This is a genomic window from Enterocloster sp. 210928-DFI.2.20 (assembly GCF_020554465.1).
GTDB classification, from domain to species: Bacteria; Bacillota; Clostridia; order Lachnospirales; family Lachnospiraceae; genus Enterocloster; species Enterocloster bolteae.
Map to the genome: position 1 here is coordinate 288356 of NZ_JAJCHK010000002.1, position 57671 is coordinate 346026.

At 50.9% G+C, this 57671-nt stretch carries 43 protein-coding genes and 1 CRISPR repeat array (2 of these 44 running past the window's edge); of the genes, 31 read left to right on the forward strand and 12 right to left on the reverse strand.

The genetic code is table 11. The annotated features are described in order from the left end of the window. The 4 genes from LI015_RS04065 to LI015_RS04080 all read left to right on the forward strand — a co-directional run. On the forward strand, positions 1-1941 hold the 3' portion of the coding sequence (locus LI015_RS04065) for a DEAD/DEAH box helicase (RefSeq protein ID WP_227124199.1). The gene continues 2265 nt to the left of window position 1, outside the view; the window shows 1941 of its 4206 coding nt (coding positions 2266-4206); its start codon lies off the left edge, out of view; it ends in the stop codon at positions 1939-1941. 207 nt (positions 1942-2148) lie between these two features. Further along, positions 2149-3117: a CRISPR direct-repeat array (repeat unit 33 nt; unit sequence GTCGAGGCTCGCGAGAGCCTTGTGGATTGAAAT). Between the two features lie 288 nt (positions 3118-3405). Next, the gene (locus LI015_RS04070; RefSeq protein WP_227124200.1) at positions 3406-4101 is read left to right on the forward strand and encodes a hypothetical protein; all 696 of its coding nucleotides are present in this window, start codon (positions 3406-3408) and stop codon (positions 4099-4101) included. A gap of 369 nt (positions 4102-4470) precedes the next feature. Continuing rightward, entirely contained in the window at positions 4471-4944 is a 474-nt protein-coding gene (locus LI015_RS04075; RefSeq protein ID WP_002568500.1) for a GNAT family N-acetyltransferase, read from the forward strand. A gap of 122 nt (positions 4945-5066) precedes the next feature. Further along, entirely contained in the window at positions 5067-6383 is a 1317-nt protein-coding gene (locus LI015_RS04080; RefSeq protein WP_227124201.1) for a replication-associated recombination protein A, read from the forward strand. 63 nt (positions 6384-6446) lie between these two features. On the opposite strand, the gene LI015_RS04085 is transcribed toward LI015_RS04080, so the two are convergent. Then, the gene (locus LI015_RS04085; protein ID WP_227124202.1) at positions 6447-7553 is read right to left on the reverse strand and encodes a M24 family metallopeptidase; all 1107 of its coding nucleotides are present in this window, start codon (positions 7551-7553) and stop codon (positions 6447-6449) included. A 223-nt stretch (positions 7554-7776) separates the two neighbouring features. Here LI015_RS04085 and LI015_RS04090 point away from each other — a divergent pair, with 223 nt between their 5' ends. Next, on the forward strand, positions 7777-8751 hold the full coding sequence (locus tag LI015_RS04090; RefSeq protein WP_002568497.1) for a uroporphyrinogen decarboxylase family protein: 975 nt from the start codon (positions 7777-7779) through the stop codon (positions 8749-8751). 18 nt (positions 8752-8769) lie between these two features. Here the strand turns inward: LI015_RS04090 and LI015_RS04095 are convergent, their stop codons facing one another. Continuing rightward, on the reverse strand, positions 8770-9432 hold the full coding sequence (locus tag LI015_RS04095; protein WP_002568496.1) for a GntR family transcriptional regulator: 663 nt from the start codon (positions 9430-9432) through the stop codon (positions 8770-8772). 123 nt (positions 9433-9555) lie between these two features. On the opposite strand from LI015_RS04095, the gene LI015_RS04100 reads away from it, so the two are divergent. The 7 genes from LI015_RS04100 to LI015_RS04130 all read left to right on the forward strand — a co-directional run bounded on the left by LI015_RS04100 (position 9556) and on the right by LI015_RS04130 (position 17614). Then, positions 9556-10515, forward strand: a complete 960-nt coding sequence (locus LI015_RS04100) for an ABC transporter permease (RefSeq protein WP_002572050.1) — start codon at positions 9556-9558, stop codon at positions 10513-10515. Continuing rightward, entirely contained in the window at positions 10508-11422 is a 915-nt protein-coding gene (locus tag LI015_RS04105) for an ABC transporter permease (RefSeq protein WP_002568494.1), read from the forward strand. The genes LI015_RS04100 and LI015_RS04105 overlap by 8 nt, the downstream gene beginning before the upstream one ends. A 62-nt stretch (positions 11423-11484) precedes the next feature. After that, the gene (locus tag LI015_RS04110; protein WP_002572052.1) at positions 11485-13176 is read left to right on the forward strand and encodes a peptide ABC transporter substrate-binding protein; all 1692 of its coding nucleotides are present in this window, start codon (positions 11485-11487) and stop codon (positions 13174-13176) included. Between the two features lie 60 nt (positions 13177-13236). Beyond that, the gene (locus tag LI015_RS04115; RefSeq protein WP_002568492.1) at positions 13237-14226 is read left to right on the forward strand and encodes an ABC transporter ATP-binding protein; all 990 of its coding nucleotides are present in this window, start codon (positions 13237-13239) and stop codon (positions 14224-14226) included. After that, positions 14223-15200 carry an ABC transporter ATP-binding protein gene (locus tag LI015_RS04120; protein ID WP_002572053.1) on the forward strand — a complete coding sequence of 326 codons (978 nt, stop codon included), beginning with the start codon at positions 14223-14225 and terminating at the stop codon, positions 15198-15200. Before LI015_RS04115 ends, LI015_RS04120 begins: the two co-directional genes overlap by 4 nt. A gap of 66 nt (positions 15201-15266) precedes the next feature. Continuing rightward, positions 15267-16667: a Sapep family Mn(2+)-dependent dipeptidase gene (locus tag LI015_RS04125; RefSeq protein ID WP_227124203.1), complete on the forward strand. Its 1401-nt coding sequence runs from the start codon at positions 15267-15269 to the stop codon at positions 16665-16667. A gap of 158 nt (positions 16668-16825) precedes the next feature. Beyond that, positions 16826-17614: an SIMPL domain-containing protein gene (locus tag LI015_RS04130; protein WP_002568489.1), complete on the forward strand. Its 789-nt coding sequence runs from the start codon at positions 16826-16828 to the stop codon at positions 17612-17614. 106 nt (positions 17615-17720) lie between these two features. On the opposite strand, the gene LI015_RS04135 is transcribed toward LI015_RS04130, so the two are convergent. Then, positions 17721-19082, reverse strand: coding sequence for an MATE family efflux transporter (locus LI015_RS04135; protein WP_002568488.1), 1362 nt, complete (start codon positions 19080-19082; stop codon positions 17721-17723). A gap of 173 nt (positions 19083-19255) precedes the next feature. Here LI015_RS04135 and LI015_RS04140 point away from each other — a divergent pair, with 173 nt between their 5' ends. Then, positions 19256-20710 carry a glutamate synthase-related protein gene (locus tag LI015_RS04140; protein ID WP_227124204.1) on the forward strand — a complete coding sequence of 485 codons (1455 nt, stop codon included), beginning with the start codon at positions 19256-19258 and terminating at the stop codon, positions 20708-20710. Between the two features lie 6 nt (positions 20711-20716). Here LI015_RS04140 and LI015_RS04145 read toward each other — a convergent pair whose 3' ends face one another. After that, positions 20717-21232 (reverse strand): ferritin-like domain-containing protein, encoded by a 516-nt coding sequence (locus LI015_RS04145; protein WP_118019583.1) that lies wholly within the window; start codon positions 21230-21232, stop codon positions 20717-20719. A gap of 755 nt (positions 21233-21987) precedes the next feature. Between LI015_RS04145 and aspS the strand changes: the two genes are divergently transcribed. From aspS to LI015_RS04175, 6 genes are all read left to right on the forward strand, one after another. Further along, positions 21988-23319 (forward strand): aspartate--tRNA(Asn) ligase, encoded by a 1332-nt coding sequence (gene aspS / locus LI015_RS04150; RefSeq protein ID WP_227124205.1) that lies wholly within the window; start codon positions 21988-21990, stop codon positions 23317-23319. A 33-nt stretch (positions 23320-23352) separates the two neighbouring features. Beyond that, positions 23353-23646, forward strand: coding sequence for an Asp-tRNA(Asn)/Glu-tRNA(Gln) amidotransferase subunit GatC (gene gatC / locus LI015_RS04155; RefSeq protein WP_002568483.1), 294 nt, complete (start codon positions 23353-23355; stop codon positions 23644-23646). 13 nt (positions 23647-23659) lie between these two features. Beyond that, positions 23660-25180 carry an Asp-tRNA(Asn)/Glu-tRNA(Gln) amidotransferase subunit GatA gene (gatA, locus tag LI015_RS04160; RefSeq protein WP_002568482.1) on the forward strand — a complete coding sequence of 507 codons (1521 nt, stop codon included), beginning with the start codon at positions 23660-23662 and terminating at the stop codon, positions 25178-25180. Next, positions 25173-26621, forward strand: a complete 1449-nt coding sequence (gene gatB / locus LI015_RS04165; protein ID WP_227124206.1) for an Asp-tRNA(Asn)/Glu-tRNA(Gln) amidotransferase subunit GatB — start codon at positions 25173-25175, stop codon at positions 26619-26621. Before gatA ends, gatB begins: the two co-directional genes overlap by 8 nt. A 187-nt stretch (positions 26622-26808) precedes the next feature. Continuing rightward, a complete protein-coding gene (locus tag LI015_RS04170; protein ID WP_002568480.1) occupies positions 26809-28098 on the forward strand; it encodes a GntR family transcriptional regulator in 1290 nt (429 codons plus the stop codon). A 189-nt stretch (positions 28099-28287) separates the two neighbouring features. Next, entirely contained in the window at positions 28288-28860 is a 573-nt protein-coding gene (locus LI015_RS04175) for a hypothetical protein (protein ID WP_002568479.1), read from the forward strand. 101 nt (positions 28861-28961) lie between these two features. Here the strand turns inward: LI015_RS04175 and LI015_RS04180 are convergent, their stop codons facing one another. Further along, on the reverse strand, positions 28962-30149 hold the full coding sequence (locus LI015_RS04180; protein WP_002568478.1) for an iron-containing alcohol dehydrogenase: 1188 nt from the start codon (positions 30147-30149) through the stop codon (positions 28962-28964). A gap of 233 nt (positions 30150-30382) precedes the next feature. Between LI015_RS04180 and hflK the strand changes: the two genes are divergently transcribed. Next, positions 30383-31585, forward strand: a complete 1203-nt coding sequence (gene hflK, locus LI015_RS04185) for an FtsH protease activity modulator HflK (RefSeq protein ID WP_117625374.1) — start codon at positions 30383-30385, stop codon at positions 31583-31585. Further along, positions 31585-32466, forward strand: coding sequence for a protease modulator HflC (gene hflC / locus LI015_RS04190; protein WP_002568476.1), 882 nt, complete (start codon positions 31585-31587; stop codon positions 32464-32466). The genes hflK and hflC overlap by 1 nt, the downstream gene beginning before the upstream one ends. Before the next feature lie 126 nt (positions 32467-32592). On the opposite strand, the gene LI015_RS04195 is transcribed toward hflC, so the two are convergent. Next, entirely contained in the window at positions 32593-33519 is a 927-nt protein-coding gene (locus LI015_RS04195) for a LysR family transcriptional regulator (protein ID WP_002568475.1), read from the reverse strand. Positions 33520-33711: 192 nt separating this feature from the next. Between LI015_RS04195 and LI015_RS04200 the strand changes: the two genes are divergently transcribed. The 7 genes from LI015_RS04200 to LI015_RS04230 all read left to right on the forward strand — a co-directional run bounded on the left by LI015_RS04200 (position 33712) and on the right by LI015_RS04230 (position 42104). Further along, a complete protein-coding gene (locus tag LI015_RS04200) occupies positions 33712-34176 on the forward strand; it encodes an Lrp/AsnC family transcriptional regulator (protein WP_002568474.1) in 465 nt (154 codons plus the stop codon). A gap of 44 nt (positions 34177-34220) precedes the next feature. Beyond that, positions 34221-35063 (forward strand): aminotransferase class IV, encoded by an 843-nt coding sequence (locus tag LI015_RS04205; protein WP_002568473.1) that lies wholly within the window; start codon positions 34221-34223, stop codon positions 35061-35063. Between the two features lie 94 nt (positions 35064-35157). Continuing rightward, on the forward strand, positions 35158-36120 hold the full coding sequence (locus tag LI015_RS04210) for an FAD:protein FMN transferase (RefSeq protein ID WP_002568472.1): 963 nt from the start codon (positions 35158-35160) through the stop codon (positions 36118-36120). 100 nt (positions 36121-36220) lie between these two features. Next, positions 36221-36649 carry a GtrA family protein gene (locus LI015_RS04215; RefSeq protein WP_002568471.1) on the forward strand — a complete coding sequence of 143 codons (429 nt, stop codon included), beginning with the start codon at positions 36221-36223 and terminating at the stop codon, positions 36647-36649. Between the two features lie 15 nt (positions 36650-36664). Next, the gene (locus LI015_RS04220) at positions 36665-39811 is read left to right on the forward strand and encodes a YfhO family protein (protein ID WP_227124207.1); all 3147 of its coding nucleotides are present in this window, start codon (positions 36665-36667) and stop codon (positions 39809-39811) included. A gap of 99 nt (positions 39812-39910) precedes the next feature. Further along, positions 39911-41302 (forward strand): argininosuccinate lyase, encoded by a 1392-nt coding sequence (argH, locus tag LI015_RS04225; RefSeq protein WP_227124208.1) that lies wholly within the window; start codon positions 39911-39913, stop codon positions 41300-41302. A 109-nt stretch (positions 41303-41411) separates the two neighbouring features. Continuing rightward, a complete protein-coding gene (locus tag LI015_RS04230; protein ID WP_227124209.1) occupies positions 41412-42104 on the forward strand; it encodes a Crp/Fnr family transcriptional regulator in 693 nt (230 codons plus the stop codon). A 105-nt stretch (positions 42105-42209) separates the two neighbouring features. On the opposite strand, the gene LI015_RS04235 is transcribed toward LI015_RS04230, so the two are convergent. The 4 genes from LI015_RS04235 to LI015_RS04250 all read right to left on the reverse strand — a co-directional run bounded on the left by LI015_RS04235 (position 42210) and on the right by LI015_RS04250 (position 46673). Then, positions 42210-43223: a DUF4340 domain-containing protein gene (locus LI015_RS04235; protein ID WP_227124210.1), complete on the reverse strand. Its 1014-nt coding sequence runs from the start codon at positions 43221-43223 to the stop codon at positions 42210-42212. Positions 43224-43312: 89 nt separating this feature from the next. Continuing rightward, a complete protein-coding gene (locus tag LI015_RS04240; protein ID WP_227124211.1) occupies positions 43313-44704 on the reverse strand; it encodes a GldG family protein in 1392 nt (463 codons plus the stop codon). Between the two features lie 5 nt (positions 44705-44709). Beyond that, complete coding sequence (locus tag LI015_RS04245) at positions 44710-45576, reverse strand: ABC transporter permease (protein WP_002568465.1); 867 nt, start codon at positions 45574-45576, stop codon at positions 44710-44712. Beyond that, positions 45573-46673 carry an ABC transporter ATP-binding protein gene (locus LI015_RS04250; protein ID WP_227124212.1) on the reverse strand — a complete coding sequence of 367 codons (1101 nt, stop codon included), beginning with the start codon at positions 46671-46673 and terminating at the stop codon, positions 45573-45575. Before LI015_RS04250 ends, LI015_RS04245 begins: the two co-directional genes overlap by 4 nt. A 272-nt stretch (positions 46674-46945) precedes the next feature. Between LI015_RS04250 and tkt the strand changes: the two genes are divergently transcribed. The 3 genes from tkt to LI015_RS04265 all read left to right on the forward strand — a co-directional run bounded on the left by tkt (position 46946) and on the right by LI015_RS04265 (position 54895). After that, positions 46946-48928, forward strand: a complete 1983-nt coding sequence (gene tkt, locus LI015_RS04255) for a transketolase (RefSeq protein WP_002568463.1) — start codon at positions 46946-46948, stop codon at positions 48926-48928. A 212-nt stretch (positions 48929-49140) separates the two neighbouring features. Further along, positions 49141-52509 carry a response regulator gene (locus LI015_RS04260; protein WP_227124213.1) on the forward strand — a complete coding sequence of 1123 codons (3369 nt, stop codon included), beginning with the start codon at positions 49141-49143 and terminating at the stop codon, positions 52507-52509. 127 nt (positions 52510-52636) lie between these two features. Beyond that, a complete protein-coding gene (locus LI015_RS04265) occupies positions 52637-54895 on the forward strand; it encodes an extracellular solute-binding protein (protein WP_227124214.1) in 2259 nt (752 codons plus the stop codon). A 54-nt stretch (positions 54896-54949) separates the two neighbouring features. Here LI015_RS04265 and LI015_RS04270 read toward each other — a convergent pair whose 3' ends face one another. Together LI015_RS04270 and LI015_RS04275 are read right to left on the reverse strand one after the other, a co-directional pair. After that, positions 54950-57001: a methyl-accepting chemotaxis protein gene (locus LI015_RS04270; RefSeq protein WP_227124215.1), complete on the reverse strand. Its 2052-nt coding sequence runs from the start codon at positions 56999-57001 to the stop codon at positions 54950-54952. Positions 57002-57494: 493 nt separating this feature from the next. Further along, on the reverse strand, positions 57495-57671 hold the 3' portion of the coding sequence (locus LI015_RS04275) for an argininosuccinate synthase (protein WP_002568459.1). 1056 nt of this gene lie beyond the right edge of the window; the window shows 177 of its 1233 coding nt (coding positions 1057-1233); its start codon lies beyond the right edge, outside the window — the gene reads right to left on this strand; its stop codon occupies positions 57495-57497.

Here is a 57671-nt window from a genome sequence, read left to right on the forward strand (position 1 = left end):
ACGGAAATGTTAAGCTCCCTGATGGACCAGCCGGACCATCCGCTGATTCGTGAGACAAAACGGGAATGTCTGGAACACCAGTGGGATATCAGCGGAGTGATGGAGATACTGGCCAGGATCCGTTCCGGCTTCATTACGGTCAGAGAAATCTGGCTGGATGTCCCTTCTCCCATGTCTCTGCCCTTCCAGTGGCAGGCAGAGGCAGAAGAGATGTATGAGTACTCACCGGTGACGCCTAAAATCCGCCAGACCGTGCAGGAAGATTTGAAAAAAGCATTGCTTAAGCCCACACCAGAGGAACTGTCCAGGGGATGGTCACGGAGAAAAATGCCGGAAAATGAGGAGGAGCTCCATTCGCTTCTCATGATGGAGGGAGATTTGGAGGCAGGAGAGCTGGATATACCTGCTGACTGGCTGGAGGCCCTGGCCCGGCAGGGACTGGCCTGTTATGTGGAGCCGGGAATATGGATAGCGGCAGAACATGAGGACGAATATATGAGGGCATTGCAGCAGCAGGATGAGGAAGCCGCAATGCACATTGTCCGGCGCATGCTCTATTACCGCGGCGGTCAGACTGCGGTGGATGTAAGGGAACGGTATTTTCTGTCTGAGGAGATGACAGAGGCGCTTTTAGATAAACTATGCCGCTGCAAAAAAGCAGTGGAGGACCAGGGCGTATACTATCACGAAAAGCTCTATGAGAGGGCCAGGGAAGGCCATATACGCAGCCTGCGCAGTCAGGCAGCCACGCAGCCCGCATCTCATTACGCCGCGCTGATGGCAGCCAGGGCAGTGACACATTCCACGGCAGAAGAACAGTTAAGGGAAGCCGTGGAAAAAGGATGCAGAAAGCCATGCCCTGTACGCTTTTGGGAAAATGTGTACTTTGCCAGGCGGGTGGAGCGGTATGGAGCCAGTCTTCTGGACCGGCTGCTGGCCCAGGGGGACTATTTCTGGAGAATGTCGCCGGAAGGAACCCTTTGTTTTTGCAGCTATGAGGATATAGACTGGGAGGCATCTGCCGGGGCAGAGACAGCAGGGCTTAAGGGCGATGAGCTTCTCATGTACCAGGAGCTAAAGCGCAGAGGAGCCAGTTTTCTTAAATTCCTTACAAAAATACCAAAGGAAGGCAGCGCCCAGGAAGTATTGTTAAGTCTGGCTGAAAAGGGCCTGGTATGTGCAGACAGTTTTGTGCCTGTAAGGCAATGGCAGAATCAGGACAAGGTAAAGAAAGCTGCTGTGAGACAACGTGTGAATACCAGGGTCATGGCACTGTCAGCTGGGCGGTGGGATATAGTAAGGCCGGTAAGAAAATATGGACCGGAGGAATGGCTGGAGCAGTTTTTTGATGAAAATATGATTCTGTGCCGTGAGACTTTTAGAAAGTCTGTACAGGCTGTGTCAGACTCGCCCTATGTCCAGACCGGAGAAGATGGAAAAAAATGGGAGTGGAGCTGGGCCCAGGCATTGGAAATTCTTCGTATCTGGGAATATACAGGCCGCATCCGCAGAGGTTATTTTGTAGAGGGGATGTCGGGAGCCCAATTTGTCTGCGGAGAGGATTATGATGCCGTGACCGGCGCATTGAGGGAGCCGGATGACCATACGGTATGGTTAAACGGAACAGATCCGGCCCTGGTGTGGGGAAAAGTTCTGGAACTACCTGAAAAATGTGGATTTCTGGCAGTGGCCGGAACAGCGGTGGCCCTGAAGGCGGGAAAGCTGGCTGCTGTAATGGAACGTCAGGGCAGAGTACTGCGTATTTGCGATGCCGAAGATATGAAGGAAGTGATGGCGGAATTTGTCCGTGCGTTCAAGCAGGGAGCCATATATCCGGAACAAAAGAGGCTTGTATTGAAAGAGTATCCGGCGGAGGCGGCAGAGGCTTTGCAGCATGCAGGATATATGCGGGAAATGAAGGATTATGTAATATATAAGTAGAGTTGGTTTCTGTGAGTTGGGAGCCCTTCAAACCAGGTACGAATGCCAAGCTGACATGAAATGCCTGGGAGATTCGCACCTGAAAAACAGAGGAAAAGGCCGTGAAAGCGGGCTGGGTGAATGGACTGAATTGGTTGAACTGGGGAGAGAAGAGCATAATGCATAAAATGTTAGGGGGGATGTGGCGCAGGTTTGGATAATTTTGCTGTCGAGGCTCGCGAGAGCCTTGTGGATTGAAATATGATACTATTGCCCGGTATGTCCCGGATGATAAGTCGAGGCTCGCGAGAGCCTTGTGGATTGAAATACGAATGGAGCCGACACGGTCTCAAGCTCCCACGAGGTCGAGGCTCGCGAGAGCCTTGTGGATTGAAATGCAAGTTGACCTTGAGACATGCCACTTTTTGCCGTCGAGGCTCGCGAGAGCCTTGTGGATTGAAATTCTTCCGCACTGCAAAAATACTGGGCCTAAAACCGTCGAGGCTCGCGAGAGCCTTGTGGATTGAAATCACCTCTGGGATGGTTAAAACCACCCCAGCAGGGGTCGAGGCTCGCGAGAGCCTTGTGGATTGAAATCCCGTCATCCACATCTATCATGCCCCTTGACTGGTCGAGGCTCGCGAGAGCCTTGTGGATTGAAATATTATCTGTTACATTTGTGTCACTGGTTGAATCGTCGAGGCTCGCGAGAGCCTTGTGGATTGAAATTTGACTTAATAGGGGCAAGTGAAGGTGGACGAGAAGTCGAGGCTCGCGAGAGCCTTGTGGATTGAAATCTATGTATTTACGCATTACTGTATCAATCCTTGGTCGAGGCTCGCGAGAGCCTTGTGGATTGAAATAGTAGTTGTCTAACTATGGCCTTAAACTTTTTCGTCGAGGCTCGCGAAAGCCTTGTGGATTGAAATATTTGCACAGGCTGGGCAGGGTCCTCCCCTGTCCGTCGAGGCTCGCGAGAGCCTTGTGGATTGAAATATCAAATATCGGCGGTTAAAGTTTAAGTCTCCCAGTCGAGGCTCGCGAGAGCCTTGTGGATTGAAATTGCATCTTACAAATAAAGAATTACCGGTTAAGCGGTCGAGGCTCGCGAGAGCCTTGTGGATTGAAATAAGCTTTCATCAAAAATCACATTTATCGTTCCGGGTCGAGGCTCGCGAGAGCCTTGTGGATTGAAATAATGAAATGATGTCGCTTGTATCAACGTCATATAGTCGAGGTTCGCGAGAGCCTTGCAGACCAAAAGATACCTGTAAGCCCCTAAATTAATGCAAAAGGAAAATTGCGCCCCGCGTACCTAATGCATTGAAAGCAGCCATAATTATATATTGAGAATTCGCAAAACATCAGTTAAAAGAACATATTAACAGTATCCCGGTCAACAGGGAATCCGTTAAGCACATCCCCCCCTCTGCAAATAACATCCGCCCCCAAAAACACCAACATAAACAAAGGAGTAACACATATATGATTGAAATAATCTATAGAGACAAACGCTTTCTTGTTAAGGGCAGCTTTTCCATAGGAATAGCAGGAAACTATGTAAATGAGGATTTTGGGGATGAGAATATCATGATTAACGATACGTTAGAGGAAATCATGAAAGAATTGCAGGATGAGGACTCCTTTTGGTACAAGCCGCTGTTTCCCTATCTTAAATCTGAGACAGCAGACAGTGGCGGAATAGCCAGAGGTCTTACCGCGTACTACAATCAAAAGGAAAAGGAAATCAGGGAGAATGAAAAGCAAATTAATGATTGTATATTATATCGGCTTTTCAGTGACTTAACAGGCAGCGGATATCCATTTTGGGAGATAGAACAAGCGGTTATACCGGGGCGTATGAAAAATGGAGGCGGGGAGTTCCAGGAAAAAGAAGTATACTCAAAAGAAACAGCCGAAGTTTTCCAGTGGGCTGATGAATTCGACTGCGTACCCAATAATGGAACCGTGGATAAAACAGATGTGGAAGAAAGGCTTAGGGAATTGTTTCCCATGTTCAACTTTGAAGGGTTGGTTAAGACCATGATTCCGGAAGGCTTATCATTGCAGGGGCGGTTCATGGCATTTCAGTTTTCAGACGGATGGGGATCTGATTTGCTGGAATGCGCATATGATGAAATGGATGAGGAATTTGCCTTCAGGGATTGGCACAATCATTAGGTGAAAACCAATCCGGAAAAGGTAAATTGAGTGCCATAATGGTGCCCAAGTCAGCAGACAGAATATGGACAGTAGCGTGAAGCAGTGAAACGAAATGAGCTGTTTGACATTTCCATGCGCTAAGATTAGAATGAAAAAAGCAAGTTATATGCAAGTTATTTGTTTGCCTGACTTGGGCAGATTACCCGGCATATCAGCAGTTGCAGAGGAGATAAAGATATGCATCCAAATTTTTGGTTAATTATTATTTGTGCTGTTATAGCGATTACAATAGCTATTGTAATGAACAAGAAAAAGAAATAGTGAAAGAAATTCCAGGTTATGGAGAGGGCGAATTCCTCTGTTAATTGAAAACTGCAGGAGGCGGTTATGGACTACAAAATCAGAACAATATCAGAGGGAGAAGAAAGCCTGCTTCAAGATTTTTTGTACCAGGCTGTCTTTGTGCCGGAGGGAGTGCCTGCACCGCCCAAATCCATTATCAGTCAGCCGGAATTGCAGATATATATAACCGGCTTCGGGACGAAAAAAGACGATATTGGTTTGGTTGCAGAGGTTAATAAAAAGGCTGTGGGCGCTGTTTGGGTACGTATTATGAATGATTACGGACATATAGATAATGCCACTCCGTCTATTGCAGTTTCCCTGTATAAAGATTACCGTGGATTGGGAATAGGTACAGCTTTAATGAAAGAAATGCTCCGTATTCTGAAAGACAGAGGATATAAGCAGGCGTCACTTTCCGTACAAAAAGCAAATTATGCTGTGAACATGTATCAAAAAACAGGATTTGAAATTGTGGATGAAAAAGGGGAAGAATATAGTATGCTTTGCCGTCTGTGATAATACAATTCCAGCTTTTTGCCCGTATACGGCAAAATCACAGTAAGATAAACTAGAACATGAGAATATCCGGTTTCTTAGTAATCATACAGATCCATTTCTGAAAGGAGAGATAAAAAGCCATGGAACAGATGTCATTATTCGATGACAGAGAAGTATACAATCCTCTGGCCAGCAGGCTGCGCCCGGAAGACCTGGACGGATTTGTGGGACAGGAGCATCTTTTGGGAAAGGGGAAGCTGCTGCGCCAGCTCATTGAGCAGGATAAGATTCCATCCATGATTTTCTGGGGGCCTCCCGGTGTGGGCAAAACCACCCTGGCGGGAATCATAGCAAAGCGGACCAATGCCCAGTTCATTAATTTCAGTGCTGTTACCAGCGGCATAAAGGAAATCAAGGAGGTCATGGTCCAGGCTGAGAACAGCCGGAGGATGGGAATTAAGACCCTTTTATTTGTGGACGAGATACACCGCTTCAACAAGGCACAGCAGGACGCGTTTCTCCCATATGTTGAAAAGGGAAGCATCATTCTGATTGGGGCCACCACGGAGAATCCTTCCTTTGAGATCAACAGCGCTCTCCTGTCACGGTGCAGGGTCTTTGTGCTCCAGGCATTGACGGAGAATGACCTGGCCCGCCTTATAAAGACAGCGCTTAAGAGTCCTAAAGGGCTGGGTTATCTGAATGTGGAGATCACAGACCCTATGATTGCTATGATTGCCGGGTTTGCCAACGGGGATGCCAGGACGGCTTTGAATACCCTGGAAATGGCAGTGACAAACGGGGTAATCAGTCCGGATAAGACCACGGTCACAGAGGATGTGCTGAAGCAGTGCATCGGGAAAAAGAGCCTTCTGTACGATAAGAAAGGGGAAGAACACTACAACCTTATATCCGCGCTCCACAAGTCCATGCGCAATTCCGACCCGGACGCAGCCGTATACTGGCTGGCGCGTATGCTGGAAGCAGGGGAGGACCCGCTGTATGTCGCCCGCAGGCTGGTCCGCTTTGCCAGCGAGGACATAGGAATGGCGGACAGCCAGGCTCTGACGCTGGCAGTGTCTGCTTACCAGGCATGTCATTTTCTGGGAATGCCTGAGTGTAATGTACATCTGAGCCATACCGTGATTTACCTGTCCATGGCGCCTAAATCCAATTCTGCCTATATGGCCTATGAATCCGCCAGGGCTGACGCCCAGAACATGCTGGCTGAGCCGGTGCCCCTTACCATTCGCAATGCTCCTACCGGACTCATGAAAGATCTGCATTATGGCGACGGCTACGTGTATGCCCATGATACAGAGGAAAAGATAGCCCGGATGCAGTGCCTGCCGGACTCCCTGGCCGGAAGGGAATATTATCATCCTACGGACCAGGGCGCGGAGGAACCTGTAAAAAGCAGGCTGGAGGAAATCAAGAAGTGGAAGAGAGGGCAGTAATGCCCAATAGCCCTGGCATCCGTACCTGCCTCCGGCCATTCATACGGATTTCCGGCCATCCTTCTAAACAATCATCAGTTCCTTTGTCATGGTATTAAGGGATTCACAGCCTTTTTCCGTTATCACGATTAAATCCTCTATACGTATGCCAAACTGTCCAGGCAGGTAGATGCCTGGCTCATTGGAGATTACATTTCCGGTTTCCAATACACCTTCTTCGCTGGCTGAGGCAAAGGGCGGTTCATGAATATCCAGCCCTATGCCGTGGCCCAGCCTGTGGGTGAAGTATGCCCCATAGCCAGCCCGTTCTATGATACTGCGGCCAGCCAGGTCCATATCACGGCAGGCCGTGCCCGGGGCAGCTGCCTTCAGGACAGCCAAGTGGGCTTCCAGAACAATGGAATACACCTCTTTAAATTTATCTGATGCATATCCCACGGCGCAGGTTCTCGTCATATCTGCATGATATCCCTTATAGGTCCCGCCAAAATCGAACATTACCGTGTCTCCTGCCTGTACCTTGTTGTCCGACAGGATGGGATGGGGGGAGGCGCTGCCCGGATCGCAGGCAATGAGGCCGGGGCCCACTGCGTCAAAGCCTTCCTCCAGACGCAGTTTCATCAGCTGTTCTGACAACTGGCGCTCTGTTTTTCCTTCCAGGCCATTCTCCAGCAATCTGGCAAAGGCCCTCTCGGCCATTTCCTGTGCTCTCCTGATTATGGTAATCTCTTCCGGCGTCTTGCTCTTTCTCAGGGGAACCAGGACGCTGTCTGCATTGTTCCATGAAATGCCGGGATACAGTTCCATGAGCCGGATAAGGCAGCTGCTCTGCATTCTGCCTGCCACAGCTGCTTTTATGCAGGATTTCCTGGATATGCCGGGAGCGGCGGACAGGACCGAGTACATTTTTTTAAATGGGTCCCCGCTGTCTTCCCAGAAAATGGGGGCTGCCTGGCAGTCTACCTCTTTTAAATAGTTTTTTTCCACGGCAGGACACAGGAAATAGGAGTCGTGTTCGGTTAGGAGCAGGGCGGTCAGACGGTCCGTGGCTGGTTTTGAGTAGCCTGTAAGGTACATAAGATCAGATGAAGGCGTGATGACCAGCAGTGAAATGCCGGCATCCTCCATGCGGTTTCTTGCTTTTGCAATGCGCTGGTCATAAATATTCATAAAAATTTCCTTTCTCACATTCAAAAATTACCCCGTGCTGATAATATTATAAAACATATTAGATATAGAATAAATGTACAAATTTAATGAATTATTTTATTAATAATAGCCAAATAACACAAAAAATGCTTGACATACACCCTAACTGATAATATTATTGATAATATCAACAGAGAGAATAATATACATATACATGCATCAAAAAGGGAAAGGAAGTAACAAAATGGAAACCATGACAAAGAGGGAACGTATCAGAAATGTATTAGAAGGAAAACCAGTGGACAGGACGCCTGTGGGATTCTGGCTTCATTTTCCGGAAGAAATGCATCATGGTGAGAAAGCCATTGAGGCCCATCTGGACTTCATGAAGGCCACGGATACAGATATCCTGAAAATCATGAATGAAAATATCCTGTATGACGGGAATACAAAAATTGAGCGGCTGGGTGACATCAGCAAGTTCAGGGGATTTTCCAGGAAGGATGCCATCTTCCAGGACCAGATGGAAATTATCAAGAGGATAGCCGACAAGGCAAAGGGAGAGTATCCCATCATGTCCACCATCCACGGCCTTATTGCCTCCGCCTTCCATGAGACAGGTTTTGCAGGCAACTACACCAGTATGGGATACCAGCTTACCTTATTCTGCCGGGAACGTCCGGCTGAGATGAAAAAGGTATTCCGGACCGTGGCTGAGACTCTTATGGAATTTTCGGATTGTTCCCTGGAGGCCGGCGCGGAGGGCATCTTCTATGCGGCCCTGGGAGGAGAGCGGAATTTCTTTACAGATGAAGAGTTTGAGGAATTTGTGGCCCCCTATGAGAAAATGGTGTATGACCACATCAAAAAGACAACGGATTTCAATGTGCTGCACATATGCAAGAGCAATATTGACTTTAACCGCTATAAGGATCTGCACCCGGCCATTGTGAACTGGGGGATTTATGGAAATGATTTCAGCCTGACAAAGGGCGCCGGGCTTTTCAGTGACAGTATTATTCTGGGAGGATTCCCGGACAGGCACGGAGTCCTGGTCACCGGGACAGAGGAAGAAATCTTTAAACATACCAGTGAGGTACTGGAGGAGATGAAGGGAAGACCCTTTATCGTGGGCTCAGACTGCACCCTTCCCACGGAAATCGCCTATGACCGCATACGGTGCGTGGTGGACTCAGTGGAAAAGCTGGAGCAGAGGTAAAACCGGAACCGGCATCCATCAGGTGGTGATGCCGGTCCCCAGCAGTTCATCCTCCATAAACAGGATATCTTTTTTCAGATACTCATGAGCCGAGAATACGTCGTGTCTTTCCAGGCTGGACACGAAGAAGTCGTGGTAACTGGCTTTATTGGCAGCAATTACATCCTTTTTCAGGGTGTACAGCTGGGCATAGGCCCGGCGGTAGGTGGTCATGGCCTGCTCCATGGCATTGTTCACCTGCTCGTTGCCTGCCAGGCGCACCACCGTCATGTGAAACTGGTAGTTGTTGCGCCAGGCTATCCACAAATCCTTTTTTTCCGGATTTACCAGGCGCACCTGGTTCTGGCGCTTCAGCTCTTCGATGTCAGCCGTGGTGATGTTCTCCATGACCTTGGGGAGGCTGGACAGTTCCAGGTAGAGACGCAGCTCCGTCACATCGCGGACATTCTTACTGCTGATGGCAGTCACCTGATAACCGCATCTGGGAATGCTTTTCAGTACATTTTCATGGCATAGCTGGATTAAGGCTTCCCTGACAGGGGATTTGCTGACCCCGAAGTAGGATATCATATGGTTTTCCGTGAACAGGGTGTCAGGCAGCAGCTTTCCCTGGCAGATTAGCTCGATTAACTGCTGGTATACGGTGTCCTTTAAGGATAGTTTCGGTGACTGGTTGTCCATGTATAACTCCTTTTTGCATTGAGATAAGCGAAGGGAGAGAGAATCGCTTTTAATATTATAATAGGCCAATATAAAAAATTTGGCAACGGAATTTTTAAAATATGAAATGAGGAGGATATGCAGATGGAACGTTATAGGTACATTGCGAAACGGCTGTTGACAGCAATCCCTACCTTCTTGGGTATCACCATTCTGGTGTACGTGGTGGCCTCCCTGGCGCCCAGCTCGCCGTTGGAAATCCTGTTTAACGACCCTTATGCCACTGCAGAGGAGATGGCAAGGAAGAGTAAGGAACTGGGACTGGACCAGCCGGTTATCATCCAGTATATCAGATGGCTGGTGCAGCTGGTGCAGGGAAACATGGGAATGTCCATCCGCACCAACGGCCAGGTGCTGGATATGATTCTGGAGCGGATAGGGCCCACGCTGATTCTTACAGGAAGCGCCATGGCCCTGACCATTATCATTGCCCTGCCCCTGGGAATCATGTCGGCTTATAAGCCCTACTCCGGCTGGGATTATATTTCTTCCGGACTGTCATTTATCGGGTCCGCCATGCCGAATTTCTTCGCGGGACTGGTGTTGATATATTTCTTCTGCATCAAGGTGAAGCTGTTTCCTACCTCCGGCATGTACGACTCCTCCGGAGTCAGGACCTGGCCCATGTTCTTCCACCATCTGGTGCTTCCGGCCGTGGTTCTGGCCATTCAGCAGATAGGAAGCCTCATACGCCAGTGCAGGGGCTCTATGCTGGAGGTGCTCCAGGACGATTATGTCCGCACGGCCAGGGCAAAGGGGCTTCATGAGCCGTCGGTGCTGGTGCGCCACGCTTTGAGAAACGCATGGATTCCGCTGGTATCCTGGTTCGGCATGCAGATTCCCTTCCTGATAGGAGGGGCGGTTGTGACGGAGCAGATATTTGGATGGCCCGGGCTGGGAAGTCTGATGGTACAGTCCATCAATGCCAGGGATTATCCTGTTATCATGGGCATCACGGTGGTGATTGCCATTGTGGTGTTATTGGGCAACCTGCTGGTAGACCTGGTGTACGGACTGTTGGATCCAAGGATACGTTATGACTAAGAAGAAGGAAGGTGAGAACATGAAACAGGATGAAAGATTAAAGGATATTCCGGCAAATTCTTATTTTCATGACGTGCTCCAGCGTTTTTGCGCCCACAAACCGGCCATGGTAAGCGCTTTTGTACTGACCCTGGAAATCATACTGGTCATTGCCCTGCCCTACATACTGCATCTGGACCCGTATACATCGGATTACGAGGTGATGTTCGGTTCCGCGCCCAGCGCCCTTCATTGGCTGGGAACAGACGATATCGGGCGGGATATCTTCGCCAGGTTCATTTACGGAGGGCGGGTATCCTTAAGTGTGGGTATCATATCCGCAGTCATCAGTATGGCGGTGGGTGTGCCCCTGGGACTTCTGGCAGGGTACTACAGGGGAATTGCCGAGACACTGATTATGCGCTGCGCGGATGTGTTCATGTCGTTTCCGGCCATGGTTCTGATTCTGGTGCTGGTATCCGTACTGGGGCCCTCTGTGGCCACGGTTACCATTGTTATCGGAGTCCTGGGCTGGCCTAAGTTCGCAAGGCTTATCTACGGAAATGTGCTGTCGGCCAGGGAACAGGATTACGTGGAGGCGGCCAGGGCCATCGGCACAAAGGACGGCACTATCCTGACAAAATACATACTGCCCAACACCTTTGCCCCGGTGCTCATTTCATTTACATTCCGTGCAGCCCAGGCCATTATTACGGAATCAGCCCTTAGCTTTTTGGGAATGGGGGTCCAGGCGCCCCAGGCATCCTGGGGAAACATCCTCTATGATGCCCAGTCCATCAGCGTGCTTTCCCAGAGACCGTGGCTCTGGTTTCCGCCCGGCCTGGCCCTGCTGATAACCGTGCTCTGTATCAATTTCCTGGGAGACGGAGCCAGGGACGCCCTGGACACCAAAATGGTGATCAAATAGATACATGAAAATAAGTTCAAAATCAATGCCGAAAAGGCTTGAATAAAAAGGAGGATATAGTAATGAGAAAACGTTTAACAAAAATGACAGCTCTTGCCCTGTGTCTTATGATGGGACTGTCCGGCTGTTCAGCGCCTTCAGCGCCCAGCGATACCAAGGCCCCTGCCGCAACAGGAACAGCAGCCGAAGGCGGGGACGCCAAGGCGGAAGGCAGCGCAGACGGCAATGCCCAGGAGAACACTGCCTCCCAGGGACAGAAAATCGTGACCATGGCCATGACGGCCCCGTGGGACACCCTGATTCCCTTTAATACCACCAATGCCAACACGGACGCCGTGCTGGAGCTGATTTTTGACAAGCTGATTGTGGTAAAGGCAGACGGATCCTTTAAACCCCGTCTGGCAGATTCCTGGTCCATGGATGATGAGACCCATACCAAGATTACATTTAACCTGAACAAAAACGCCAAGTGGCATGACGGACAGCCTGTGACGGCTGACGACGTGGTATACACCGCAGAACTCATGTCCAACCCTGACATCAGTGTGGCCCGCCGTTCCAAGGTGGCTCCCTTTGCCGGTACGGAAGACGGAATCCGTGTGGAAGGAGAGGAATTCGGCGTGAAGGCCATTGACGCCAACACAGTAGAGTTCACACTGAAGGACCCCACCAACCTGGATTATATGCTGGACATCATGTTCCGCGATTTTTACATCCTGCCAAAGCACTGTCTGGAGGACATTCCTGTGAAAGACATGCTGGCAGCTGATTTCTGGAAAGCCCCCATTGGTTCCGGTCCATGCATTTACGAGTCTGAGATATCCGGCGAGCGCGTGGAATTCACGGCTAATAAGGATTACCACATCAACGCTCCTGAATTCGACCGCTTTGTTGTTAAAATCGTGCCGGCGTCCAACCTTCTGTCAGGTCTGATGAACGGAGAGATTGATATTGTGGCCGGCGCAGGCATCGGCAACATCCCGTTAAATGACTGGGATATGGCGGGACAGCAGGAAAACCTGACCACAGAGGCAGTGGAATCCCTGGGTTACCAGTATCTTTCCTGCAATACCAAGAACATTCCCCAGGAAGTGCGCCAGGCAGTAAACATGGCCATTAACCGCGACGCCCTGGTCAATAACCTGATGAAGGGCGAAGGCGTACCGGCTCCGGGCCCCCTGGCTCCAAGCCACAGATACTTTAATGAAGAACTTCTTCCCATCCCATATGATGTGGACAAGGCAAAACAGATGGTGGAGGAATCCGGATTTGATACCAGCAAGACCTACCGCCTCAATGTGTCAAAGGGCAATGAGGTGCGCGAGAAATCGGCGCCCATGATTCAGCAGGACCTTGCAAAGATTGGCATTAACGTGGAAATCATCACCACAGACCACCCGACCCTGCTGTCCACCGCAAGAAAGGGCGAGTATGATTTTGCGCTGATTGGATCCGGCGGTTCACCCGACCCGGGCGAGAGCGTGATGAACGTGACTCCGGGCCATCTGAATAACTTCTCCCAGAACGAGGATCCGTCCCTGGGCGAGGTGGGAAGAAAGGGCCTGAACCAGTTCAGCTTTGAGGACAGGAAGCCATACTATGATGAGTACCAGATGATGCTCAGGGAACAGTGTCCGTTTGTATGGCTGTATTTCCAGAAGGACCTGGTTGCCTACAACAAGAAAATCTCCAATGTATGCTTTGAGGATTACAGTCTTTTGAACCGTTCCGTTTGGGAATGGCATGTAGAATAGTCATGACGCAGCAAAGGCACCGGGATATTCCCGGTGCCGGCCCTGCAGAGGAGGTAGAATATGGCACAGCCATTATTAGAGGTTAAACATTTAAAGACACAGTTCAGGACCAAGAGGGGGACCGTGACTGCTGTGGACGATGTGAGCTTTTCCGTAAACCAGGGCGATACCCTGGGTATTGTAGGGGAGTCCGGCTGCGGCAAGAGCGTCACCTCCCTGTCCATCCTGCAGCTGCTTCCCCATGCAGTGGGTTCTGTGGCAGGCGGTGAAATCCTTTATAAGGGCGAGGATATTGCCAAAAAAGGGAATAAGGAAATGTGCCGGATAAGAGGCAGGGAGATTTCCATGATATTCCAGGACTCCATGACATCCTTAAATCCTGTGCTCACCATAGGAAGGCAGCTGGAGGAAACCATTTCCGTACACAGCAGTCTTTCAAAGGACGAGATAAAAAAGCAGGCCCTGGATATCCTTACAAAGGTTGGTGTCTCTTCTCCTGAGCAGAGGCTGAAGGAATTCCCCCATCAGCTGTCAGGGGGAATGAGGCAGAGGGTTATGATTGCCATGGCATTGTCCTGCAGTCCATCCCTACTGATAGCGGATGAGCCCACAACGGCGCTGGACGTAACCATCCAGGCCCAGATTATCGACCTGATGGTGGAGCTGAAGAAGAACATCAATGCTTCCATTATCCTTATCACCCATGATATGGGAGTGGTGGCTGAGATGGCTGACTACATCATGGTCATGTACGCGGGCAAGGTCATGGAGTACGGAAGCGCCAGACAGATATTCAAGGAGGCCATGCATCCTTATACACAGGGCCTTCTGGCCTCCATCCCCCGCCTTGACAAGGATTTGGACCGCCTGTTTTCCATTGACGGTACGGTGCCGTCCCTGGACAGGATGCCAAAGGGATGCAGGTTCTGCGCCCGGTGCCTCCAGGCCATGGACAAATGCAGGGAGCACCAGCCGCCGGTGTATATCACGGATGACGGCCACAAGGTGAGCTGCTGGAAGTATGAGAATCTTAAGGAGGAAAAGGTATGAGCGGCAACGAGACAATTCTGGAAGTCAGAAATTTAAAAAAATACTTTTTCTCCGGCAAGAAGCGCAGGGGCAGGGAACCGCGGGCGGTAAAGGCCCTGGACGGAGTCAGCTTTTCCATGGAGTACGGGGAAACCCTGGGCGTGGTGGGGGAGTCGGGCTGCGGCAAGTCCACCCTGGGCAGGACCATACTGCGCCTTCATGAACCCACGGAGGGACAGGTGGTTTACAGGGGAAAGAATCTGGCGGAATACGGCAGAGAAGAGATGCGCCAGATGCGCAGGGAGCTCCAGATTATATTTCAGGACCCCTATTCCTCGCTGAATCCGCGTATGACGGTCAGGGAGCTGATTTGCGCCCCGCTGGATGTATTTGCCATGGGTTCAAAGGAGGAAAAGGAAGCCAGGGTGATTGAAATTATGGATAAGGTGGGGCTTCCGCTGGAATTCATGAACCGCTATCCCCATGAGTTCTCCGGCGGCCAGCGGCAGAGAATCGTTATTGCCAGGGCCCTGGTGCTCAACCCAAGATTCGTGGTGTGCGATGAGCCTGTATCAGCCCTGGACGTATCGGTCCGGGCCCAGGTGTTAAACCTGATGATGGATCTTCAGAAGGAGCTGGACCTGACCTACCTGTTCATTTCCCATGACCTGAGCGTGGTGCGGTATATCTGTGACCGGATCATGGTCATGTATCTGGGAAATGTGATGGAAATAGCAGACAAGAAGGCGCTGTATGAAGACGCAAAACATCCCTACACCCAGGCCCTTCTCTCGGCTATCCCGATTCCGGATATGGATATTGAGTACAACAAAATTCACCTGGAGGGGGATGTGCCGAGCCCCTTTAACCCGCCCCAGGGCTGCAGGTTCCACACCAGATGCCGGTATGCAACGGAAAAATGCCGTGTTCAGGTGCCGGAATTAAAGGATGTGGGGGACAGGCATTTTGTGGCCTGTCATCTGTATGATGAATAAAAGCAGAAATTCAGACGGCAGGATGATGTGCCGTCTGAACTGCTATGAATAGAGGAAAATAAGGATATGGATGTAAAAGAATGGGTATTGTCCCAGAGAGAAAATATGCTGGATACTGCCATGGAGCTCATGAAAATACGCAGTGTCAGCGAACCGGGAACAAGAGAGCATCCCTACGGGGAGGGCTGCGCCATGGTATTGGACAAAGCGTTGGAGATAGGGAAGCAAATGGGCTTTGAGACGGAAAACCATGATTACCGCTGCGGAAGTATTCTCATGCCGGGCCGGACAGGACAGGAAATAGGCATTTTTGTCCATCTGGATGTGGTGCATGAGGGAAACGGATGGACGACAGAGCCCTACAAACCTGTGATAAAGGACGGTTGGCTGTACGGTCGGGGAAGCGCGGACAATAAGGGGCCTGCCGCTGCCGCGCTCTACAGCATGAAATATCTGAAAGAACAGGAAGTCCCGCTGGAACACACCATACGGCTGTATCTGGGATGCAGTGAAGAGCGGGGGATGGAGGACATTGAGTACTATACCTCCCATTATCCTGCGCCGGAATTTTCCTTTACTCCGGATGCCTCATTTCCAGTGTGTTACGGGGAAAAGGGAATCCTGGAAGGGGAATTTTCATGCGCCATACCGGAGGGCCATGTGACCGGTTTTTCGGCCGGAGTGGCGTCCAATGCGGTTCCGGCAGAGGCACGGGTATGGCTGAGCCGGACAAGCTGCGATGCGGTCCGGGATTATGTGGACAGCCTTGATAACCTCCAGGATTTTACCGTAGAGGGCGGCAGCCAGATTGTTATAAAGGCTGCCGGGAAAACAGCACATGCCGCCTTTCCCGAGGGTTCTGACAGCGCGGCGGTGAAGCTGGCCCATATGCTGGCCAAAGCCCCCTTCCTGACAGAGGAGGAACAAGCCTGCTTCCGGTTCCTGGACCAGGGATTTGCTGATTATTACGGGGAAGGTATGGGCATTGCCTTTGAGGATGGGCTGTCCGGCAGTCTTACCCTGGTGGGAGGCATGGCCAGGACAGAGAGAGGACGGTTCATCCAGAACTTTAATATCCGTTATCCGGTGACTGCCGGCGCGGAAGCACTGGTAAAGCAGATGAGCGCACAAGCCGGAAAGTACGGATGGATTCTGGACTGGAGCCGGGATAACCCGCCCTGTGTCATTGATCCGGAAAGCCCGGTGGTAAAAGAGCTGACCGCCCTGTGCCGCCAGGTGCTGGGGACAGAGACAAAGGCTTATTCCATGGGCGGCGGCACCTATGCCAGGAGACTGCCTAACGCGGTCGCCTTTGGGCCGGGCATCAGAGGACAGAAAAAGCCCTGCCCTCCGGGCCGCGGCGGCGGTCACCAGCCGGATGAGTGTGTGAAGATTGAAAACCTTACCAATGCCATGGTGATATACATAGAGGCCCTGAAACGGCTGGATGTCCTGCTAGGGGAGTGATACAGCGCCTGTTTTCTGCTTCCTGCTATTTTGACCGTAAATATTAAGAAAGCCGTCAGGTCTCTTCCTCCTTTTACATGCTATACTAAAACCACCACATCCTGCGCCGGGCGTGCAGGTTTGCAGGAACATGTATATAAAAGGAGGTTTGTGAGAGATTGGAAGAGAACAAGGAGAAAAAAGAAAAGACAGGCTTCATGGCTCAGGGCAGGTCTGTGATTATCGCAGTCATCGCGGCACTCAGCGCCATTATCTGCGTCAGCATCTTTACAGGCGGACTGGTGGATTATAAGAAGAGCGGCGGGGGAAGCGGAATCACGGCAACCGGTTCTGCCAGCTGTGATTTTGAGTCGGATTTGATTGTGTGGAGAGGCAGCTTTTCTGTCCACGGCGATACGCCCAGGGATGCCTACGCCATCATCAAGAAGGATGCGGAACTGGTGAGACAGTATCTGGAGGAAAACCAGGTGGCGGATGACGAGATGATATTCAGTTCCGTGAATATTTCCCAGACCTATACATCCAGATACGATGAGGAGGGCAAGTATCTGGGAGATGAGCCGGACGGATATGACCTGACCCAGAGTCTGACGGTTTCATCCTATGATATTGACAAGGTGGAGAATATCTCCAGGGATATCACTAAGCTGATCGAATCAGGGGTGGAGTTTGAGTCTGAGCTGCCGGAGTATTATTATACCAAGCTGGATGAGGTGAAGCTGGACTTGATTGAGAAGGCCACTGCCAATGCAAAGGAGCGCATTGACATCATGTCTGCCGGTTCAGGGGCAAAGGCGGGAAAGCTGTTAAGCGCCACTCTGGGCGTGTTCCAGATTACGGCAAAGAATTCCGGGTCGGAATCCTACAGCTACGACGGGTACCTGGACACCAGCTCCCGGTATAAGACTGCCAATATTACGGTGAGATTGAATTATGCGGCAGAGTAGGCAGTAAGATCAGGACGGCAAACGGGCTGTTCGGGAATATAATCTGTTCCCGGACAGCCCGTTTCGTATATGGGTGAGCCAAACATAAATCAGCAGCCGGCATCCGTCAGGCAGCCGCCTGTCCCAGGGGCTTTATCTTATCCAGATAAATCTTGCGGAACAGGATGGAGCTGAGCACCACAGAGGTGATTTCAGCCAGAGGCAGGGAGAGCCACACTGCATGCAGTCCAAAGGTCCGGGCAAAAAACCAGGCCAGGGGGAGGATACATACAAGCTGTCTGGCCACGGATATAATCAGGCTGTATACGCCGTTGCCCAGGGCCTGGAACACGGATCCCACGATGATGCAGTATCCTGCGAACAGAAAGCTGAGGCTGATAATCCGCAGGGCGGGAACGCCGATGGCTAGCATCTCCTCGTCTGCCTGGAAGAGCATGAGCAGCTGGGGCGTCATAAGGTGGAACACCATCAGTCCGATGAGCATGATGCCCACTGCAATGCCGATGCTCAGCCAGACCGTTTCCATGATGCGCTTTTTACTGCGGGCCCCGTAGTTGTAGGCCACAATGGGTATCATGCCGTTGTTCAGTCCGAATATAGGCATGAAGATAAAGCTTTGAAGCTTGAAATATACTCCGAATACGGCTACGGCTGTCTCGGAAAAACCAATCAGGATTTTATTCATTCCAAAGGTCATGACAGAGCTGATGGACTGCATGATAATCGAAGGAACGCCTACCTGGTAGATAATGGAAATAGTTCTCCAGTTAGGGGTGAACGAACGGAAATTAATCCGTACCTCCTTGTTTTTGGAGTGGTTCAGGATGAGGGCCAGGAACATGGCCACAATCTGGCCGAATACAGTGGCTGCGGCAGCTCCCTGGATTCCCATTTTCGGCACTCCAAACAGGCCGAAGATAAGAATGGGGTCCAGTATAATATTGATGATGGCCCCGGTGCCCTGTGTAATCATACAGTAAAAAGTCTGGCCCGTGGACTGGAGAATCCGCTCGAACATCATTTCCCCAAAAAGCCCGAAGCAGAAAATGCAGACAATCTGGAGATATTGTACGCCGTATTCAATGATGACCGGGTTGTTTGTCTGGCTTTCAAAAAACAGCCTGGATCCGAACAGGCCGAATACTGCAAAGGCCAGGAAGCTTAAGAAGGCCAAAAACAGGCCGTTGGCAGCAGCCAGATTGGCCGCCTTTGAATTTTTTTCTCCCAGGGAACGGGACAGCAGGGCGTTGACGCCCACACAGGTTCCGGCGGATACTGCAATCAGCAGGTTCTGGATGGGAAATGCCATGGACACCGCAGTCAGGGCAGCCTGGTTTATCATGGATACAAACACGCTGTCCACGATGTTGTACAGGGCCTGCACCAGCATGGAGATAATCATGGGCAGGGACATGGATATAAGCAGCTTATTAATGGGCATAACGCCCATTTTGTTTTCTTGTGACATGTAGTGCGACTTCCTTTCTCGTTTGTGCATAAAAGATATTGTAACATTACTTATTATGGTAAGTCAATGACATATAGGGGCATAAAACGCTGGACATTGCGGGTTGTTTGTGCTATATTTAAAACAGTAATAATTACTATTATTGACAATGATTTAGAGAAGGGGGAAACATAATGGCAGTATATCGTTGCAGATTCTGTGGTTCAATTTATGATGAGGAGAAGGAGGGAGTTCCTGTATCTGATTTAAAAGTCTGTCCCGTGTGCATGGTCACAGCCGATAAGCTGGTGAAGGCAGAGGATGGAGGGGCCGGCGCCAAGGCTCCGGACAGAGAAAAGGAGAAGCCCGTTAAAAAAGACGGAACCCGGGAAACATGCCAGGACTGCGGCGGCAGTACAGGGGAGGCTGCTGCCTATGATCCTGAGTATGCCAGGACACAGACCGATGCCCGCTATATGGACGAAATTCATGAGATGGCTGTAAAGGGACAGTCCATCATTGCAGCCATGGGAACCCAGATGCCCATGCCGGGCTGGGATGACATCCTGTTTCTGGGGGCCCAGCTGAACCCCATGCCGCTTGATGAACATGCTCCGGTAAAAACAGAAACCATTATAGGAAAACATGCGGCCAAGCCCATGGTGCTGGACCATCCGGTTTATATTTCCCACATGTCCTTTGGAGCACTTTCCAGGGAAACAAAGACAGCGCTGTCCAGGGGAAGCGCCATGGCCCGCACAGCCATGTGCTCCGGCGAGGGCGGCATACTGCCGGAGGAGAAGGCGGCGGCCTACAAGTATATATTTGAATATGTTCCAAACCAGTACAGTGTGACAGACGAGAACCTGAGGGAAGCAGACGCCATTGAAATAAAAATCGGGCAGGGCACAAAGCCGGGCATGGGAGGCCATCTGCCCGGAGGCAAGGTGACGCCGGAGATCGCGGCCATAAGGAATAAACCCTTGGGACAGGATGTCATCAGTCCGTCGCGCTTTCCGGGCATTGACACCAAAGAGGATTTGAAGGCCCTGGTGGACAGGCTGCGCCTCGTATCCGGCGGACGGCCCATCGGCATAAAGATTGCAGCGGGAAGAATTGAGATGGATTTGGAATTCTGCGTCTATGCCGGACCTGACTTTATTACCATAGACGGCAGGGGAGGGGCAACCGGAGCCAGCCCCAAGATTATCAGGGATTCCACCAGCGTACCCACGATTTACGCCCTTTACAGGGCCAGGAAATACCTGGACCAGGCAGGCTGCGGGGCCCAGCTGGTGATAACGGGCGGCCTGCGGGTATCCTCTGATTTTGCAAAGGCGCTGGCTATGGGAGCGGACGCGGTGGCCATTGCTTCTGCAGCTTTGATGGCAGCCGCCTGCCAGCAGTACCGCATATGCGGCACCGGAATGTGTCCCGTGGGAGTGGCAACCCAGGACGAGAAACTGCGCAGCCGCTTCAAGGAGGACGCGGCCGCGCAGAGAGTGGCTAATTTCCTCAGGGTATCCCTGGAGGAGATAAAGACATTTGCCAGGATTACAGGGCATGACAACATTCACGACATGGATGCGGATGATTTATGCACGGTCAGCAGGGAGATATCGGAGTTTACCAATATACGCCATGCTTAAGGGCGGTCAGGAACAATACGCTCCGTAAACCTTTTCAAAAATTTCCACATGCAGCCGTTCATCCAGGATAATACGCCTTAAGTTTTCGGTGATATTTTCATCCCGTATGTAGGAAATCTGGTGCTGGTACTTGCTGATGGCTGCCTTTTCTCCGTCGATAACATTGCGCATCAGGGTCCGCAGATCTCCGGGATACTGGTTGTAGCTGGGGGACCAGTATATCTTCTTACATCCGTGCTGAGTCCACAGCCGCGGCTCCTCTCCCAGCTGCTGGGCCAGCTTGCCAAATATTTCCAGATGGTGCATTTCCACAATGCTGACCTTGTGGAATACAGCGCTGACATCGGGATTGTATCCGGTAATCAGTTGGTTGAAGACATAGAGGGATATGGCGGACATTTCTGAATTGCTCCCGCCTATGTTGTCCAACATCACCCTTGCATAGGCCGGATTCCCGGACTCTGCTTTGATGGGTGGATAGGGGGCATCGGAGGAATAATGAAAATCATGGATGGATAACATCATGAGCTCCTTTATATGTATAGTAGTTTCCATATTGCAGTCTATGCAGAGCGGAGTAAAAATATGACATGCCGGGACCTGCTTTCCATCCGTTTTATGGAATGACGGCAGACAGTTTCAATTGTTACAATAAATATTCAGACACGGACATATTTATTGTGAAATTATCTAAAATTCATCCCGGAGAAATATTTGCCCTTGACTTTGAATCAGTGATGTACTATTTTAGTAAATAAATAATCAACAGCAATGAAAGAGACTCTGGCCTGAGAAATGTGACAGGAAGGGGGCGTCACCGACTGAGAGCGCCGCCGGGCAGGACTGGGCTAAGGGAACACTCTGGAGCTGGTATATCGAAGCGGCCAGGACACGGCTGATAGTAGGTATATCCGTTGTACACGTTACGTACATAGAGAGGGGAGCTGGAAGCGCAGGGCAGTCTGCTGCGGGACCAGGTCTCAATGCGGGTGGTACCGCGGGAAATGTCTGAATTGAATCCCGTCCCGGAATGCAGTTACTGTGTTCCGGGGCGTTTTTTTATTTGTGGACCAGACAGCCGGCTTATGTCCATGGAAAAGAAAATCAACCGGAACCGAAATCCAGTTTGTACTAGACATCTAAAAGACAGATGTCAAGTGCTCATAGCGAATCACTGCACTAGGCAGTCAAAATACGCCTGCCAAGTGCCAGTGACATGCATCGCACTAGACATCTAAAAGACAGATGTCAAGTGCTCATAGCGAGGAGAGAGTGCCATGGAATTTGTGAACGGAGTTAAGGAGAAGAGGGTCCTGGATATCAGGGAAGTGCTTGAAGGGGAATATGAGGGCAAGGAAATACGGATGAACGGGGCTGTTCATACCATACGCCATATGGGCGAGGTGGCCTTCGTCATCCTGCGCAAGTCCCGGGGGCTGGTGCAGTGTGTATATGAGGCCGGGATTACGGATTTTGACATCAGGGAGTTGAAGGAAGAGAGCGCCGTGGAGGTAATGGGTGTTGTAAAGGCCGAGGAACGGGCGCCCCAGGGTTTTGAGATACGGTTAAAGGAAATCCGGGTGCTGTCCCGGCCTGCAGAGCCCCTGCCTCTTGCGGTCAGCAAATGGAAGCTGAACACATCCCTGGAGGCAAAGCTTTCCCTGCGCCCCATCTCCCTGCGAAACGTGCGGGAGCGGGCCAAATTCAAGATTCAGGAAGGCATTGTAAGGGGATTTAGGGATTATCTTTTAAGCAGGGATTTTACGGAGATACGCACTCCTAAAATCGTGGCCAGGGGAGCAGAAGGCGGCTCCAACGTATTTAAACTGGAATATTTTAATAAGAAGGCAGAGCTGGGACAGAGTCCCCAGTTTTACAAACAGACCATGGTGGGCGTATATGACAGGGTGTTTGAGGCAGCGCCTGTGTTCCGGGCTGAAAAACATAATACCACCCGGCATCTCAACGAATACACCAGCCTGGATTTCGAGATGGGGTATATCGACAGCTTCCGGGACGTGATGGATATGGAGACGGGAATGCTCCAGTATGTCATGAAACTTTTGGAGCAGGATTATAAGAAGGAGCTGGATATGCTGGGTGTGACCCTGCCGGAGGTGGGACGGATTCCAGCGGTCCGGTTTGACCAGGCAAAGGAACTTGTTTCAAGAAAATATGACAGGAAGATACGCAACCCCTACGATTTGGAGCCGGAGGAGGAGCTGCTCATAGGACGGTATTTCCAGGAAGAGTACGGAAGCGATTTTGTGTTCGTCACACATTACCCTTCCAAAAAACGGCCCTTCTATGCCATGGACGACCCGGCAGACCCCAGATTCACTCTGAGTTTTGACCTTTTGTTTCGGGGGCTGGAGGTGACCACCGGCGGACAGCGGATTCACGATTACAGGGAAATCACAGCCAAGATGGAGAAGCGGGGCATGGATCCGGAGGACATTGCTTCCTATCTTATGATTTTCAAATACGGCATGCCGCCCCACGGCGGCCTGGGCATTGGACTGGAACGCCTTACCATGAGGCTTCTGGATGAACAGAATGTCAGGGAGGCGTCACTGTTCCCAAGGGATGTGACCAGGCTGGAGCCATAGGGACAGGAAAATGACTGAGAGGAGCAGGAAATCATGGCAAATATCATAAGTGACGAGACAATCGAGTATGTAGGCATCCTGGCAAAGCTGGAACTTTCCCCGGAGGAAAAGGAGGAAGCAAAGAAGGACATGGGAAGGATGCTGGATTATATAGATAAGTTAAATGAACTGGACACACAGGGCGTGGAGCCTATGTCCCACGTATTTCCGGTGCATAACGTGTTCCGGGAGGATGTGGTCACAGGCACGGACCAGAGGGACCAGATTCTCTCCAACGCCCCCCAGCAAAAGGACGGAGCATTCAAAGTGCCTAAGACCGTAGGATAGGAGGAATGGGAACATGAGCATATCAGATATGACAGCCCTGGAGCTGGGAAGACGAATTCAGTCAGGGGATATCACTGCGGTCCAGGCAGCAGAAGCATCTCTGGCTAGGATAAAGGCCATGGAGCCATCTGTCCACGCCTTTGTAACCGTAAATGAAGAAAAGACCATGGAACAGGCCGGAAAGGTCCAGGCAGACATTGAGGCGGGAAGGTTGAAAGGCCCCCTGGCCGGAGTACCGGTGGCCATCAAGGACAACATGTGTACAAAGGGAATGCGGACCACCTGCAGTTCCAGGATACTGGGAAATTTCATTCCCACCTACACGGCCCAGGCAGTTTCCAATCTGGAGCAGGCAGGAGCCGTTATCCTGGGAAAGACCAACATGGATGAATTTGCCATGGGAAGCACCACGGAGACCTCCGCCTTTGGTGTTACCAGGAATCCGTGGAACCTGGAACATGTGCCGGGGGGATCCTCCGGCGGTTCCTGCGCGGCGGTGGCTGCCGGGGAGTGCTTTTATGCCCTGGGGTCTGATACAGGCGGTTCCATACGCCAGCCCAGCTCCTTCTGCGGCGTCACGGGCATCAAGCCCACCTACGGGACCGTGTCCAGATATGGGCTTATTGCCTATGGTTCATCCCTGGACCAGATAGGGCCTGTGGCAAAGGACGTGTCGGACTGCGCCGCTGTTTTGGAGGTCCTGGCCTCCCATGACCCCAAGGACAGCACATCCATGGAGCGGAGGGATTGTGATTTCACCTCAGCCCTGTCAGAGGATGTCAGAGGAATGCGCATCGGCATACCGGAATCCTACTTTGGGCAGGGGCTGGACCAGGAGGTGAAGGACGCTGTGCTGGAAGCAGCTAGGGTGCTGGGGGAAAAGGGGGCCATTGTGGAGACCTTTGACCTTAAGCTGGCAGAGTATGCCATACCTGCCTATTATGTCATTGCTTCTGCGGAGGCCAGCTCCAACCTGTCCCGGTTTGACGGTGTAAAGTACGGCTACCGGGCGCCGGAATACGAGGGGCTTCACAGCATGTACAAAAAGAGCCGGTCCCTTGGATTCGGACCGGAGGTGAAGCGACGCATCATGCTGGGATCCTTTGTGCTGAGTTCAGGCTACTATGACGCATATTATCTGAAGGCTCTCCGCACAAAGGCACTGATTAAAAAGGAATTTGACCGTGCATTTGCGTCCTATGACGTCATACTGGCGCCGGCAGCGCCGTCAACAGCCCCGCGGTTAGGCCAGTCCCTGGGGGATCCTCTTAAGATGTATCTGGGGGATATCTATACCATTTCCGTGAACCTGGCCGGTCTTCCCGGAATCAGCCTTCCCTGCGGCCTGGATTCAAAGGGACTTCCCATTGGACTGCAGCTCATAGGCGACTGTTTTAAGGAAAAAAATATCATCCGGGCCGCCTATGCTTACGAGAAAACACGGGAGTGGAAGCTGTCTCTTTTGGCTGCCGGGAAGGCCAAGGAGCCGTCCGGCGCCTTGACCGGGAGGGCAGAGAGGAGGAGCCATGAGTAAACAGTATGAGACCGTTATCGGCCTGGAGGTCCATGTGGAGCTGGCCACCAAAACCAAGATTTTCTGCGGCTGTTCCACCCGGTTTGGGGGAGCGCCCAATACCCATACCTGCCCTGTCTGCACCGGCATGCCGGGCTCCCTGCCTGTGTTAAATAAGCAGGTGGTGGAGTATGCGCTGGCTGTGGGGCTGGCAGCCAACTGCCGGATTAACCAGTACTGCAAATTTGACAGAAAGAACTATTTTTATCCGGATAATCCGCAGAACTACCAGATATCCCAGCTGTACCTGCCTGTCTGCCGCGACGGCTGGGTGGACATAGAGACGGAGTCCGGCCTTAAGAAACGCGTGGGAATCCATGAAATCCACATGGAGGAGGATGCGGGCAAGCTGATTCATGATGAGTGGGAGGACTGTTCCCTGGTGGATTACAACCGCAGCGGAGTCCCTCTGATTGAGATTGTGTCGGAGCCTGATATGCGCAGCGCCGAGGAAGTCATAGCCTACCTGGAGAAGCTGAGGCTGATTATCCAGTACCTGGGCGCCTCTGACTGCAAGCTTCAGGAGGGATCCATGAGAGCGGACGTGAACCTGTCCGTGAGAGAGGCGGGGGCCCCTGAGTTTGGCACCAGGACCGAGATGAAGAACCTGAACTCCTTTAAGGCCATTGCCAGAGCCATAGAGGGGGAGCGCAGGCGTCAGATTGAGCTGCTGGAAGAAGGCAGACAGGTAATCCAGGAGACGCGGCGCTGGGATGACAACAAGGAGAGCTCCAAGGCCATGCGATCCAAGGAGGATGCCCAGGATTACAGGTATTTCCCTGATCCGGATCTGGTGCCGGTGGTCATAAGCGATGAGTGGATTGCCAGGGTTAAGGCCCGCCAGCCGGAGCTGCGCACGGAGAAAATAGCCAGGTACAAGGAGGAATACGGGCTTCCTGAGTATGATGCCAGGCTTCTCACCAGTTCCAAGCACATGGCGGACATCTTTGAGGAGACCACCCGCTTGAGCGGCCGGCCCAAGGAGGCATCCAACTGGCTTATGGTGGAAGCCATGCGTTTGATGAAGGAACAGGAGATGGAGCCGGAGGACATGGGGTTCTCCCCCTCCCATCTGGCTGCCCTTATCCGCATGGTGGAAAACAACATCATCAACAGGACGGTTGCCAAAACCGTGTTTGAAGAGATATTCAGGCACAATGCGGACCCTGAGGCATATGTGGAGGAAAATGGCCTTAAGGTGGTGAAGGATGAGGGTGCCCTGCGGGACACCGTAAAGGCGGTCATGGCTGCCAATCCGCAGTCTGTTGAGGATTACAGGAACGGCAGGGAAAAGGCCATGGGATTTCTGGTGGGCCAGACCATGAAGGCGATGAAGGGAAAGGCGGATCCGTCCATGGTGAACCAGCTTGTAAGGGAGCTGCTTGCCGGCGGAGATGTATAAGCTGTGATAGAGACAGATAGAAAAAGGCATAAGTATATCTTTTGACAATATAAGAAAATTTTGTATTGACGGAATGCTTTTATTGGTGTATGCTTGTGTACAATGTACGAAAATGTTGACCGGTGGCTGACAGATGTATGCCTGACGGACACATTTTATAGAAAATATAGTGAGCCAGGAGGATATTATGAAGCCATATGCAGAGATGACTAAAGAAGAACTGCTTTCACTGCGCCAGGATCTGAAAGCACAGTACCATGAGTTTCAGGCAAAGGACCTGAAGCTGGATATGTCCAGGGGAAAGCCGTGTGTGGAGCAGCTGGACCTTTCCATGGGTATGATGGACGTACTGAGCAGCACCAGCGACCTTACCTGCGAGGACGGTACAGACTGCCGCAATTACGGTGTGCTGACAGGAATTGACGAGGCCAAGGTACTGCTGGCGGATATGATGGAGGTGAATCCTTCCACCATTATCATTTACGGCAATTCCAGCCTGAACGTTATGTACGATACCGTATCCAGGGCCATGACCCACGGAATCATGGGATGCACTCCCTGGTGCAAGCTGGATAAGGTGAAATTCCTCTGCCCGGTTCCCGGATATGACCGCCATTTTGCCATCACAGAATACTTCGGCATCGAGATGATCAATGTACCTATGTCCGAGGATGGACCTGATATGGATATGGTGGAGGAACTGGTGGCTTCCGATGATTCCATCAAGGGAATCTGGTGCGTACCCAAGTACTCCAATCCCCAGGGCTATTCCTATTCAGACGAGACGGTCCGCCGTTTTGCAAGGCTGAAGCCGGCCGCGTCCGACTTCCGTATATTCTGGGACAATGCCTACGGCGTACACCACCTGTATGACCATGACCAGGATCATTTGATTGAAATTCTGGCAGAGTGCAAGAGGGCCGGAAATCCTGACCTGGTTTATAAGTTTGCTTCCACCTCCAAAATCAGCTTCCCGGGGTCCGGCATTGCGGCCATTGCCACCTCCCACAATAACCTGGAGGATATCAAGGCCCAGTTAAAGAACCAGACCATTGGCCATGATAAGGTAAACCAGCTGCGCCATGCCCGTTTCTTTAAGGATATCCACGGCATGGTAGAGCATATGAGAAAGCACGCAGACATCATCCGGCCAAAATTTGAGGCAGTGGAGGAGATATTGGAGCGTGAGCTGGAAGGCCTGGGAATCGGCCGGTGGACAAAGCCAAGGGGCGGATATTTTATCTCCTTTGATTCTCTGGAGGGGTGTGCAAAGGATATTGTGGCCAGATGCAAGAAGGCAGGAGTGGTTATGACATCTGCCGGAGCCACCTATCCTTACGGAAAGGATCCCCATGACAGCAATATCCGCATTGCGCCCACCTATCCCACATTGGGGGATTTGATAACGGCTGCCGAGCTGTTTGCACTCTGCGTAAAGCTCTCCTCAGTGGAAAAGCTTTTAAAAACAATGGCATAATTGGAGGTCAGATACCTTCAAAGGAAAATGATTCAAGTGTAAAAGTCAGCACTTCATCAGATAATGATAGGGAGCGGCACATCGCAAGCAGATGTGCGCGCTCCCTTCCTCATTGTCCCGGATATGCGGATAGCAGGCGATCCGGGACAGATTTAAGAGCAGGGACTATCTGATAAAGGAGGCAGGACCATGCAGGGCCGGAATGTACGGTTTCAAGGAAAATACGACCTCTTCACGATTTATCTGATTCCCGGCGTGACCATATTCCTGGCTTCCTTTGACAGCTGGACCGGTACCAACCTGTCTGTCCTGGGCAACCGCACCGGCAACAAGCTGCTGTTTGCGGTGTGGGGATTTGCCACCGGCATCTATTACTGTGTGTATGTCCGTTATCTTTTTCACATAGGAAGATACAGGAATCCGGGAGGCAGGACCCTGATGTATACAGCGGCAGCCTTTCTTCTCATGGCGGTTATGATTCCCTATATGCCGGAGAAATATCCCCTGAAGGCAGACCTCCATGTGCTGCTTGCATTTTTTTCACCTGTGCTTCTGGCCTTCAGTATCATTGGCTTCCTCCGCTTTCTCAGCTCCCGCGACCGGATGCGTTTTCGCAGGGCATGGGGCATCCTGTGGATGATGGCAGCCTGCTCCGTCCTCTTCCTCCTGGAAGCAGGCTTTATCACCAGTTTTCTGGAAATATTCATCATTACAGGGCTGTGCGGGTATCTGCGCTATATGGAACAGCTTCTGGCAGCGTAAAAATAGCAATGTGAAAAGGGTGGGAAAGACGAATTCTTTCCCACCCTTTTCGGGCAGTAAAAACAAACCGTATATATGGAGTGTAACACAAAAGGGGGCAGTTAAAAATCTACTTCCTCGTCATAGTAGCAGCATTTTAACAGCTGTTCCATAACCTCAGGAGTGATGGTTCTTGGGTTGGAGCCGGTGCAGGCATCGCCTACGGCCAGTTCGGCAACCTTTGGAAGCTTATCCATAAATTCCTTCTCATCAATGATTCCGCCTTCATAATCCTTTATGCAGGCCGGGATGTCCAGGGCCTTGTTCATCTCTAAGAGACGGGCAATAAGGGCATCTGTCAGTTCCTCATCCGTGGTGCCGGGAAGGTTGATAAATTTAGCGATTTTCGCATATCTGGCGGCGGCCTCAGGTTCTTTGGAGTTGAATTTTATAACCTTGGGAAGGTACATTGCATTAGCACAACCGTGAACAATGTGACCGCCGGAATATGCAGCACCTGTCTTATGAGCCATGGAGTGTACGATTCCAAGCAAAGCATTGGAAAACGCCATTCCGGCCAGACACTGTGCATCGTGCATCTTATCACGGGCTTCCATATCCCCGTTATAAGAAGGTATCAGATACTCGTTAATCATCTCGATGGCATGGAGTGCTAACGGGTCCGTATACTCGCAGTGAAGGGTTGAGACATAAGCCTCAATTGCATGGGTCATGGCATCCATTCCTGTGTGTGCGGTCAGCTTCTTTGGCATGGTCTCAGCCAGGGCCGGGTCCACGATAGCCACATCAGGGGTGATGTTGAAGTCGGCCAGAGGATATTTGATGCCTTTCTTATAATCAGTAATAACGGAAAATGCGGTAACCTCAGTTGCTGTTCCTGATGTGGAGGAAATCGCACAGAATTTAGCCTTGGTACGAAGGGTCGGGAAGCTGAATGGTGTAATCAGGTCCTCAAAGGATGTGTCGGGGTATTCGTAGAATGCCCACATTGCCTTTGCCGCGTCAATGGGAGAACCGCCGCCCACAGCCACAATCCAGTCAGGTTCAAATTCCTGCATGGCAGCAGCACCTTTTAAAACTGTATCCACAGATGGATCCGGCTCAACGCCTTCAAATAATTGAACTTCCATGCCGGCTTCCTTCAGGTAATCAACTACCTTGTCCAGAAAACCAAACCGTTTCATGGACCCGCCGCCCACAACAACAATGGCTTTTTTGCCGGCCAGGGTCTTAAGGGCTTCCAGTGCATCTTTTCCATGGTACAAATCTCTTGGCAGTGTAAATCTCATGATAATACCTCCCAGTATATGTAAAATGTTGTTTTGATGTGTTATTTCTTTAACGATTACATCTTAACACCTTTGACCTGGAATGGGTAGGTATGAAAAAGGAATACCGGTATTCCTTTTCCGGTATCTCCCGAACGGAATTATAAAAATATTGGAAACTGGAGAGAAATGCTATCCGGTATGTGAAACTTATGGTATACTTCTCTAAAATGACTGAGAAAGGGGAATACCGGATGAATTTTTTCATGGGTAAGAAGTTCGTGGGACCTGGAGGTGGTAAAAAAGATCAGGGACCGGAAGTAGTATTTGACAACGGGGAAGAAAGCAATAAGAGGATGAAGCGGATGCTCCGCCCCATAAAGATAGCCATTGCAGTGGCTGTTCTGGCCATTGCGGCCTTTGATTCTTTCTATACCCTGTCAGAGAACGAGATGGCAGTGCTTACCACCTTTGGCCGTCCAAGCAGCGTCACTACCTCGGGACCCAAGTTCAAGGTGCCTTTCATACAGAAGGTACATAAGATGTCCAAGGAAATCAAGGGCATGCCCATTGGATATGACCCGGATTACAATGCACAGAACCATGCGGACAGCGAGAACAATCCGATAACGGTTTCGTCTGAGTCAGAGATGATAACCAAGGATTTTAACTTTGTGAATGTGGATTTTTACATTGAGTACCAGATTGTGGACCCCATTAAGGCGTATATCCACAGCGACACGGCCATTCCGATTTTAAAAAACCTGGCCCAGTCCTATATCAGGGATACGGTGGGCTCCTACAGCGTGGACGAGGTCATCACCACCGGCAAATCCGAGATTCAGGCTAAGGTGAAGGCACTGCTGTCTGAGCGCCTGGAGCAGGAGGACATCGGCCTGGGTATTAACAATGTGACCATCCAGGACGCGCAGCCGCCTACAGACGCTGTAAACAATGCGTTTAAGGCAGTTGAGGATGCGAAACAGGGCATGGATACCAAAATCAACGAGGCCAGGAAGTACCAGTCCGAGCGGCTACCGGCAGCCAATGCAGAGGCGGACAAGGCTGCAAGGGACGCGGAAGCCTACCGCCAGCAGAGAATCAGCGAGGCAGAGGGGCAGGTATCCAGGTTCAACGATATGTACCAGGAATATGCAAAGTATCCTCTTATTACAAAGAAGAGGATGTTCTATGAGACCATGGAGGATATCCTTCCAGGGCTTAAGGTCATCATAAACGGATCAGACGGGACACAGACCATGCTTCCCCTGGACTCCTTTGTCTCCGGAACCCAGAGCAGCACCGGCTCTTTGGCAGGTTCATACAACAGCCAGGCAAATCAGCCGGACCAGACAGGACGGGCAAATCAGGCAGGGGCCGACAGCGGCAGCCAGTCCGGCTCCTATGACCAGGAGGAATTGTATGAGGGCAATGACCAGAACGGAGGTGGACAGTAATGAAGACATTGACTAAATTTATGAGAAACATGGGAATCATTGTTATCGTGCTCCTGGCTGTCACCATTTTCAATCCGCTGGTGGTCACAAAATCCAACGAGTACTCCCTGATTATTCAGTTCGGAAAGGTGGTCCGGGTAGAGAATTCGGCAGGACCATCCCTCAGGGTTCCCTTCCTGCAGTCTGTGCAGAAGATACCTAAGTATAAGATGATTTCCGACCTGTATCCAAGCGATGTAACCACAAAGGATAAAAAGGTAATGACCGTTGATTCTTTCGTCATATGGGATATCAATGATCCGGTGAAATATCTGGCGTCACTGAACGCCAGCAAGGAAAAGGCGGAGGTCAGGCTGGGGAACGTGGTATATAACTCCATCAAAAATGTGCTTTCCTCCACCAACCAGGCGGATATTATATCAGGCCGTGACGGGAACCTGGCTAAGACCATCACGGAGAATATTGGTGATGCCATGGATTCCTATGGCATCCACATCTATGCGGTGGAGACAAAGAAGCTGGATCTTCCCGATTCCAACAAGGAGTCCGTGTACCAGAGAATGATATCTGAGCGAAACAACATCGCGGCCCAGTATACGGCTGACGGCGATTACCAGTCATCCCTGATTAAGAATGAGACGGATAAGACGGTAAAGGAGACCATAGCCAAGGCCAACGCTGAGGCAGAAAAGATCAAGGCGGAGGGCGAGGCCAGATACATGCAGATATTGAGCGATGCCTACAATGACGAGGCAAAGGCCGACTTCTATAATTATGTGCGATCCCTGGATGCCCTTAAGGCTTCCATGAAAGGGGACAATAAGACTGTCATACTGAACGAGGACAGTGAGCTGGCGAGGATTCTCTCTGGGTCGTGGTAAAACGGATTACACTATATAAATAGGAACAAACTAAATAGGAAAAAACGGGATTTAAGAGTAAACGAAAAGCCCGTCAGCCGCTCAATGAAGGGGCTGACGGGCTTTTATGTACGTGCGCCCGGCGGGTCAATCGGAAAGACGGCTTACCATCCGTGAAAGGCACCGGAGAAACTCCTCCTCTTCCTTGGAAAAGCGGTATCCGTTCCTGTAAATCAGCAGGTCCTTGTGGATGTTTCCGGGATAACTGCATGTCTTTTGAATCAAACCTGAGGAGGTGAGACAGCCGTAGGGCACAGGCGAGGTCCACATATAGGAACCAGGCAGCTGGCGCAGCAGCTCAAACTGGCTTCCCCTGTCATAGATGGAAACGGTTTTCTTGGAGTTGCCGCCGGTGGCAGAGGCATCCTGGGCCTCAAAGGTAAAGGAAGGATTCTGGATGTCGCCCTGGACGATTTCAATGTAATCGGTAAAATCCAGGTAAGTCAGCTTGTCCCTGGAGGCAAGGGGATGGCTGGGGGACATAAGGACATTGCAGGAAAATTGCCACAGTTCCTTCCACTCCAGGTTCTCATCCTGGAGAAGCTTCATATAATAAGATTCATACAGGGCCTGACAGCGTATAATGCCCACGTCAAAGGTCTTGCCTGACACACCCCGGATGGTGTCCCTGGAATTGGTTTCCATGTAATGTACATTGACAGAGGGACAGCTGTCCATATGCTTAAGAAAATCAGAGAAGGCATAGGAAATATAGGTGGCTCTGGGAACACACAGATTCACCTCCAGGGCTTTTTCGCTGTTCTTCACGCACAGGGCCTCAATCTGTTCCTCCTGGACCAGGATTGCCTTTGCATAGCGCAGGAACTCCTCACCCTTCTTGGTGGGAACCATCCCGCGGCTGGTCCTGTCGAAAATGTCACAGCCCAGGTCACGTTCCAGCTCACGGATGATTTTACTCAGATGAGGCTGATTCATATAAAAATTCTGAGCCGCCTTAGTGATGGACCCAGTTTTTTCCACTTCTACCGCATATTTCAAATAAGAGAGATTCATAGTACAACTCCTGGATGATTTGTGTTATAATGTCCACGAAGCCTGTGACCCGGACAAAGGGCATAGCCCGGCGGCAAGGCGCACTGCGTACCGGGCAGTCACGGCGAGGGCAGTGCAGAAAATGCATTCTATCCACCTACCAGTATATACTACGAAATCACATTTGAAAAGCTAAAATAACAGGGGGACAAGATGGATAAACTTGACTATAAGATACTGAACATCCTAAAAGAGAACGGAAGGGAGACAGCCTCAGACATCAGCAAAGCCATTCATTTGTCCGTATCGGCCGTACTGGACCGCATCAAGAAGATGGAAGAGTCCGGCATCATCAAGGGCTATACGGTAAGGGTGGATGCCAAGGCCCTGGGGAACGATGTCACAGCCCTAATGGAAATCAGCCTGGAACATCCCAGGTTCCATGACTCCTTCACCGAGGTGATCATGGATCACCCTAATATCCTGGACTGCTACTATCTGACCGGAGATTATGACTTTGTGCTGAAGATATCCTGCGCCTCCTCCGATGAGCTGGAGCGCATCCACCGCACCATCAAGAGCATACCCGGTGTGTCTGCCACCAGGACCCATTTCGTTCTGAAGGAAATCAAAAACATGTATTCCGCCATACCGGAAGAAGAGAAAAAGCGGTTTTAGCATCATGTTTCAATGAATATTTTATTATAAAGGAGATTACATATATGAAAACGCTTGGATATTATAATGGAAAGTACGACGAACTGGAGAACATGAGCGTTCCCATGAATGACAGGGTATGCTGGTTTGGAGACGGTGTATACGATGCAGGTCCCTGCCGCAATTACAAGATTTTTGCAATTGACGAGCACGTTGACCGCTTCTTCAACAGCGCAGGCCTTATCAAGATGCAGGTGCCGTGCACAAAGGCAGAGCTGAAGGCGCTGCTTCAGGATTTGGTCAATAAGATGGATACCGGAGATCTGTTTATCTATTTCCAGGTAACCAGGGGTACCGCTGTCAGAACCCATGAATTTCCGGAGAACGTGCCAGCCAATCTCTGGGTTATGTTAAAGCCCATGGGAACACCGGACCTGTACAAGAAGATTCGCCTGCTTACCCAGGAGGACACCCGTTTCCTTCACTGCAACATCAAAACCCTGAATCTGCTGCCCAGCGTCATGGCTGCCCAGAAAGCAAAGGAAGCAGGATGCCAGGAAGCAGTGTTCCACAGAGGCGACCGTGTGACGGAATGTGCCCATAGCAACTGCCATATCCTGAAGGATGGAATTCTCTACACGGCTCCTGCGGACAATCTGATTCTTCCGGGCATTGCAAGAGCCCACCTGATTCGCATTTGTAAGAAACTGGAGATTCCTGTAAGCGAGACTCCCTATACCCTGAAGGAGATGATGGATGCGGACGAGGTTCTGGTGACATCATCCACCAAACTGTGTGTGGCTGCCAATGAGATTGACGGCACGCCGGTGGGAGGCAGAGCGCCAGAGACACTTAAGAATATTCTGGACGCTGTGATGGATGAGTACATGGAAGAGACCAAAGCCTGATGGGGCTGCCTTGACTTTTACATGCCCGGGTGCTAGAATGTAAGGCATGAAAAATACAGGATTAAAGACAATAATAACAGCAGGTTTGATTATCATGTGCACGGCTTGGCTGGCAGGATGCAGCAAGAAAGTTGCGGATCCTGTCACCAGGTCGTCTTTTTTGTTGAACACATTTGTCACCGTCACCTTATACGATTCAGAGGACCAGACCATTCTGGACGGCTGCATGACACTCTGTTCCGACTATGAGAAGCTGCTCAGCAGAACCCTGGAGGGCAGCGAGATTTACAAACTGAACCACCGCAGGCCGGGCGAGAGGACCATCACGGTATCGGAGAAAACAGCCCAGGTACTGTCGGAGGGGCTGGAGTACTGCCGTATGTCCCGGGGGGCCTTTGATATAACCATAGAGCCCTTAAGTTCCCTGTGGGATTTTACAGGAAAGACGCCTCATGTGCCGCCTGAGGAAGAGATTGAGGCGGACCTTAAAAAGGTGGGCTATGAAAACGTGCTCCTGGACGGCAGACAGGTCACCTTTCTCAATGATGAGACAACCATTGACCTGGGCGCCATAGCCAAGGGGTTTATAGCAGATCAGATGAAGGCATATCTGGAAGAAAACGGTGTGAAAAGTGCGGTCATCAATCTGGGAGGAAATGTGCTCTGCGTGGGAAAACGGCCGGACGGCGCCCCTTTTAAAATAGGACTCCAGAGGCCGTACGCAACTCATACAGAGACAGTGGCGGCATTGAAAATAGACGACATGTCAGTGGTTTCCTCAGGGGTGTACGAGAGGCATTTTGTGGAGAACGGTGTCAACTATCATCATATACTGGATCCGGCTACCGGCTACCCATATGAAAATGGGCTGACCCAGGTATCCATCATTTCCCCCAGGTCAGTGGACGGGGACGGACTGAGCACCACCTGCTTTGCACTGGGATTGGAAGAGGGCACCAGGCTCATAGAATCCATGGACCAAATCTATGGCATATTCCTTACGGAAGACGGGGAACTCCATTACACCAGGGGAGCCGAGGATTTCCTGGACAGATAATGGTTTTTTCTTTACAATTCCATGATGCTACCATATAATAGAAGGGATTATTGCTCCAGGGATTGTGTGTGTGCACTCTGGAACAGGGCAGGAGCAGAAAATGTTACGTAAACTATGGGAAAAATGTGTTAACTACGAGACTGTAAGCTACATTATATGCGGGTTTCTCACCACGGCAGTTGATTTTGCGGTATATGCCCTGCTGAGGCAGATTGAGATAGGCGTAGGCCTGTCCCAGGCCATGTCATGGCTGGCGGCTGTGCTGTTTGCCTATGTGGTGAACAAGCTTATTGTGTTCCGCAATTATAATCTGCGGCCTTCCTACCTTGTGAAGGAAGTGGGTGCATTTGTGGCTGCACGGGCGTTCTCAGGAGCCGTTACCTGGGTGCTCATGGTGGTCATGGTGAAATTAGGCGGCGACAGGGGAATGCTGTATGAGCTGTTCTGCAAATTCACATCCTCTGTAATCAACATGGTACTGAACTATATTTTCAGCAAACTCTGGATATTCAAGAATAAGCCTGAATAGAGAAAGGTGACTGTGATGGAACGTGAAGAGATAGAACGGGTTGAACGGGAGCTTGACGCAATCCTGAAGCTTGTGCAGCCAGAACCGACCATGCAGGATAAAGCCCGGGAGGAAGCGCTCTCAAAGGAGCCGGTTTCCGGCGGGGATAAAACGACATCAGAGGAATATTTAACGGAAGAAGGCACACTGGAGGCGTATCTTTTCGGTGATGATTCATCAGAGGAAAATGCTTCGGAATATGATGCGGCGGATAAATATGCGGCAGATAAATATGCGGCGAATAAGTATGTAGCGGATAAATATGCAGTAGATAAATATGCGGTAGATAAATATGCGGTAGATAAATATGCGGCGGATAAGTATACAGCGGATAAATATGCCGCAGATGAATATGCGGCGGATAAATATGCGGCAGATAAGTATGCAGCGGATAAATATGCCGCAGATAATTATATAGCGGATAGATATACAGCAGACGAATATACATCAGAGGAAGACGAATACGGAATGGAAGAAGAGAATGAGACTGCCGGACAGGACAGGCAGCAGTACGATAAGAGAGAGACAGGGATGTCACAGACAGAAAACAGGCGCGGACTTCGGCTGCTAAAGCCTTCAGATGGTCTTGTGGCAGCATTTTTTGTCCCAGTGGTGGCCATGATTATCATATTTGCCCAGAGAGGTATCTTTCCATTTGGGGAAGAGTGTTTTCTCAGGACGGATATGTACCATCAGTATGCCCCGTTTTTTTCAGAGTTCCAGTATAAGCTGACCCATGGGGGAAGCCTGCTTTACAGCTGGGATATCGGCATGGGGGTGAATTTTTCTGCGCTCTATGCCTATTATCTGGCCAGCCCGGTAAACTGGCTTCTGATATTATGCCCGAAGAAGTTTATCATTGAGTTTATGACCATACTCATTGTTCTCAAGACAGGATTGTCCGGCCTTAGCTTTTCGTGGTATCTGAAGAAACACTTTGGAGTTAAGAAGTTCGGCGTGGGCTTTTTTGGTATTTTTTATGCCCTTAGCGGTTATATGGCTGCTTACAGCTGGAACATCATGTGGCTGGACTGCATCATGCTGTTCCCGTTGATTCTGCTGGGTCTGGAGCAGCTGGTAAAGGAGAAGAAGGGGACGCTTTACTGCATCACACTGGGCCTCTCCATCCTTTCCAATTACTATATTTCCATCATGATTTGCATTTTCATGGTTATCTATGTGATTGCGCAGATGACGCTCAATCCGCCCAAAAGCTTTGGGGAGTTCATGGGAACAGGGCTGCGGTTTGCCTTCTATTCCCTTTTGGCAGGCGGTCTTGCCGCGGTGGTGCTTTTGCCGGAGATTTATGCGCTGCAGGTCACGGCGTCAGGGGATTTTGATTTCCCTAAAACCTTTTCATCCTATTTCTCCATCTTTGATATGATTGCCCGTCATATAGGAAATGTGGGAACCGAGATAGGATTAGACCACTGGCCCAATATATACTGCGGTGTGGCAGTGCTTATGTTCTTCCTTTTATACCTGGGCAGCAGGAAGATTACCTTCAGGGAAAAGGCAGTGTACTGCTCCATGCTGGTTCTGTTTTACGCCAGCTTTTCAGTCAATGTGCTGAATTTTATCTGGCATGGGTTCCACTATCCCAACAGCCTTCCCTGCCGTCAGTCCTTTATTTATATTGCACTGATGCTGTTTATGTGTTACCACGCCTATATTCATCTGCAGTATATGTCCTGGAAATCGGTATGCCTGGCGTTTTGGGGGGCTGTTTCCTTTGTGCTGCTGGCAGAGAAGCTGGTGGATAATCCGGAACAATACCATTTTTCCGTGTTCTATGCGGCACTCCTGTTCATTGCCATATATGGAGGTCTGATTTACCTGTACCACAAGGGAAAATGGAGTCTGGACGCCATTCTTCTCACTGCTCTGGCCGTGGTTGCCATTGAGGCGGCTGTGAATACCGCGGTAACCAGCATCCCTACCACCAGCAGAACTTCTTATGTGAAAGATAACCAGGACGTGGAGGATCTGGTGTGGAATATTAAGTCGGATACATTCTATCGTGTGGAAAAGACAGACAGAAAGACAAAGAATGACGGCGCCTGGATGAATTTCCCGTCCGTATCCCTGTTTTCATCCACAGCCAATGCCTCCCTGTCGGATTTCTTCCGCAGGATGGGATGTGAGAGCTCCACCAATGCCTACAGCATCACAGGAAGCACGCCTCTGGTGGACAGTCTGATGTCCGTTCGCTATGGCATATACGGGGACCAGCAGCCTGCCGATGGACTTAGGGATTTGTCCGGGAGAAAAGGAAGTATGTGGCTGTATGAGAATAAATTTACCCTGCCCGTGGCATTTATGCTGCCGTCGGATGTGGAAGGAAACTGGATTTTGGATTCCGGGAATCCGGCCCATGTCCAGAACGATCTCTGCGATGTGCTGGATACAGAGCATGTACTGCTTCCCAACGAAAGTGTGACAGAGGGCAGGAAACTTACATTTACAGCCCAGGAAACCGGCGATTACTATGTGTATGTGACCAATAAGAAGGTAAAGGAGGTCACGGCTGTAATCGGAGAGCAGACCGAGAGCTTTGATAATGTGGACAGGGGCTACTTCATGGAGCTGGGCCGTATCAACAAGGATGTGGAGGTGCGCCTGGAGACAGGAGATGACGGCAGCCCGACCCTGCAGGCAGAGGTGTGGCGTTTTAATCCCCAGGCCCTGGAAGCTGTTTACGGAAAAATGAACCAGAATCCCATGGTGCTTTCCAGGTGGACGGATACGGAATTGTCAGGCAGCATCACCGCTGAGTCGGCCGGCGTTATGTATACCAGCATTCCTTATGATAAGGGATGGACCATACTGGTGGACGGCAAGGCCGTGACCCCGCGGAAAATGTTTGACACGTTTCTGGCAGTGGATATCGGTGAAGGGACCCACCGAATCAGCTTTTCCTATGAACCGGAGGGACTTAGGACCGGGGCTTGGATTACCGGAGCCAGCGCGGCTGTCCTGGGAGTCACTGTGCTGGTGGGAATCAGCCGGAAGAAGAAAAAGAACCGTGCAGTAAGCGGATACAGCATAAGAAAGAAAAGCAAAGAGAACAAAAAGGGCCAGAAAAAAGAAAATAGCAGTAAACAGGAAAGCAGCGGTAAATAGGAAAGCTGCAGCAGACCAGGAAAGCCGCAGCAAACCAGGAAAGCCGCAGTAAACAAGAATACAGGACAAAAGAAATTTAGAAATAAGGAGATAAGAGCCATGAAATTATGGGGCGGACGTTTTACGAAAGAGACCAATCAGCTGGTACACAATTTTAACGAATCCCTTTCCTTTGACCAGAAATTCTACCGTCAGGACATCAGGGGCAGCATAGCCCATGTGAAAATGCTGGCCAAGCAGGGAATTCTCACGGAACAGGACAGGGATGATATTATCCGCGGGTTGGAAAGCATTTTAGAAGACCTGGATAATGGGAAATTGGCCATATCATCCGATTCCGGATATGAGGATATCCACTCCTTTGTAGAGGGTACCCTGACGGAGCGGATTGGGGAGGCGGGAAAACGCCTTCACACAGGACGCAGCCGCAACGATCAGGTAGCCCTGGACATGAAGCTCTATACCAGGGATGAAATTGACGCCATCGAAGAGCTGGTGAAGGAACTGCTGGAAGAGCTGCTGGCGGTTATGGAGAAGAATACAGACACCTTCATGCCTGGTTTCACCCATCTTCAGAAGGCCCAGCCAATCACCCTGGCCCATCATATGGGCGCTTACTTCGAGATGTTCTCCAGGGACCGCTCCCGCCTTAAGGATATACGCAGGCGCATGAATTACTGCCCTCTGGGCTCAGGCGCCCTGGCAGGCACCACCTATCCTCTGGACCGGGAATACACGGCAGAGCTTCTGGGATTTGACGGGCCTACCCTTAATTCCATGGATTCAGTGGCTGACAGGGATTACCTGATTGAGCTGCTCAGCGCCCTGTCCACTATCTCCATGCATTTGTCCAGGTTCTGCGAGGAAATCATAATATGGAATACCAACGAATACCGTTTTGTGGAGATTGATGATTCCTACAGCACAGGAAGTTCCATCATGCCTCAGAAAAAGAACCCTGACATCGCAGAACTGATCCGCGGCAAAAGCGGGCGCGTATACGGCGCCCTGGTATCCATGCTGACCACTATGAAGGGGATACCTCTGGCTTACAACAAGGATATGCAGGAAGATAAGGAGCTTACCTTTGACGCCATTGACACAGTAAAGGGATGCCTGGCCTTGTTTACCGGCATGATTTCATCTATGAGCTTTCGGAAAGAGGTAATGGAGGCCAGTGCAAAGAACGGCTTTACCAATGCCACGGATGCGGCGGATTATCTGGTGAATAAGGGAGTGCCTTTCAGGGATGCCCACGGCATCGTGGGACAGCTGGTCCTTGCTTGCATTGCCAAAGGAATTGCCCTGGATGATCTCAGCCTGGAAGAATACAAGGCCATCAGTCCGGTGTTTGAGGAGGATGTATATGAGGCCATCAGCATGAAGACCTGTGTGGAGAAGCGCCTTACCATAGGGGCTCCCGGCCAGGAGGCCATGAAAAAAGTCATTGGGATATATAAAAAACAGCTGGAAATGGATGATGTCCGGTGATGTTGAATGAGATTTTATCTCACAAAAAATCCCTCTTGACGGAAAAATCTCTTGATTATATAATATTTACAGCAAAAGAGTTGTAAATGCAACGGAAAGAAGGGCAAATATGGAGGAATGGCTGTCTCTTGTGAAAAAATCTCCGCTATTTTATGGCATAAATGATGACGAGCTCTATACCCTGTTAAAATGCTGTGCCTCGGAGCAGGTGCTTTATGAGGATGGGGAATACATTTTCCGCATGGGAGAATCCGTCAATAAGGTGCTGGTTCTGCTGAGGGGGAAGGCATGCGTTATCCAGGAGAATTTCTGGGGACATCAGGAACACATATATCATATAAAGGAAGGGGAGCTCTTTGGCCAGTCCTATTCCTGCGCCAGGACCCCGGTGCTGCCGGTGAGCGTGGTGGCAGAGGGGGGATGCGAGACCCTGTTCCTCAATTACCAGCGGATGATCACGTTTTGTCCTCTGGCCTGCGATTTCCATACCAGGTTCATACACAACATGCTGCGTCTGGTGTCGGAGCACAATGTGAAGCTGGAAAACAAACTGGAGCATGTGTGCCGCAGGACCACCAGGGAAAAGCTTTTGTCCTATCTGTCAGAGCAGGCCATGGCAAAAGGGGGCAGGGATTTTGACATACCCCATAACCGCCAGGAGCTGGCTGAGTATCTCTGTGTGGACCGGAGCGCTATGTCCAGCGAGCTGAGTAAGATGCGGGCTGAGGGGATACTGGATTTTCAGAAGAACCACTTTGTGCTTCATGACAGAGGTGCGGGGGATCGCAGGGAAGGGGCTTAAGGGCAATCCATATATTAGAACAGTTATAAAAAAGGGAGACAACAGGCAGAAATGCGGTGTTGTTTCCCTTTCATAATTTAGCACAACTTCATAGTATAATTCACATTACTTTGGGTAGGCAGCATTGAGACAACGCTCTGCCGCCTCTTTTGATATCAGATTCACGGCTCTGGAATCATCCTTTCTGGTATAGTAGCCTGTACCATCTTCGGTGGAACTTCCAATGGCCAATGATAAGGCGCCGTCCGCCTCTCCGTTTTCATATGTCCAGGAAAGCGTCATAATCGGCTCAGACAGGCCATAGCTGCCTAATTCCTCATCGCTTGCCTTATATGATACACAGGACTGGAACGACAAACCGCTTATGGCATCCGCCAGATTATTAAGAGCGCCATTGTCATCCAGGCGGTTGGCCTCGTCCGCGTCAGAGTCCTTATACCAGGCAATATTGCCTGCGTCATCCACGGTCTTCTTATAGAACCGTCTGGTCTGTCCGTTCCTGGATACAGTGATTTCCCGGATGTCGGTACCAGCCACATGGGGAAGGGATTCTGTCTCAACAAAATCATAAAGTCCCTTGGTAGCTGTTTCGGTCAGATAATTGCCGATGGTATAAATCTGACTGTCCCCGTCCATAGCTGCATAATACTGGGCGGGGAGCTGGGAACCGTCCGGGCCTGAACCGCCGGTACCGGGAACCTGGCTTCCCACCAGGATAGAGTGAGAAGAACCATCAGAGGAAACGGTATCAAACCGTACGGAAGGGTTATCCAGGCCATATGCTTCCGGAGAATCCGCGCCTTCCAGCTTCCGCTCAGCTTTTAAGTGGGACAGAGTATCTGACAGGGTGGTCAGGGGATATTGGCGGATGGGGCAGTCCGTATCCCCTTTATAATACCAGGTACCGCCTTCACGGGTAAAGGACAGACTCTTGCCGTCCTTTGTCCAGGACAGGGAAGACAGCTCCGGAAGGTCGGTCATATATACAGAAGCATTTTCCGGTGACAGGGCCTGTGATTCAGCATTCCTCCCCTGATGCCAGGTGATAATGGCGTAGGCTGCGCATAGAAGGACCAGGGCTCCCAGAGCGGGAACCATTGGCCGTATATGTTTCTTCATGTTTAACCTCCTTTTTATGAGCACGTAAGTGACCGTATTCCGGTCACTTACGTGCGATACATGTTATATGTGATGCGTATAAACGTGATTTATAGCTTCCGGCGCTTCAGCCAGATCACAAAGCCTGCAATCAGGAAAATGACAGGAATCACGATAATAAACAGCGCACTCCACAATCCGGCGGATGTTACCATATTATAGGTAATATCCAGACTTTTGCTGGGGATGGACAGCGGTGTGACTCCGGGCAGTCCGTTGGCCGCGGCGTTCATGAACAGAGTCAGGTTGGTGATGCTGGGGAAACGTGACAGGATGGAATCATCAATCATGCTTGGCGCTGTGATGACGGTAAGCATGGAGGATGTGCCTTCTTCCTCGTTTACAGTCTCCGTGGCCACAGCTCCCAGCACATAAGTGCCCTGCGTCTTTTCCTGCGTGGCAGGATCCACTAAAAATGCAGAATCAGAGGTAGTCAGGAAGGGCTGGACCGCAATGTCCTCCGAAGGATTTTCCTGTATGGTCATACCCGCAGGCTGGACCAGAAGGGCCGCTGCGGAGGAATCAATTCCTGAGAGAAGGCTGCTGGCAAAGTCGTAATCCGGAATTACATTAAAGGGATTATTGTTGTAGTAATGCTGGGGAGCCGGGTCGGCCACAAATCCATTTTTCAGGTCCATTCCGTACTGGGAAATGAAATCTGTCAGATTGGACAATGTATCCTGGGTACAGCCGGCAAGGAGCAGCATGCGGCCGCCGTTTTTCAGGTAATCGGTCAGAGTTTCTTTTTCATCCGCGGAGATATCCTTGACAGGTGCGTTCATGATGAGAAGGCTGCAGTCCTGGGGAACGGCTCCCTGGGTGAGCAGATTCAGATCGGCTGCATTCATGCCGGATTTATCCATGGCATCTGAGACGGCTGACGAGAGGGCGGTTTCCCCGTGTCCGGTCAGGGTATATACGGTCGCCGCTGTATCGCTTGTGACATAGCGGATGGCGCTGGTAATCTGTCCTTCACCGTCAAAGGCGGTTTCCTTGATTTGCCCGTACTGGTAGTAAACCATGGGGTCAAACTGGATGATATGGTCAAATGAAATGGATGTTTTTTTTCCGGTGGACTCGCAGGATACAATCAGATTGCCGGGCTCTGTGTCCAGGGAAGCAAGTACATCCGGGTGAAGCACAGGGTCATTGGCTTCCACCGAAATATGCGGGGAAAGGTCCTTATACAGATTCACAAAGGATGTAATCCTCTCATCCACTGAGTTGGGATCGGCCACAATATGGATGGTAACGTCTCTGTCCAGCTGTGCCAGGATGTCCCTGGTTGTATCACCCAGGGTAAGGATTTTGTTGGAACTTAAGTCATGTTTCAGGTATTTGGCAGGAAGCTTTCCCACTATCAGATTGAGTACAATGACAGCGGCAATGACCACAAGGGTGAACAGTGCCATATAGCTGCCTTTTTTACATTTTCTGGTCATATGATTCAACTCCATCTTCTTTTCTCGATTGACTGGACCGTCAGGAACAACAATATACCGGCCACACTCAGATAATAGACAAGACCGCTGACATCCAGCATATGGCTGCTGACAATGCCGTCAAATACGTCTGTCAGTACGATTTTTCCCAGAAGTCCGGTCAGAGCCCGTTCAAATATGCTCTGCTTTACGAAAAAGGTTCCTATAAGGACTGCCGCTCCGGCTGCTTCCAGTCCAAGGGAAAGGGGGATATGGCCGGTCAGCCGGTATAGGATAAAACACACCAGGGTCCACAGGATAAGGAAACCGACCAGGGAACCTGATGCGGCAGCCGGTATAAAGTTTAAAAGCCCTGGCCAGAGGATGCTGAGCAGCAGTATGCCGAAGGTCCCTGCAGCGGCTATGAGCTGGCTTTCCGTAAGGGAGGAGATGAAAAGCCCAATGGCAATATACACACATCCCAAAAGGAAGAAGGCCAGTATAGATGCATAGTCCTCGGTCAGATAAGCGGTGCCGGCGCTTCGGATGATAAGGGGACAGAGGCAGGCAATGGCCATGGGGACAGCCAAAATAGTGACCATGGAAAGAAATTTTCCCATAACAATGCCCCATACGGACACAGGGGAGGTGAGAAGCAGCTGGTCTGTCCGCGCCCTGTGTTCATCCGACATGCTGCGCATGGTCAGAATCGGCACCGCAATCATAAGTATCATCAGGATGGAATTAAGTGTATAAGAAAAATAGGGGTAACCGTTAATCATATTGTAAACCATGAAATAAATGCCCATGAACATGGTCATGAAAGCAATGAAAACATAGCCTGTCATGGAGCAGAAATAGGATTTCAGCTCCCGCTTATAGATAGCTCTCATTGGGAATCCTCCTCCTTTGATGGGTCTGTGGGGTCTGTGACGCCTTTGTCCTCCCGCAATTTCGGGGAGTCCTCTGTCAGCTCCAGGAATATTTCTTCAAGGGATGCCTTGGAGGGAGCCATGGACAGGATGGGAAGTCGGTGATTGGCCAGGGCGTAAAAAATGGTTTCGCGGATATCTGTCTTAGCGCCGGAAGCAATGCCGCCGCTAGAAGCAATGCCGCCGCCGGGAGCAATGCCACCGCCGGAACCAATACCGCTCCCCGAAACACTGCTATCTTCATCCCCTCCAAACTGCAGATTCACCACACAGGTGCCTGCCTCGCCTCCGGCCCCTATACGCTCTATGGACAGACCGTGAATTTCCTCCAGCACAGGCATTACCGTTTCCTCGCTGCCTTTTACCGTCAGCTCCAGGCCCGCGGCGCCTTTTAAACGTTGTTCCAGGTTTTCAGGAGTATCGCTGGCAATCAGCTTTCCGTGGGCAATAATCATGATATGGTCGCAGACAGCGCTTACTTCAGACAGGATGTGGGAGCTCAGGATGACGGTATGCTGTTTGCCCAATCCCTTTATCATATCCCGTATCTCAATGATTTGTTTCGGGTCCAGTCCCACAGTGGGTTCATCCAGGATGATAACAGAGGGCTTCCCTAAAATAGCCTGGGCCATACCCACCCTCTGGCGGTAACCCTTGGACAGATTTCGGATCAGCCGTTTTCTGACATCCGTAATCTTAACCAGTTCCATCACTTCCTGTATAGCGTCCTTCTGCCCTGCTTTCGGCAGCTTTTTAAGGCAGGCCGCAAATTCCAGGTACTCATCCACGGTCATATCCATATACAGAGGCGGAATTTCCGGCAGATACCCGATGCGTTTTTTTGCGGCTTCAGGCTCTTCCAGTATGTCGTGGCCGTCTATGATGACCTGGCCCTCTGTGGCGCCCAGATAACCGGTCATGATGTTCATGGTAGTGGACTTCCCGGCTCCGTTAGGGCCCAGGAAGCCGTATATCTGGCCGTCTTCCACCCGGAAGCTTAAATGGTCCACTGCCAGATGGCCGCCGTAATCTTTTACAAGATTTTTTACTTCAATCACTGATTGTGTCCTCCTGTCAGTTTTTTATAAACATATACACCAAACAGTTTTAAAATTAAAATGTGATGAAAATGTGTTTAAATTATAATCTTTTTATAACAATTGTTTTTAAATTTGCAAAATAACGCAAAGAACCGCAAAATGTTGCACTGATTTTTGCGAGAAAAAGTATTGCCCTGCATGGATGGAATTGGTATAATAAAGGGCAGTTGGTAAAAAAATAACATCTATGATGCGTGGGCCCCCTTGGGGGCACCGGAATGGAGGGAACTATGAATCAGATTGATACCATGTCAGTCAATGCAATCCGCGTTCTGGCAGCAGATGCTGTACAGAAAGCCAAATCAGGCCACCCAGGTCTTCCTTTGGGAGCCGCAGCCATGTCCTTTGAGCTGTGGGCAAAACATATGAACCATAATCCTAAGAATCCGGGATGGGAGAACAGGGACCGTTTTATCCTTTCAGGAGGCCATGGCTCCACACTGCTGTATTCCCTGCTTCATCTTTTCGGCTACGGCCTTACAAAAGAAGATATGATGAATTTCCGCCAGATGGATTCTCTGACACCGGGACATCCGGAGTATGGCCATACAGTAGGCGTTGAGGCCACCACAGGCCCTCTGGGCGCAGGCATGGGCATGGCAGTCGGCATGGCTATGGCCGAGTCCCATCTGGCAGCTGTATTCAACAAGGACGGATATCCGGTTGTTGACCATTATACCTATGTGCTGGGCGGCGACGGCTGCATGATGGAGGGCATTTCCTCCGAGGCGTTCTCACTGGCAGGTACCCTGGGACTGGGCAAGCTTATTGTATTTTATGATTCCAACCGTATTTCCATCGAGGGAAGCACGGATATTGCATTTACAGAGAACGTGCAGAAGCGCATGGAAGCCTTTGGATTCCAGCTGATTACCGTTGAGGACGGAAATGATCTGGATGCCATCGGCAAGGCCATCGAGGAGGCAAAGGCAGATACCGCACGTCCGTCCTTCATCACCGTAAAGACCCAGATTGGCTACGGCTGTCCCGCTAAGCAGGGCAAGGCCAGCGCTCACGGCGAGCCTCTGGGAGATGACAATGTAAAAGCCATGAAGGAATTCCTGAACTGGCCGTCTATGGAGCCTTTCTATGTACCGGATGAAGTATATGCCAATTATAAGGCATACGCTGAGAGAGGCGCTGAGACAGAGGAAAAATGGAACGCATTATTTGCGGAATACTGCGGGAAATATCCGGAGATGAAGGAATTATGGGATAAATTCTATAATCCCAATCTGGCTAATGATGTTTATGACAGTGAAGACTACTGGGCATTTGAGGACAAGCCGGATGCTACCAGAAGCCTGTCCGGCAAGCAGCTTCAGAAACTTAAGAACCTGATGCCGAACCTGATTGGAGGAGCAGCAGACCTGGCTCCGTCCACTAAGACCTATATGGCTGATATGGGGGACTTCTCCAAGGATAACTATGCCGGACGCAACCTGCATTTCGGCGTCCGCGAGCTGGCCATGTCCGCTATCGGAAACGGTCTTATGCTTCACGGCGGCCTGCGGGCATTTGTGTCCACCTTCTTTGTGTTCAGCGATTATACAAAGCCGATGGCAAGGCTGTCTGCTCTTATGGGTGTGCCCCTTACCTTTGTATTTACCCATGACAGCATCGGCGTGGGCGAGGACGGACCAACCCATGAGCCCATCGAGCAGCTGGCTATGCTGCGCGCCATGCCTAACTTCCATGTATACCGTCCGGCGGATGCCACGGAGACAGCTGCTGCATGGTACAGCGCCGTATCTTCCAAAAAGACTCCTACGGCTCTGGTACTCACAAGACAGAACCTGCCGCAGCTGGCCGGATCCAGCAAGGAGGCATTAAAGGGAGCCTATATACTGGAAGATTCCGCAAAGGAAGTTCCGGATGCCATCATCATTGCCACTGGTTCCGAGGTGGAGCTGGCAGTGGGTGCAAAGGCAGAACTGGCAAAAGAGGGCGTGGATGTGCGTGTTGTCAGCATGCCGAGCATGGACGTGTTCGAGGAGCAGCCTGAGGATTACAAGGAGAAGGTCCTTCCAAAGGCAGTTCGCAAGAGAGTGGCGGTAGAGGCACTGGGCGATTTCGGATGGGGCAGGTATGTGGGCCTTGACGGAACCACCGTCACCATGAAGGGCTTTGGCGCCAGCGCACCAGCGGGACAGCTCTTTAAGAAATTCGGATTTACGGTTGAGAACGTTGTGGCAGCCGTGAAGTCACTGTAGACATAAACAGCTGCTGCTCAATGGCAGTTAAAACCGGACCCATGAAGAACAAGCTGCTTCTTCATGGGTCCGGTTTCATTTAAAGCAGGATAAAGATATATTCAGGCGGCACTGTGCGTATTTGTAAAATTGACAAATAGCTTCCCAAATAATATAATATTATTCAAAGCTGTTTAAAGTTATATGGTTTCCGGAAAAGCGAGGTACGGCAGATGAAACAGATACGAAAAAAACATAAGTTTTCTCTGCCGATAACCATCACAGTCTGTATCGCCCTTGCGATTGTCTTTTACTTATCATTATCTTATTTCCTGGAAGGATACCGCAGGGACATCTACGACCGCATCATCAATTCCAATATCTCTGCGCTGAAAGAGACAACCAGCACCCTGATTTCCAAGACAACCGAAGGTTTTGACCATTGCCGGCATGAGATACGCGTGCTGGGAATCGGCATGTCCGAAGAACTGAAGGAAAATGGTTTTGACTCCATTGACGGCCTCAGCAACGGGGACCGCAGTTATCTCAGGGATTTTAACAAAGTGTCTGTGTTCGATTACTGCGTACTGCTGAATGAATCAGGCCGCGGTGTCTACAGCCAGGGGGATAGTGTGAAACCCATCAACCTGTATTCCAGTCAGGCCTATGTGGACTGCCTGAACAGCCCGGACGGGGAGGCGATCAGCTTTATTTCAGACCCGTTCAGCGCTTCGGGGCAGGATGTGGTGGCATTCTCCTGCCGCGCGGGCTCTGTCATGCTGATTGGAATTTACAGCCAGGAATCCTTCCGGGCCCTTTATGATTCCACTGCGTTCGGGGACAATGCTTCCTATATGATCACCACTGACTCAGGTCTGATTCTCTCCCGCACCCATGTGAATCAGGCGCTGGGAGATACCCTTAATCTGTTTACATATTTTGAAGAAAATCCCATGAATGAGGAATTCTTTACACCGGACGCCCGGGGCAGCACGGAATATGAGAGGGTGCTCTCTGATTTCAGGGACGATAAAGGCGGCAGCGCCGAGATTTACTTTGGGGATTCCCGCTATGAGCTTGTGTATGCGCCCATCCCGCGGACCGGCTGGGATTTCATTTCCTGTGTCTCCTATGACCACATTACGGCGGACGCGGCGCAGATTAACCAGGAGACCATCCAGCTGACCATGTTTATCATTGTGCTGATGCTGGGCATGTTTCTGGTGATTGTAATTATGCTGGTATTCGTGGTGCGCGCCAACGCATCCAGGGAAGCTGTTCGCCGTGACCGTATTTTCACCCTGATGACCCATTATGTGCCCAATGTGATTGTCATTGCTGACAGTGAAAGCGGTGCTATTGAGTATGCGTCCCGCAACACGGAACAGGTCCTGGGGATTGAGGATGCATTTGGAAATGCTATAGAAGATAAGTTCTTAAGCTGTATCAGCGGCAGCGACCGCCAGGCGGTCCTGGACCTGATAAGCCGGGTCCGCAAGGGAGATTGTGCCAGCGGAAGCCTGAAGCTGCATTTTACCCGGCCTGACACCCAAAGGGATATCGTGCTGTCCCTTAACGCCTATCTGATTTCGGAACAGGACAGCAGCCAGCGCTTTATCACTGTGACTCTGGAGGATATCACGGAACGGGAGCAGTCCCGCAGGCGCCTGGAAGAGGCGCTGGAGAGCGAGGCACGGGCCAATGCTGCCAAGAGTACTTTCCTGGCCAGTATGAGCCATGATATCCGTACTCCCCTGAATGCGGTAATCGGCCTGACCAATCTGGCCCTCTATTCACCGGAGGACAGCAAAAAGGTGACCGAATGCCTTCAGAAAATCGCTAATTCCTCCCAATTACTGCTGGGACTGATTAACGATGTGCTGGACATGTCCAAAATAGAATCCGGCAAAATGCAGCTGGCAGAGACAGAGTTTGAACTGGGTGAATGGCTGTCCGGCGTGGTTACGGTGACCCAGTCCCAGACAGGCGTGCGCAACCAGCATTTTGACGTCAATGTCTGGAACATTACCCATGAATTGCTGTGCGGGGATACGGTGCGCCTGGGGCAGGTGCTTACCAATGTGCTGGGAAATGCGGTGAAGTTTACGCCAAAGGACGGGGAAATCTATCTGGATATCACGGAGGTACCATCACAGGATCCTTCATTTGCCAGCTTTGTATTCCGGGTCAGCGATACCGGCGTGGGCATGAGCCGGGAATATATGGGCCGGATTTTCGAGATGTTTTCACGGGACCAGAATTCTTATAAACAGGGAATCCAGGGAACCGGCCTGGGCATGGCCATTACCAAGCGCATTGTGGATCTGATGGGCGGCACCATCCGGGTGGAGAGCGAGCCGGGAAAGGGCACCACCTTTACCATTGGGCTTTCCATCCGTTTAAGCAGCCGCCATGTGCCTCTGGCCGCAGGCTGCGCCATGCTGGTCATCGGCGAGCCGGGAAGTGAGGAAAAGTGCAGGGATGCAGTGGAAAAGCTGGAGGAAATCGGTGTGGATGCTGCCTGGGAGACAGACTATCAGGCAGCTGTTTCCCTGGCGGCCCAAAAGAGGGCGGCAGGCCGTCCTTTCTCCATGGCATTTCTTCCCTATAAAATGCTCCGCTTTGACCGGACCTTAACCGGAGAACAGCTGAAGCGGGATTTAGGCGGGGATACGCTTCTGCTTCTGGGACTGAAACCGGATGAGCAGGAGCTGTTTGAGGAGATTAAGCAGAAGGGATTTAAATATACAATCAGCCTGCCTCTGTTCCGGATGAGCCTGTACCGGAAAATTACCGGAATGCTGGGACAGGGGGAGAGCATATCCGGCGGACTGGCAGGGGAGTTAAAAGGCATGCGTTTGCTGGTGGTGGAGGACAATGCGGTCAACCTGGAAATCGCAGTGGAAATGCTCTCCGGACTCATGGGAGCGGCGGTGGATACTGCCCGGAACGGAGAAGAGGGATGCACCCGTTTTCTGGATGCACCTGAGGATACATATGACGTGATTCTCATGGATTTACAGATGCCGGTTCTGGGAGGACTGGATGCGGCCCGCAGGATACGGGAGAGCATCCATCCACAGGCAGCGTCCATCCCTATTATAGCCCTGACAGCCAATGCCTTTGAGGAGGATCGCAGGGAAGCTCTTGAAGCAGGGATGAATGGTTTTGTTCCAAAGCCCATAGACTTCGCGGTCCTGGCAAAGGAGATTGGCCGGGTGCGGCGTGAGGGCCGCTGCCTGCGGCTTTTGTTGGCGGAGGACAATGAACTTAACCGGGAGATAGCAGCAGAGCTGATACGGGCCGACGGCCAGCAGGTGGATGCGGTGGAAAATGGACACCAGGCACTGGAGGCATATCTCAATGCTCCGGACGGCACATATGACGCCATCCTGCTGGATTTGCGCATGCCGGTCATGGACGGCTTTGAGGCAGCGGCAGCTATCCGCAGCAGCCAAAGAAAGAGTGCCGGATCCATTCCTGTCTTTGCGTTTACATCCAGCAGTGAGGATGAAGTGCGGTCAGAGGCGGCGCGGGCAGGATTCGGCGCTGTACTGACAAAGCCCATCAATATGGAACAGCTGCGGGGCCTGCTGGGCTAAAAGGGCTGTCCCTGAACGGCTGGGGCAGCCGGTACGGCCGGAGCTGTGGGGATGGACAGGAGGATACCCGGTACGGCAGCGAAACGTGATTTACGAAAACCATACCCGGGGAAGAGGGAGAATAAATATGAAGAAACGGATGGTAATAGGGCTGTTTCTGGCGCTGGTGCTGATATCTGCTGCAACCGGATGCACGGCCGTTTGGGATACCGGGGCCACAGAGGATAAGAAACAGAGCGGCGCGCAGCCGGCTGAGGAGCCGGTTGTGCTGCATGTGTACAATACCATGGGTGAGAATATCAATACGGAGCAGGCGGAAGCCTATATCCACCGCACGATGCCCGGAGTTAAAATTGAGAGCACATATGAAATAGCGCCAAAGATGGAGAATGCCCAGCTGGCAGCGGTGCGCAGCGGAGGCGGCCCGGAAATCCTCTATACACAGGATTATTATACCTATGTCCAGAGCGGTTATCTGAAGGATTTGACCTCCGAACCATTTTTGAAGAACTACATGATCAGCGCCTTAAATGATGCGGAGGTAGGGGGTAAGGTATATGCCCTTCCGGTTGGAAACGGGTATATCTCAGGGCTGATGGTGAACAGACAGCTCCTGGCGGATATGGGATATGATATGCCCCGGACACAGGAAGAGTTTATAGGGCTCTGCCGCCGGATTCAGGAGAGAAGGGAGGAGACCGGGGTACGGGCCTATGCCTTTGGGATGCTTTACAATGACGCAGCAGCAGTGGTGGCCATGCCCTTTCTTCTGGATGCGTACACGGACAGCGAATATGTGCAGTGGCTGAATCTGTACCGGAATAATCCGGCAGGGGTTTCCTTTGAAAATCCGGCATTTGCCCGTGTCCTTAAGGGAATTGATGAGCTGGAAAGCATGGGGCTGTATGAGAACGGCGACTTCCTGATGAGCAGCAAACAGAATCTGCGGGAGGTGGTTCGGGGAAACGCAGTCATGTGTTCGGTGAGCTATGTGGACTACGCGGTTCATTTTGAAGAGAAGCTCAGGGATGTGAACGGGGTCCCAAGCTTTAAAATAGAAAAGGACGGCAAACAGGTATGGGTGAAGGCCGAGGACTTTGTATTCATACCATATATGGGAAGAACCAGGGAGGATCGCTGGCTGGCCACCAACGGGGACTGGTATCTGGGAATCAATGCAAACATAACAGACGAGACTGTCCTCAGGGCCTGCCGCCTGTATCTGGAATATGTGGCCTCCACAGAGTTTGCGCCGGAATATTACAGTGCTTCGGTTCCCGTGGGCGCTACCACCTACTACCGGCGGGATGACACATTAAATTATGATTATTTTCAGAATACCCATCCTGAATTTTACCAGTGCCTTACAGAACACTCCATTGTGAAAAATCCTTACCAGTTTTACGGTTCGGATTTGTTTACCTTTGCCCTGCGCCATTACCTGTGCGGACAGAACTATTATGCGGGTCTGGAAGGCGCCAGCTCCTACATGAAGATTGGCGGCACAGAGGGGATGCTGGAGGCGCTGGAAGAATACCGCACTACAGGGAAAAACCGTTACCAGGTCCCGGACCATGTGGTCGGGAAGACAGATAAGACATACAATTATGTGCGTATATTTTCCCGCTCCAATGAATCAGCTCTGGGAAACCTGCTGGCTGATGCCCTGCGCCAGTACACGGGCGCAGATCTGGCCGCCATCAATGCAGGAACTCTGACAGCGGAGCTTGAGGAAGGGGAGATAACAGAGTCTGATTTGGCCACCTCCATGCTCTACGGCCTGAACAACCATGTGGTCACTGTGCGCTGCAAGGGCGCGAACCTGATATCCATACTTTCCACCAATAACCTGACCGATGCGGTGAGAGCGGACCAGTCCAGTGTGTTCGGCGGCATGGTGATTCCCTCCGGTTTCACCTATACCATTACCTACGAACCGCTGGAGGATAATGCGTATGGGGGACAGGCGGAAATCAGCGATGTCCGCCTGTCAAACGGAGAAACGATAGACCCTGACGCCTGGTATACGGTGGCGACCACGGATTATGAGCTGGGGGGAAGCGACGGCTGGGACGCGTTTACGGTGTTACCACCGGACAAGCCGGCTCAGCTGCCTGAGGGGATTGCCCTCTACCAGACCTTTGACCCTGGAAATGAGAGCGCATGCAGGTTATTTGACCTGAGTACGGACACCTATGACGAGCAGTATCAGCAGATAACGGACTGGGCCAGAAATCAGCCCAACATCATTGACGCGGTGATTGCCTATATTGAGAGCCATAGTGAAAACGGAGTGCTTGAGCCGGTCACCATCGACGGAAGGATCCGGATTGTCAATATGCCGGAGGGGCTGGATGTGGAGAAAAACAAGATCCGACTGGATTGACGGCGGGGAAGGAGAATTCCTGGCGGCAGGAGCAGCCGGCTCTTTCCTGCAATATTAATATTTAGTTTCATCACATCCCTGAACCATGTAGTTGGTTTCATCAGGGACCGGCATCACGGGCTCCTCCCCGGATTCCGTGCTGCCAAATTTAAACTGCCCAACCAGATTTTTGAGGATCTGGGCCTGCCCGGACAACTCTTCGCTGGCAGCCGCGCTTTCCTGTGCTGTAGCTGAATTTGTCTGGACAACGCTGGAAATCTGGTCTATGCCCTGTGTGACCTGTCTGGCGGAGGACGCCTGGTCTGCACTGGCCGCGGAAATCTCATTGATGGCCGCAGATACATCCTCAACGCCATTTACCACTTCGTCCAGCGCCAGAGCTGTCTCACTGGCGATTTTGGTGCCGCGTTCCACCGCATGAAGGGATCCCTCAATCAGTGATGATGTATTTTTAGAAGCATCGGCGGATTTTCCCGCAAGATTGCGTACCTCATCCGCCACCACCGCGAACCCTTTGCCTGCTTCTCCTGCCCGGGCGGCTTCTACCGCGGCGTTCAGCGCCAGGATATTAGTCTGGAACGCGATATCCTCAATTGTCTTTATGATCTTACTGATTTCACCGGACCCTTGATTGATGTCATCCATGGCAGTCAGCATTTCCTTCATGCGCTGGCTGCTTTCTTTTGCCTTGTCCATTACAGAGGCAGCTTTTTCGCTGGCTGATTTCGCATTGCCGGCATTTTTATCTATATGATTGGAAATCTCGTTTACAGTAGCAGCTAATTCCTCTATGGAGGACGCCTGCTCGGTCGCCCCCTGGGAGAGTGCCTGGGCTCCTGCCGCCACCTGTTCAGAGCCGCCGGCCACCTGCTCGGCACTCTGGTCAATGTTCCTTAAAACTGCTGATATCTCCTTTAATATTTTGTACATGGAGTCGGAAAGTGGTTTAAAATCCCCCACATATAAATCCTGGGACTGGCTGGTGATGGCAAAGTTACCTGCGGCCATCTGGCTCAGCCCCCAGTCAATATCATTGATAATATTGCTTATGGAATCAGTAATGAGACGGGTGGCTTCGGATAGTCTGCCCGTTTCGTCTTTGGAATGTATGACGGGTACCTGTGACTTTAAGTCACCTTCCGACAGTTTCTGGATCCTTTCCGTGCAGATGTGGATGGGATTGCCGATTTTCTTGGCCAGCCAATAAGCGATTGCCACTGCAGCAATCAGTGATATTACTAACAGAGCACATGTGATTCCGATAGAAGTAAGGGTCGCTCCCATAAAATCCGATGTGGGTGCCGTGATGGCCATGCCCCATCCGTCTGTGCCGGCGATTGGAGAGTAGGCGGCCAGCTTCTGCACACCGTTAATTTCATATTTGTCAAAGCCGCTTTCGCCCTTTCTTATTTTTCCATGTATGGCAGCCAGCCTGGCCAGTGATGAATCGGATTTCGCTTCCTCTTCTATGTTTTGTGTCATGATTGTGCTGGCGGTGTTGTCCGCAATGGTATAACCATCTGAATTGATGGCATAAGCTGCACTATTATCGCTGATGTGCACTTGTGAAACGATATCATTTAAAAATGTACTCTGCGGAACAAAGAACACCACGCCTGCGATTGTTGTATTAGGCCGTCCGTCCTTCCATAAGGGAGCAGCCACAATAATAGACAATTCTCCGTTGACTTTGCTGACCAAAGGATCGGATATATTGGCCTGGCCGGCCATGGCTTTATGGAAATAATCCCGGTCAGAATAGTCCTTGCCGTCAAGGGCGCTGATTCCATCCGGCCCTATGATGTTCCCTCTCTGGAAACCGTACTGTTTTACCTTGTCATCAATCAGAAGCTGCTTATTCCCAGGGCTCTGCTGGGGATCCGTCAGCCGTGCAATGGTTCCTGTGTCAATAGCCACGTTAAGATAGGATGTAAGTTCATTTGCAACCTTGTCGGACGCGATCTTGACGGTTTCCCTGAGCGTCTGCTCCAACAGCTGATTGGTACTGCTGTAATTCAGACAGATGCCGGCACCCCCTAAAATGCTCAGGCATATGACAACAGTCAGTGACATGCATAATAAAATTTTTCCTTTTATACTTTTCATCTTCCTTTTACCCCTCTTTTGTGCTGATGGATTTAATATACATACTATCTTATATATTCGACACATTTTTGGAAAAAAGAAGAGGATCTATGCAGATTTAAGGTTATATATTCGTATATTTTTTAATATATTACCGGTTTTTCAAGTTAAAAAGGCTCTAAGGAAATTCAGGAAAGCCAATGCCGGGCCGGATTCCCTTATCCATAACCTTGCTCCTGAGCGGATCGGATGCAGGGGGAGAACAGCGGACACGGCGCTGTCTTTCCATGAAAACAGATTGAGTCCTTTCCCAAGAGATTGAAATCCTGGCCAATCTGATCAGCATCATAAAGCTGCAAAGTCGTATAAATAAAAGTAGAATGAATCAATGAAACAGTTTCAACAGATAAAATAGCGCGGCTAAGATGGCAAAGGCATAAAGAAATGCCCCGGAGATGGAAAATGTAATATCTCCGGGGCATTTTCTTTATGTGTAACAGTGCATCCTGTCTCTTTACTGGTCCTTTTTGGCAGATTCCACCTCAGCCATTTTCATAGCCCTTACCTTAAGGGGCAGTCCGAACAGGGTAATGAAGCCGTCTGCGTCATGGTGGTCGTACAGGTCGCCTGTGGTGAAGGAAGCCAGGGACTCACTGTATAAGGAGTAAGGGGATGTGGTTCCGGCCTTGAT

What these genes read in the sequence shown, in the direction of transcription:
- LI015_RS04115 (WP_002568492.1), top strand. Translation starts at nt 13,237, where the DNA reads ATGGCACAGCCATTATTAGAGGTTAAACATTTAAAGACACAGTTCAGG.
- LI015_RS04105 (WP_002568494.1), top strand. Translation starts at nt 10,508, where the DNA reads ATGACTAAGAAGAAGGAAGGTGAGAACATGAAACAGGATGAAAGATTA.
- LI015_RS04235 (WP_227124210.1), bottom strand. Translation starts at nt 43,223, where the DNA reads ATGAAGAAACATATACGGCCAATGGTTCCCGCTCTGGGAGCCCTGGTC.
- LI015_RS04240 (WP_227124211.1), bottom strand. Translation starts at nt 44,704, where the DNA reads ATGACCAGAAAATGTAAAAAAGGCAGCTATATGGCACTGTTCACCCTT.
- LI015_RS04215 (WP_002568471.1), top strand. Translation starts at nt 36,221, where the DNA reads ATGTTACGTAAACTATGGGAAAAATGTGTTAACTACGAGACTGTAAGC.
- argH (WP_227124208.1), top strand. Translation starts at nt 39,911, where the DNA reads ATGAAATTATGGGGCGGACGTTTTACGAAAGAGACCAATCAGCTGGTA.
- LI015_RS04220 (WP_227124207.1), top strand. Translation starts at nt 36,665, where the DNA reads ATGGAACGTGAAGAGATAGAACGGGTTGAACGGGAGCTTGACGCAATC.
- LI015_RS04265 (WP_227124214.1), top strand. Translation starts at nt 52,637, where the DNA reads ATGAAGAAACGGATGGTAATAGGGCTGTTTCTGGCGCTGGTGCTGATA.
- LI015_RS04195 (WP_002568475.1), bottom strand. Translation starts at nt 33,519, where the DNA reads ATGAATCTCTCTTATTTGAAATATGCGGTAGAAGTGGAAAAAACTGGG.
- LI015_RS04135 (WP_002568488.1), bottom strand. Translation starts at nt 19,082, where the DNA reads ATGTCACAAGAAAACAAAATGGGCGTTATGCCCATTAATAAGCTGCTT.
- LI015_RS04210 (WP_002568472.1), top strand. Translation starts at nt 35,158, where the DNA reads ATGTGCACGGCTTGGCTGGCAGGATGCAGCAAGAAAGTTGCGGATCCT.
- LI015_RS04170 (WP_002568480.1), top strand. Translation starts at nt 26,809, where the DNA reads ATGAAGCCATATGCAGAGATGACTAAAGAAGAACTGCTTTCACTGCGC.
- LI015_RS04145 (WP_118019583.1), bottom strand. Translation starts at nt 21,232, where the DNA reads ATGTTATCCATCCATGATTTTCATTATTCCTCCGATGCCCCCTATCCA.
- LI015_RS04070 (WP_227124200.1), top strand. Translation starts at nt 3,406, where the DNA reads ATGATTGAAATAATCTATAGAGACAAACGCTTTCTTGTTAAGGGCAGC.
- LI015_RS04100 (WP_002572050.1), top strand. Translation starts at nt 9,556, where the DNA reads ATGGAACGTTATAGGTACATTGCGAAACGGCTGTTGACAGCAATCCCT.
- tkt (WP_002568463.1), top strand. Translation starts at nt 46,946, where the DNA reads ATGAATCAGATTGATACCATGTCAGTCAATGCAATCCGCGTTCTGGCA.
- LI015_RS04125 (WP_227124203.1), top strand. Translation starts at nt 15,267, where the DNA reads ATGGATGTAAAAGAATGGGTATTGTCCCAGAGAGAAAATATGCTGGAT.
- LI015_RS04205 (WP_002568473.1), top strand. Translation starts at nt 34,221, where the DNA reads ATGAAAACGCTTGGATATTATAATGGAAAGTACGACGAACTGGAGAAC.
- gatB (WP_227124206.1), top strand. Translation starts at nt 25,173, where the DNA reads ATGAGTAAACAGTATGAGACCGTTATCGGCCTGGAGGTCCATGTGGAG.
- hflK (WP_117625374.1), top strand. Translation starts at nt 30,383, where the DNA reads ATGAATTTTTTCATGGGTAAGAAGTTCGTGGGACCTGGAGGTGGTAAA.
- LI015_RS04085 (WP_227124202.1), bottom strand. Translation starts at nt 7,553, where the DNA reads ATGAATATTTATGACCAGCGCATTGCAAAAGCAAGAAACCGCATGGAG.
- LI015_RS04175 (WP_002568479.1), top strand. Translation starts at nt 28,288, where the DNA reads ATGCAGGGCCGGAATGTACGGTTTCAAGGAAAATACGACCTCTTCACG.
- LI015_RS04120 (WP_002572053.1), top strand. Translation starts at nt 14,223, where the DNA reads ATGAGCGGCAACGAGACAATTCTGGAAGTCAGAAATTTAAAAAAATAC.
- LI015_RS04260 (WP_227124213.1), top strand. Translation starts at nt 49,141, where the DNA reads ATGAAACAGATACGAAAAAAACATAAGTTTTCTCTGCCGATAACCATC.
- LI015_RS04080 (WP_227124201.1), top strand. Translation starts at nt 5,067, where the DNA reads ATGGAACAGATGTCATTATTCGATGACAGAGAAGTATACAATCCTCTG.
- LI015_RS04095 (WP_002568496.1), bottom strand. Translation starts at nt 9,432, where the DNA reads ATGGACAACCAGTCACCGAAACTATCCTTAAAGGACACCGTATACCAG.
- LI015_RS04090 (WP_002568497.1), top strand. Translation starts at nt 7,777, where the DNA reads ATGGAAACCATGACAAAGAGGGAACGTATCAGAAATGTATTAGAAGGA.
- LI015_RS04245 (WP_002568465.1), bottom strand. Translation starts at nt 45,576, where the DNA reads ATGAGAGCTATCTATAAGCGGGAGCTGAAATCCTATTTCTGCTCCATG.
- aspS (WP_227124205.1), top strand. Translation starts at nt 21,988, where the DNA reads ATGGAATTTGTGAACGGAGTTAAGGAGAAGAGGGTCCTGGATATCAGG.
- LI015_RS04230 (WP_227124209.1), top strand. Translation starts at nt 41,412, where the DNA reads ATGGAGGAATGGCTGTCTCTTGTGAAAAAATCTCCGCTATTTTATGGC.
- gatC (WP_002568483.1), top strand. Translation starts at nt 23,353, where the DNA reads ATGGCAAATATCATAAGTGACGAGACAATCGAGTATGTAGGCATCCTG.
- hflC (WP_002568476.1), top strand. Translation starts at nt 31,585, where the DNA reads ATGAAGACATTGACTAAATTTATGAGAAACATGGGAATCATTGTTATC.
- LI015_RS04270 (WP_227124215.1), bottom strand. Translation starts at nt 57,001, where the DNA reads ATGAAAAGTATAAAAGGAAAAATTTTATTATGCATGTCACTGACTGTT.
- LI015_RS04140 (WP_227124204.1), top strand. Translation starts at nt 19,256, where the DNA reads ATGGCAGTATATCGTTGCAGATTCTGTGGTTCAATTTATGATGAGGAG.
- LI015_RS04180 (WP_002568478.1), bottom strand. Translation starts at nt 30,149, where the DNA reads ATGAGATTTACACTGCCAAGAGATTTGTACCATGGAAAAGATGCACTG.
- gatA (WP_002568482.1), top strand. Translation starts at nt 23,660, where the DNA reads ATGAGCATATCAGATATGACAGCCCTGGAGCTGGGAAGACGAATTCAG.
- LI015_RS04110 (WP_002572052.1), top strand. Translation starts at nt 11,485, where the DNA reads ATGAGAAAACGTTTAACAAAAATGACAGCTCTTGCCCTGTGTCTTATG.
- LI015_RS04075 (WP_002568500.1), top strand. Translation starts at nt 4,471, where the DNA reads ATGGACTACAAAATCAGAACAATATCAGAGGGAGAAGAAAGCCTGCTT.
- LI015_RS04200 (WP_002568474.1), top strand. Translation starts at nt 33,712, where the DNA reads ATGGATAAACTTGACTATAAGATACTGAACATCCTAAAAGAGAACGGA.